Raw genomic sequence first — 55,917 nt, 5'->3', positions numbered from 1 at the left:
GTGGGCGTTCGACCAGGCGGCGCCGGCGGCCGGCACGGTGTCGACCGAACTGTCGGCGATGGCGCGCACGGCACCGTCGATTTCGGCGTGCGGCACGGAGACGTTGGCTGGCGCGGCGGCCAGCATCGCGGTCATGGTGGCCGCGCTCTCGCTCATGCCCAACGGCTGCATGATGCGGGTGGTGATGAAGTCTTGCCAGCGCTGGCCGGAAACCGCCTCGATCACCTGCCCCGCGACCTGGTAGATCACGTTGTTATAGACGAAGTCCGAGCGCAGGGCCGCCGTGGCCTGCACATATTCCAGCCGCCGGATCACTTCCCTGGTGCTCATGTCTTCGCGCGCCCACAGGAAGTCGGCGTCCTGCACGCCGCTGGTATGACGCAGCGCGTCGCGCACGGTGGCATGCTCGGTCAGGTAGGCGTTCGGCAGGCGCAATCCCGGCAGGTGCTTGACGAGCGGATCATCCCAGGCCAGCTTGCCCTCGTCGACCAGCATGGCCAGCGCCAGCGCGGTCATGGCCTTGGTGGTCGACATCATGCCGAACATGGTATGGGCGTCGACCTTGCCCGGTTTGCCGATCTCGCGCAGGCCGAAGCCTTTTTCGTACACCACGCCCCTGCCGTTCACCACCACGATGGACAGGCCGGGAATCTGCCAGTCCTTCATGCCCCTGGCGATGAAGGTATCCAGCTCACGGCTCAAGACCGCATCGCTGGCGACGACCGCCGGCTTCTGGTCGGCGGTCGCCGCCTGCGCGGCGCCGCCCAACGCCAGCAGCAAGGCCAGCGTGACGTTCCTGCCGAGATCACGCATGACGGCTCAGGCCTTTTTTGGACGGCCGGTTTTCAGCTGCGGCAGGCTGGCCAGCACTTTTTTCAGGGTGGCCAGGTCGATTTGCGAGATCAGGGCGACGCCGACGCGCAGCAGTTCGCTCTTTTTCACTTCGAAGCCGGCTTTCAGGGCGGTTTTCTTCACCTGGCCCAGCACCGCGTATTCGGCCTCCGGCATGGTGAAGCTGTCGCGTACCAGTTTTTCCTTTGGCGCCTTGACCTTGGCTTCGACCGGGGCGGCTTTAGGAGCGGCCTTTGGCTTGGCGGCAGCTTTAGGTGCGGCCTTTGGTGCAGCCTTCGGTGCGGCTTTTGGCGCGGCCTTTGGTGCAGCTTTCGGTGCCGCTTTCGGCGCTGGCTTGACGGCGGCGGGCGCGCGAGCGGTCGATTTGGCGGTGGCGGTCGCGCGGGTGGCCGGTTTGGCGGCGGTTTTTGGCGCTGGCTTGGCGGCGGCAGGCTTGGCGGCGGTCTTGGTTGCGGCGGTTTTCGGGGCTGCTTTGGTAGCCATTTCTACTCCAGGTTAATCAATAATATAAACAGTATATATCATTTCAGGTGCGCGGCGACGCGGCTGAACAATTGATCCGGATTCACCGGCTTGCGCAAAAAGTCCGCAGCCCCGACGCTGAGGCCCAGCGCCTCGTCCTCTTTCTGGCTTTTCGCGGTCAGAAATACCACCGGAATCGCCGCGCTGGCCGGATCGGCCTTGAGCCGGCGGCAGGTCTCGATGCCGTCCACGTCCGGCATCATGATATCCAGCAGGATCAAATCCACCTTCGAGGAAGCCACGATTTGCAAGGCGGTGGTGCCGCTGGTGGCCACCTTGGTGTTGTACTTGTCCTTCAACAGGGTGGATAACAGGGTGATATTGTCCGGCGTGTCGTCGACAATCAACACGGTGCGGCGGTTATTGTTATTCATGAGGTCTCCATTTTCCTGATCGTTTCTGCCAGCAGCCTGCCGGCTGCCTGGAATTCATACTGCTCCATATGATGCTTGAGCCGCGCCATCTCCTGCGGCGACAACAGCGCCGCCAGGGAAGCCTGCGCGCGCTCGAAATAATCCATGCTCTCGCCGCTGAACTCCGCCAGCAGCGCCGCCAGATCCAGCAAGGCCTGGCGCGCATCGGTGGCGTCGCCGGCATCCGGCAGCGGCGGCACCGGCGGGATCACCTTCATCGATACGCCCAGCCAGCGCGACAGCACGGCATACAGGCGCTGCGGATCGATAGGCTTGGTCAGATAATCCTGCATGCCCTCCTCGATGCAGCGCGCGCGCATGCCGGCCAGCGCGTTGGAGGTGACGGCGATGATCGGCAGTTCGCTGAAACGGCTGTCCACCCGCAGCAGGCGCGTGGCTTCGTGGCCGTCCATCACCGGCATGCCCAGATCCATCAGCACCAGATCGTAGGCACGCGGCCCGGCCTCCATCAGCCGTTCGACCGCCTCGCGGCCATCGGCCACCACTTCCACGTCCAGCCCTTGCAGCTCCAGCAGCTCGCGCGTGACGTCCTGATTGTCGGCACTGTCCTCGGCCAGCAGCACGCGCGCCGTGCGGCGCGGCGAGGCCTCCAGCTTCAGATCGCCCACCGGACCGCTGTGCAGTGCCGTCTGCACCGCCAGCGCGGCCGCATCGGACAAGGCAAACGGCAGGTCGAAGTGGAACACCGAGCCGCAATCCACCTCGCTCTCCACCTCGATATTCCCGCCCATCAGCCGCACCAGCTGCTGCGAAATCGACAGGCCCAGCCCGGTGCCGCCATACTGGCGCGTGGTCGAGCCATTGGCCTGACTGAAGGCGCGGAACAGTCGCGATTTCTGCTGCGGCGTCATGCCGATGCCGGTATCGCTGACGGTGAAGCGCACCACCGCCTTGCCATTGCGCTCACCATGCAGCGCGCAATGCAGTTCCAGCTTGCCTTCCAGCGTGAACTTGACCGCGTTGTTCACCAGATTGATCAGCACCTGACCAAGCCGCAGCGGGTCGCCGACCAGATAGCGCGGCACATCGGGCGCCATGCCGATCACAAAGGTCAGGCGCTTTTCGGCCGCGCGCTGCGCCGTCACGCTGTTGACGTTGACCAGCACGTCCTCCAGCGAGAACGGAATCGCCTCCACTTCCAGCCGCCCGGCCTCGATCTTGGAGAAGTCCAGGATGTCGTTGATGATGCCCAGCAGCGTCAGTGCGGCGCGGTGGATCTTGCTGATGTAATCGTGCTGCCTGGCGGTCATCTCGGTGCGCAGGGCCAGGTAAGCCATGCCGATCACGGCGCTCATCGGCGTGCGGATTTCATGGCTCATATTGGCCAGGAACTCGGACTTGGCGACATTGGCTGCCTCCGCCATCACATTCGCGTTCACCAGCTTTTGCTCGCGCTCGCGCCGGTCGCTGATGTCGCGGATGAAGGCGCAGAACTCGAAGCTGTCGCGCTCCTCGGTCTTCACCTGCGTGATCGACAGCTCGATCGGGAATTCCTCGCCGTTGCGGCGCAAGGCGTACACCTCGATACGGGTATCCAGCACCCCGCTGGTGCCGCCGGTCATGTAGCGCTGGATGCCGCGCTTGTGCTCATAGCGGAAGCGCGGCGGGATGATGGTCTGGCCCAGATCCAGCCCCAGCGCCTCCTCGCGCTTCCAGCCGAAAATGGTCTCGGCCTGCTTGTTCCAGCCAACGATGCGCCCTTCCACGTCCATGCGCACCACCGCGTCCAGCGCCGTATCGACGATGGTTTGCAGTTTGGCCTGACTGTCGCGCGCCTGCTGCGTGCTGCGGGTCAGTTCCGCCGTACGGGCGCTGATGCGCTGCTCCAGTTCCGCATTCAGGTCGCGCAGTTCGCGCTCGGCGTCGCGCAGGCGCGTCAGCGTATCGCGGAAGCGCAGCACCGCCTGCGACAGCCTCCCCACCTGGTCGTCGCGTCCCAGGCCGGACAGCTTGATATCGGTCTCGCCGCGCGTCAGCTTTTCCAGCCCGACGCGGATGTCGGCGAACGGCCGCGCCGCGCGCCGGCCGACGATGAAGATCGACAGCACGATGCCCAGCGCCAGCAGCAGATTGGCCGCCACCGTGTTGACGATCTGGCGCTGCAAATCGGCGTCCATCTGCTGGCGCGAGTACGCCAGGTCGATCGAGCCGACCGGATAACTGCGGCGCGCGTCGCTGAACTGGATGTCGCGCCGCACATGGATGGACGATACCGGCTCCTTCAACGGCGACACATAGCTGGCCAGCTCCGCACCATTCGGTCCCAGCACGCGCAGCACCAGCACTTCCGGCGTGGCGCCCGAGGCGTCGACCACGCTGGAGACGGCGGCGCTGTTGATGTCGAACAGCGGCCGCGCCAGCGCCTGCGACAGCACCGCCGCCAGCCGCTCGGCGCGTTCGCGCAGATTCTGTTCGGCCTCGCTGCGCAGGGTGCGCATCACGTAGGTGGTGTAGATGGCGGTGGACATCGCCACCGCCAGGAAGATGCCAAAGCCCAGCCGCAGCAGGATGTTGCGCCGCCAGGCCAGCCGCAATTGCGACAGCGGGCCGCCGCCGTCGCTCAGCACCTTGGCCCCGGCGTCAATGACGCACCCCCTCGGCTTGCGCCAGCTTTTTGTAGTCGGGGCTATTGCGCGCCTGCTCCATGGTACTCCAGATGCGCGTGGCCAGCTGCGGCCTGGTGGCCACCAGCGCGTGCGACAGGATCAGGAAGTACGGCTTTTCGATGATGGGCACCGGCAGCTGCTCCAGCTGCGGCGCCAGCGGACCGCGCATCAATCCGGCGGCGTCGCTGCCGCCCACCGCCGCTGCCGCCAGCCGCCCGGCGATCAGCTTGCGCGCCAATTCGTCGGCGCGCTGGCTGCCCTCGTCCACTTCCAGGTTTTGCGCGCGCAGCACGTCGCCCACCGAGTAGCCCAGCTGGAAACCGATGGCACCATCCAGATTGCTGAAATGCTTGCCGTCCCATTCCACCTTGCTGCCCTTGCGGCGCAGGACCACATAGGTGTCGGTGTGCATGCGCTTGGAGGTGTCGAGATTCTCGCCGCCCGGATATTCGCCCAGCTCGCGCCGGTCCGGCTTGTAGCTGACCGCGAACGCGCCATCGACCGCATTGGCCTTCAATTGCGCCAGGCAGCGCTTCCACGGAATGCTCTGGAAATCGAAACGCACGTCGAGCCGCTGCTCGACCAGTTTAAGCAGCTCGAAATTGAGGCCGCCGCCCTTCTCGGTGCGCCAAGGCTTGACGTCCTGCGCCTCAAAGCACAGGGTCACGGTTTCCCTGGGCGCGGCGGCAACCGGCGACGACAGGACTAGCAATATGCAAGCGCAATAGCATGTCGTCCTGTTTCGCATGGTGGGTTCCTCTTCAACTGGTGCGGATAGCGAAGTCTACACCGACTTCGTCCCACTGCTCCTGCTCCTTCTCCAGCCAGTAGGATAAGGTCGGATGCTCGGCCACCCATTCGCGGCGGATTTCCAGCTCGATGCGGCTCTTGAAGCGCAGCTTGATCTGGGTGAAATCGATGTCGATACGCGAGTGCATGAACAGCACCGCCAGCCGCAGCGCCACGATGGCCTTGGCGAAATCGGGATCTTCCAGCACCTCCGCCACCTTGCGCAGATTGCCCTTGTGGGCCACGATCAGGCGGCTCATGGTGCGCTGCTCGCGCGCCGTGAAGCCCGGCAGGTCGGCGTTTTCGATGATGTAGGCGGCGTGCTTGTGGTAGCCGGTGTGCGACACCACCATGCCCATCTCGTGCAGCAGCGCGCTCCAGTACAGGTGGCGGCTGTATTGATCGGTGGCCGGCTTGGTCTGGGCATACAGCGCCAGCGCGTCGTCGGCCACGCGGTTGGCGCGGCGCTCGTCGACGTGGAAGCGCTGCAAGCAGGCCTGCACCGACTGCTCGCGGCGGTCACGCTTGGTGGAGCGCAGGTGCAAGTCCCACATCACGCCCATGCGCAGCCCGGCCTCGATCGGTTGCACCAGCGGGATATCCAGCTCGCGCACCAGGCCAATCAGGATCGCCAGCCCGCCGATGATGGTGGAGGCGCGGTCCGGCTTCAGGCCCGGCATGTCGATCTTGCTGACATGGCCGAATTCGATGAAGCGCTGTTTGAGCGCGCTCAGGGTCTGGCCATTCACTTCGCGCCCCAGGCCATTCTTGACGATGATGTCGGCGATGGTGCGCGCGGTGCCGGAGGAACCGTAGCACTGCTTCCAGAATTGCGGATGGTAGGGCGGCGCCGCGTCCTCGAAATGGCTGCGCGCCGACAGAATGGCTGCTTCGAACGACGGCGCATCCACCCGCCCGCCAATGAAGAAGGACAGGCTTTGCTTGACCGTGCCGACGCTGAACGATTCGACCTTCTCGATCTCCTGCCCGCGTCCCAGTATCAGCTCGGTGGAACCGCCGCCGATGTCGATCACCAGCCGGCGCTCGCCGGGCAGGTTGACCGCATGTGCCACGCCCATGTAGATCAGGCGCCCCTCTTCCTCGCCGGAGATGATCTCGATCGGGTAGCCGATGGCCAGTTCGGCCTCCGGCAGGAAGGCATGCGAATTGCGCGCCACCCGCATGGCGGAAGTGGCGACCACGCGCACCGCGTCCAGCTTGTACGCGGCCAGCACGGTACGGAAGTTTTTCAGGCAATTCAGCGCCGCCTGCATGGCGGCCGGGGTCAGATTGCCATCCTTGTCCAGCCCCGCCGCCAGCCGGATCGGCTCGCGCACGGATTTCAGGACGCGTATCGCTTCGCCATCATGCTTGCCGATATGGAGGCGAAAGCTGTTGGAACCCAAATCTACTGCTGCATACATATATCGAAGGCTCCACACTCATCAAACTAAACGATTTATATCATTATAAACACGATAAGCTCAATTTGTGACAGCTTGATGACTCAACTCGACGACGCGGTTGCGGCCGCCCTGCTTGGCCGCTTGCAGCGCCTCGTCGGCGCGCTTGAACAGGCTGACGGTGCTGTCCTCGGCGCGGATCACGGTCACGCCCAGGCTGGCCGTCATGTTGATGATGGCTTTTTCGGCCTTGACCGGCAACGCCGCCACGGCGTTGCGGATACGCTCCGCCACCATGCTGGCATCTTCCAGCGAGGTGCGCGGCAGCAGGATGGCGAATTCGGCCCCGCCCAAACGGCCCATCTGGTCGGAATCGCGCAGCTGCTTCTTGCACACGTCGACCATGGCCTTGAGCACCATGTCGCCGGCCGGATGGCCGTAGCTGTCGTTGACGCGCTTGAACTGGTCCAGGTTGAGGATGATCAGCGCGGTCGGCATGCCGGGGCGGCGCGCCAGCGCGATCCACGGCGTCAGCGCTTGGTAGAAACCGCGCCGGTTCGGCACATCGGTCAGCGGATCGACCACTTCCAGCCGCGCCAGTTCGGACTGCGCCTGCTCGCGCGCCAGCAGCAGATAGCCGAAAGCATTGCTCAACATCATCAAGTACAGCGCGCCGACGCCCACGCCCTGCACCGCCAGCGTGCTGACGCCATTCACGCCCTCCGGCAACAGCGACCACAGGCCGCGCAGCACCACGGCCGCGCTCAGCGCCAGCATGGTCACCACCAGGTAGCGCCGCAGCGGCGTGCCGCCGCTCCAGCCACGTCCCAGCGCGGCCGCGCCGGCCACGAAGAACAAGCCCGCCGCCCCTGAGGCGATGGCAATGCGCATGCCGGCCGGCGCTTGCAGCAGCCAGGCGCCGACGTACATGCCGATGGCCACGCCCAGCGCCGGCAGCAGATGCGAGCGCCACACGCGGCGGCCGGCCTGCTCCCACAGGGCGGCCGCATCGAGCGCAAAGCCGGCGAACAGCACGGCGTTGGCAAATGGAATGGTCAGGAAATCCGGCAGGACGCCGCGAAAATACAACAGCAGCCAGGCCACCGCCTGGCATTGCTTGGCCCAGGCCCAGGTGGCGTGCACGCGCGCGGGGTTGCCGCTACGGCGTGCCTCCAGCCCAAAAAAGAACAGCGCCGCGCACAGGCTCAGATTGCCCAGCGCCAGCGCCAACTGCAAGGTTTTTATATCCATGACCGCGGCCGGGATCAGACCTCGTGTTCCACATTGGTACTGCCGTCGCCCATCTTGCTGGACCAGGCTTGGGTGAAGAAGGCTTTCTCGTCCTCGGTCGGGCTGTCGTGCCAGAACACGATCAGCGTGCCCTTGTGGTCGTGCAGCTGGCTGACTTTCTCGATAAACGTCTGCTTGCCGGCCAGGTCAGCCAGCGCCGCCACGTAGCCGTACACGCGGGTCAGGCGCTCCAGGCGGTCCGGTTCGGTGAAGCTGTTGGTGGCGGTAAGCGTAGGGTGGTCTAAAAACATCGTATCTCTCTCCAAGTGGGCCGCCGGAGGGGCTGGCCGGTGCTAACGCCATGCTACTATGATTCCCTAGGTAAATCCACAATACAACAAAACTTGACGCCACCCCTACACCGCCCGCAAGTCCGGACCCAAGGCAACAAGCGCCTGCTGGAGTTCCAGCCAGGCATGGTGCAAAGCGAGATGCGCCTGTCGCGCCCGGACGATCTGGTGCTCAGCTATGCGCGCGCCATGATGTGTTTTGTGCTGTTTCACCCACAGCCCGAGCACATCGTCATGGTCGGGCTGGGCGGCGGCTCGCTGGCCAAGTTTTGCTACCGCTATTTGCCGCAGTGCCGTATCACCGTGCTGGAGCTGAATCCGGAGGTGATCGCCCTGCGCGAGCAATTCGCCATCCCGCGCGACAACGCCCGCTTCCGCGTGATCCAGGCCGACGCCGTCGAGTACATGCGCAAGCTGGACAACAGCGCCGATGTGCTGCTGGTGGACGGCTTCGACGCCGACGGCCTGCCGCCGGCGCTGGGCAGCGCCGTCTTCTATGCCGACTGCCGGCGCGCGCTGCGCCCGGGCGGGGTGATGGTGACCAACATCTTCAGCTATGATCCCAACTACGGCGCCATGCTGCGCCGCCTGCGCCAGACCTTCCAGGGCCGCATCTGCTGGTTCCGCGGCATCGCCGGCAACAACCGCATCCTGTTCGCGGTGAAAGGCGGCGGCGCCTCGCCGGCGCTGGCCATGCAGCAAAAAATCGCCCGCACCCACGGCCTGGCCCTGCCCCTGCTGAACCGGCTGCTGGCCCACTGGATCGTGCTGAAAATGCGCTGGCTGTAAGCCGCTTCCGAACGTGGTTATTTAGCACGATCTCTGTCGCCAAGGCATGTTTTGTGACACACTAGAAGCCAGTCTGCGGCCCCTGTCCCCGCCCGCGCCATGCCATTCTTCCACTCGGAAAGCGCGTCATGTCGTCCACCCGGAAGTCATCCAGGATTTCGCTGGCGGCCATTCTGACGCTGCTGACCGGCTGCGCCGTCACCGGCCTGCTGTTCGCGGCGGTGAGCGCGCTGGAATACAGCAAGATGGAGCTGAGTTTCCAGCAACGCGGCCACATGCGCGCCGCCGCCATCCGGCGCGGCATGGAGGATACGCTGGAGCTAGTGACCATCCTGAATACGCTGTTCAAGTCGGTTGGCGTGGTCGACCGCGAGCAGTTCGCCAGCTTCACCCGGCCGCTGCTGCAACGTTATCCATTTGTGCAAGCTTTCAATTTCCACCGCGTGATGGACCACGCCGCCGCCCGCCGCCACGAGGCCGAGGTGCGCAGGCAGTTGCCCGAATACCTGCTGCATGACGCCAACCGCCAGCCGCTCAGCCCGCGTCCCCAGCACATCATCGTCGATTACCTGGAGCCGCTGGAAGGCAACGAGCCGGCCTTCGGGCTGGACGTGGCCTCGCTGCCCGGCATGGCGCGGGTGATCGCCGAGGCGGTCGACAGCGGCCAGCCGCGCACCACCGAGTTGCTGCGCCTGGAGCAGGAACGCGGCGTGCAGAAGGGCTTTGTGATGATGATCCCGGTGTACCGCGATGGCGCCGAGCTGGGCACGGCGGCGCAGCGGCGCGCGGCGTGGATCGGCAACACCAGCGCGGTCATCCGCTCGGCCGACCTGATCCAGAAAATCCTGCTGGCGGCCGACCTGCTGGACGACCGCGAGCTGATGCTGCAAGTCTACATCGGCGACGATATCCGCCCCGCCCACCTGATCTACAGCCGCGGCATGCCGGCCGCCGAACCGCCGGCGCCGCGCCCGCTGCAACGCTGGCTGGCCTTCGACTACCGCGAGCCGTACGTGCGCACCTTCGCCGCCGCCGGCAAGTCCTGGCATGTGCAGGTGACGCCGTTGCCGCGCCCCTTCCTGCCGTATCACCTCGGTTCGCTGTCGACCCTGATCGGCGGCCTGCTGTTCTCGCTGCTGACGGCGGCCTTCGTCAACTCGCTGGCGCGCCGCTCCTACCGCGTGCAGCGCCTGGTCGACGAGCGCACGCTGGCGCTCAAGGCCAGCAATGACAAGCTGGCCGAGGACGTGGCCGCCCGCAAGCGCACCGAGGAAGCGCTGCAGGAAAGCGAGCACCGCTTCCGCCGCCTGCTGGCGCTGTCATCGGACTGGTACTGGGAGCAGGACCAGCAATTCCGCTTCACCAACATCACCGGCGGCTTCTTCGACAAGGGCAAGCAGGATCCCAAGGCCTTCATCGGCAAGACCCGCTGGGATTTGCAGCCGGAACAGTGGAACAACCGCTGGGGCCGCGACCACCGCGCCACCCTGGAAGCGCACCTGCCCTTCTCCAACCTGGAATATGCGTTGCCCGGCTTCGACGGCCAGACCCACTGGTTCAGCATCAGTGGCGAGCCGCTGTTCGACCGCGAGGGCAAGTTCCGCGGCTATCGCGGCACCGGCGCCGAAATCACCGAACGCAAGCTGGCCGAGCAGCGCATCCAGCACATCGCCCACCATGACGTGCTGACCGGCCTGCCCAACCGCGTGTTGCTGCAAGACCGGTTGGCGCAGGCCGTGGCCTTCGCCAACCGCAGCGGCAGGCCGTTGTGGGTGATGTTGATCGACCTCGACCGCTTCAAGTTCGTCAACGACAGCCTCGGCCACAAGGCCGGCGACCAGCTGTTGAAAACCGTGGCCCAGCGCCTGCAAGACAGTGTGCGCGAAAGCGACACCGTGGCGCGGTTGTCGGGCGACGAGTTTGTCGCCATCCTGCGCGAGTATCCGGAAGAAGCCTCGCACGACATCGCCCAGCGCATCATGCGCGCCGTGACCCAGCCGGCCATGCTGGAGGGCAAGGAATTCTTTGTCACCTGCTCGATCGGCGTGGCGGTGTACGGCGCCGACGGCACCTCGGCCCAGCGCCTGATCGAGCACGCCGACATCGCCATGTACCGCGCCAAGAAACTGGGCCGCAACAACACCCAGTTTTACGAACCGGCCATGAACGAGGAGGCGCGCGAGCGGCTGCGCATCGAGGGCGCGCTGCGCAAGGCGCTGGAACGGCGGGAATTCGTGCTGCACTACCAGCCGCAGGTGGATTTGCAGAGCGGCCGCGTGGTCGGCATGGAGGCGCTGCTGCGCTGGCAGCATCCGGAACTGGGGATGGTGGCGCCGCACCGCTTCATCGGTCTGGCCGAGGAGACCGGGCTGATTGTCGAGATCGGCGCGTGGGTGCTGCAAACGGCCTGCGCGCAGGCGCGCAGCTGGATGGACCAGGGCCACGGCCAGTTGCGCATCGCCGTCAACCTGTCGCCGCGCCAGTTCAGCGAGCCACAGCTGCCGGGTTCCATCGCCCAGGTGTTGCAGGACACCGGCCTGCCGCCGGCCTGCCTCGACATCGAACTGACCGAGGGCCTGTTCATGCACGACGTGACGCAGGCGGTGGAGCTGCTGCACAGGCTGAAGGCGCTGGGGCTGGCGCTATCGATAGACGATTTCGGCACCGGCTATTCCAGCTTCTCGTATTTGCGGCACTTCCCGATCGATGTGCTGAAAATCGACCGTTCCTTCGTCAGCGACATCAAGGAAGACGACGAGGCGGCCATCGTGGTGTCCATCATCGCGCTGGCGCACAACCTCAAGCTGCGCGTGATTGCCGAGGGCGTGGAGACCGAAAGCCAGGTCGACTACCTGCGCCGCAACGGTTGCGACGAAATCCAGGGCTACTACTTCAGCCCGGCGCTGCCGGCGGCGGATTTTGAACAGCTGCTAAAGCAGGGACGGCATCTGCGAACAATGCCGCTTCCGGCTTAGCCTTGCGCTTGCGCGGCTTGGGCGCCAGCATGGTGCCGGTGCAGTTGAGCGCGCCGCAGCGGCAGGCAAAGGCCTTCTTGATGGCCGGCGTGTGGCGGCCCTCGTAGATCAGCGGATACGAATAGCTGAGCTCCTCGTCCTGTTTGATGTCGTGCAGGGCGTAGATGAAGATGCGGCTGTCCTCCTCCTCGATGGCTTCGCAGTTCGGTTCGCAGGAGTGGTTGATGAAGCGCGCCTCGTTGCCATGGTCGCCGCCATCGATCACATTGCCGTTGGCCAGGCTGAAGAAGAAGGTATGGTTGTGCGGGCCACCCTGAACCTCGGCGCGGATCTGCGCCTCGTCCCAGGTGATTTCGCGGCCGGCATATTCGATGATGCGTTCGCCGGGCGCGATGTCGCGCTGCGCGAACACGCCATTGCCGTGCACCGAAGAGCGTTCGACGCGATATGCAGGTTGGTCTTGCTGAGTATCTGGGAGGCTGGACATGGCAATCGAAAAGGTCAACGATCTTTTGATTAAACCACAGCCTCCCGGAGGATTCAATCGGAACGCAGTACCGATTGCAAGTCCTGCGCAAACTGGCGCGCCTGTCCATCGCGCAGATTGGAGACCGTGATGCGGATCGCCTGCGAGCGCCCCTGCACATCGTAGGCGCTGCCCAGCCGCACCAGCCAGCCCTTTTTGGCCAGCGCGTAGGCCACGTCCCTGGCGTCGCGGTCGAGCGGTATCCACAGGTTGAGGCCATCGGCGGGCGGCGGCAGCGCGATGCCCTGCGCCGCCAGCTCGGCCCGCAACTCGGCGCGGCGCGCGGCATAGCCGGCGCGCGCGGCCTCGATCTGCCCGCGTACCTCGGCCGAACCAAGGCAGGCCGCCACCACCGTTTGCAGCAGGCGGCTGACCCAGCCCATGCCCGGCGCCAGGCGGGTGCGCAGGCGGCTGGCGGTGTCCGCATCGCAGGCCACGAAGGCCAGCCGCATGTCCGGTCCCAGTCCCTTCGATACGGAACGCAGCAGCGCCCAGCACGCGGCGGCGGCCGGGACCACCGAATGGTAGGGCGTATCGGCCAGCAGGGCGAAATGGTCGTCGATGATGATCAGGACGTTCGGATGCCGGGCCAGCACGCGCTTGAGCTCTTCGGCGCGGCGTTGCGACAGGCTGCAACCGGTCGGGTTGTTGGCGCGCGGCGTCATCAGCACCGCGCGCGCGCCCTGCTCCAGCGCGCGTTGCAGGGCTTGCGGCTGCATGCCTTCGTCGTCCAGCGGCACGCCGACGGTCTGCATGCCGCTCAGGCGCAGCGCGTTGATCGAGCCGAGGAAGCAAGGATCTTCCACCGCCACCTTGTCGCCCGCCACCAGCTGGGCGGTGGCCAGCCGTTCGATGGTGTCGACCGCGCCGTTGGTCAGCTCCAGTTCCCAGCCTGGCGGGCAATCGCCGGCAAACCAGCGCAGGCCGAGGGCGCGCAGCTCGGGCAGGATGGTGTCCTCGCCGTACAGGCCCGACTTGAGCGGACGGCCGGCCAGCAGCGGGCCGGCGTCGGGCAGCCAGTCGGGGTTGGGATTGCCATGGGCGAGATCGATCAGCGGCGTGTCGCCGCTCAGGCCCTCCTGCTCGCCGGCGCGCGGCGGCGTGGCGATGGTGGTGCCGTGCCGCCCCTGTGCCAGCGTCAGCCCGGCCTTGGTCAGGCGCTGGTAGGCGGCGGCCACGGTGTTGCGGTTGACGCCCAGCGTTTCCGCCAGTTCCCGCACGGGCGGCAGCGCGTCGCCGGGTTGGTAGTGGCCGTTTTGCACCAGGGCGCGGATGCAGTCGGCAATTTCAATGGCGGTGGTTCCGGTAATGTTTGACATTGTCCTAGGACATAGTGTTATTATGTACCAGACATTCTACCATCCACAGGAGTTAGCCCATGTTTTCCGGTCTCAGCGCATTTCCCATCACTCCCCTCAAGCAGGACAGCATCGACGAAGCGGCTTATGGCCGGCTGGTGCGGCGGCTGGCGGCGGCCGGCGTGGATTCCATCGGCGCGCTGGGGTCGACCGGCTGCTATCCCTACCTGAGCCGCGCCGAGCGGGCGCGCGCGGCGCAGCTGGCGGTGGCGCATGCGGACGGCGTCCCGGTGATGATCGGCATCGGCGCGCTGCGCATGCGCGACGTGCTGGAGCTGGCGGAAGATGCGCAAAAGGCCGGGGCCAGCGCGGTCCTGCTGGCGCCGGTGTCGTATCACGCGTTGACTTCTGATGAGGTGTACGGCTTGTACGACGCGGTGACGCGCAACCTGTCGATTCCGCTGTGCGTGTACGACAATCCGGGCACCACGCGGTTTACTTTCAGCGACGAACTGCATGGCCGGATTGCGCAATTGCCGAACGTGGCTTCAATCAAGATTCCCGGCGTGCCGGCCGAAGCGGCGGCGGCCACCGAACGCGTGGCCCGCCTGCGCGCTTTGATACCGGCCAGCGTCACCATCGGCGTCAGCGGCGACTGGTTCGGCGCGGCCGGCATGAACGCGGGCTGCGAGGCGTGGTACTCCGTGCTTGGCGGCCTGTTCCCTGAAACCACGCTGGCCATCGCGCGCGCCGCCAGCAAGGAGGAAGCGACGCGCCTGTCCGAGCGTCTGCGGCCCTACTGGGATTTGATTGCGCGGCATGGCGGCAGCCTGCGCGTCACCGCCACAGCGCTGGAAATCCTCGGCCTGGTGTCGGGCCCCTGCCTGCCCGCGCCACTGCAATCCCTGACCGGCGTCGACCGTGACGAACTCGCCAAACTGATCGCCACGCTGGAACTGGCATGACCGCAGCCGCCACACCCGCGCCGCTTGGTCCGGCGGGCCTTGCGCGCGTTCGCGCAGGTGCCCAGCCTACGCCGGGCGGTCAGCGGGCCCTGTCGGCGGAAGCGCCGGGGCGCGCGTGAACGCGGTCGCAACGCCGGGCGGCGCCCTCGCCCGCTACGTCGCGGCGGCTTCGCTGGCGCGGATGGCGGATGGCGGCGCGGTGGTGGCGGTCGTCCTGCTCGCCACCACGCGCGGCGACGGCGGCCAGATTGCCGGTCTGCTGGGCGCCTGCCTGACCGCACCGCACCTGCTGGGCCCCTTCGTCGCGCGCCGCATCGACCTCGCCGACGACGGCCGCAAAGTGATCGCCACCGCCTGCCTGCTATACGCCGCCGCGCTGGCCGGCGCCGTGGCCAGCTACGGCCACGTCCCGCTGGCCGTGACCGGCTTGTTGCTGGCGATGGCCGGCCTGTGCGGTCCCCTGCTCACCGGCGGCATCAGCACCCGCCTGCCCGCCATCGCCCGCGCCGGCGAGCGCCGCCGCCAAGCCCCGGAGCGCGACAGCGGCAGCAGCGATGCCGGCGATGGCGCCGACGGCAGCGGCACCGGCGGCAGCGCCATCACCGCGTCCAGCCTGCGCCGCGCCCAAGGCTGGGACGTCGCCACCTACGGCATCGGCGGCACCGTCGGCCCGTCCATCGTGGCCGCCGTCTCCGCCTGGGCCACGCCCGCGCTGGCGGCATACTGCCTGGCCGCCGCCACCTTCCTGGCCGCCGGGCTGGTCATGCGCCTGCCCTACGCCGCGCCGGAACACGGCGGCAATCCACAATCCGTGCCGGGCGCATGGCGCACCATCGCCCTGATCGCCCAGGACGGCAAGCTGCGCCGCACCCTCTATATGACCGTACTGGTGGCGTTCAGCATGGCCGCCCTGCCCATCACCGCAGTCCAGATGAGCGGCCGGCTCGGCATCCCGCTGGCCGGCGCCGCGGCCATGACCGCCGCCTACGGCATTGGCAACCTCACCGGATCGATCGGCGTCATGCTGCGTCCCCTGCGCGGCAGCCCGGACCGCCTGATGACCGCCCTCGCCCTGGGCGCCGCCGGCGGCCTGTGCGCCATCATGCTGAGCGGCGGCTGGCAACTGACCGTGTGCCTGTTCTGGATATCGGGCGTCGTAAACGCCTTCTTCTTCGCCGCAACCCTGGCCGCCCGCACCGAATACGCCCCGGCCAAGGCGCGCGGCCAGATCTTCCTGTGGGTGGCCGCCCTGAAAATCACAGCCGGCTCCGCCGGCACCGCCACCGCCGGCCTGCTCACCAGCCGGGACGCGCGCACGCCCCTGCTGGCCGGCGCCCTCCTGATCACCAGCGCCGCCCTGCTTGCCTACCTACCCAAAAGAACTAACGGCCTCTCCCTTCGGAAAGACTTGCGGGCGCGGGAGTAGGTCTAAGATGGGTTGCTTCATCCCCTACCGGAGACCGCTCATGAAACCACACCGCCATCTCATCGCCGCCGCGCTGTTCGCTTGGTCAGGCGCCGTGCACGCCGCCGGCTTTACCGATATTAAACAGATCAACGCCGGCGACCTGAATGTGGGTTATGTCGACCAGGGCCCGGCCAGCGGCCCGGTGGTGATCCTGCTGCACGGCTGGCCCTACGACATCAACAGCTACGTCGACGTGGCGCCGCTGCTGACCAAGGCCGGCTACCGCGTCATCATCCCGCACCTGCGCGGCTACGGCAGCACCCGCTTCCTCAACGCCGGCACGCCGCGCAACGGCGAGCCGGCCGCGCTGGCCGCCGATATCGTCGCCCTGATGGATGCCCTGAAAATCGACCAGGCCACGCTGGCCGGCTACGACTGGGGCGCGCGCACCGCCGATATCATCGCCGCCCTGTGGCCGCAGCGCGTGAAGGGCCTGGTGTCGGTGAGCGGCTACCTGATCGGCAGCCAGGAAGCCGGCAGGCAGCCCCTGCCGCCCGCCGCCGAATTCCAGTGGTGGTATCAGTTCTACTTCGCCACCGAACGCGGCCGCGCCGGCTACGAAAAAAACCACAAGGATTTCGCCAGGCTGATCTGGAAACTGGCCTCGCCGCAATGGCAGTTCACCGACGCCACCTACGACATCAGCGCCGCCTCGCTGGAGAATCCGGACCACGCCGCCATCACGATTTCCAACTACCGCTGGCGCCTCGGCCTGGAAGCAGGCGAAGCCAGGTACAAGGAACTGGAGGACAAGCTGGCCAGGACGCCGACTATCAGCGTGCCGACCATCACCATGGAAGGCGACGCCAACGGCGCCCCGCATCCGGAGCCGGCCAGCTACGCCAAGCGCTTCACCGGCAAGTACAAGCACCAGCAGATCAACGGGAGCATCGGCCACAACCTGCCGCAGGAAGCGCCCAAAGCGTTTGCCGACGCCGTGATCGCGGTCGGCAAACTGTAATCACTCGCCGGGCGCCTTGAACAGGCTCTCCAGATCGGCGCGCGTGGTGGGCTTGCGCACCACGCCGCGCCGGCCGGTGTACTCTTCCTCGATGTTATCGCGGTAATAGCTCCACGCCGAGCCGGAGGTCGACAGCTTGCGCCACACCTCATTGCCCACGCCGGAATAGTCGATGGCGCTGCCGTCGTCAAACTCCACCCGCAACAGCTTGTCACGCGCGTCATACCCGATGGCCCGCAATTTCCCCGCATTGATGCGCTTCATTTCCATGCCGGCCTCCCTGGTTGGTTTTCGCTGCCACACCTCCGATATTAGCGAAATCGACGCGCCCAGTCGATATCTGATGCGTTCAATCCGGCAGAACGGCGCGGAAAGTGATCTCGATCAACTGTTCGGGAAACGCCAGCCGTGACACCCCGATCAAATTGCTGGCAATCGCCGGTTGCGCGCTGGCATAAGCTTCCTTGCGCACCTCGCCGGCCACCTTGAAGGCGGCGTCGACATCCAGCACAAACAAGGTTTCCTCCACCACGTTGTCGAGGGTGGCGCCAAATTGCTTCAGCAGCGCGACCGCGTTCACATAGGTCTGGCGCATCTGCGCCGCCATGGCGTCGAAATCGCGCGGCTTGCCATCGGCGCCCAGCGCCGCCGGCGCCACCAGATTGCCCGCGGCGTCGTGACTGAGCTGGCCCGAGATGTAAATGGTGTCTTTCACCTTGACCGCCTGGGCGTAGCCGTAGATGCCCTCCCAGGCCACGCCCAGGTTGGCGGTCTGCTTGTTTAACGTGGTAGTCATTGCTTCCTTCTCGCATAAGTCAATCGAGAGGCAAGCATAGTCAAACAGCGGCGCGGCCGCGTCACCAGATATAGGCTGGGCACCTATCTCCTTTTACAGAGGCGCCGGCACCGCTTTATTTCTTGCGGTTGCCGTGCACCATCTGGCGCGCCTGCTTGCGCAGCAGGGCCTGCTCCCAGCGCTGCTTTTGTTCCTCGGTTTGCGGCACCAGCGTCGGTACTTCCACCGGCTTGCGGTTGGAGTCCACCGCCACCATGGTGAAGTAGCAGCTGTTGGCATGGCGCACCAGGCGCTGCTGGATGTTTTCCGTCACCACGCGGATGCCAACCTCCATCGAGGTGCGGCCGGTGTGGTTGATCGAGGCCAGGAAGGTCACCAGTTCGCCCACATGGATCGGTTGCAGGAACATGACCTGGTCCACCGACAGCGTCACCACATAGCTGCCGGAGTAACGGCTGGCGCAGGCGTAGGCCACGCTGTCGAGATACTTCAGAATCGTGCCGCCGTGGACGTTGCCAGAGAAATTGGCCATGTCCGGCGTCATCAACACCGTCATGCTCAGTTCGTGCTCCACCCAGTTCATCGGTTTTTCCATTGCCTAGCTCCTTTTGTGATTAACAGCATGCTATCCGCTAAGCTTGCCAATCGCAAATAGTTAAATCGGGATCAAGTCAGCGCCGCAGGTTATCGGTCAGCAGCGACGCGATCTCGCCGGCCACGCCGGGACAGGCCTCCAGCACCAGATCCAGCGGCGCCCAGTCGGCGCCATCCTGGCGCAGGGCGCGCTCGGCCAGCTGGCTCAGCGTGGCGAGACGGTCGGCGCCGACCGTGCCGGCCAGGCCTTTCAGCGTGTGCAGCGCCGGCAGGGCCAGCGCCAGGTCCCGCTCGCCGCGCGCCAAGCTGAGCTGTTCGGCCAGCTTGCCGGCCTCCGCCACAAAACTGCGCAGGGCGATCAGGTAAATCGATTCCAGCCCGCCCAGCCGCTTCAGGGCGGCGGCGCTGTTCAAGCCGGCGTCCGGCAACGGCACGGCCCCGCCCTCGCCGGCTGGCGCCGCGGACACCGGCGCGGGTGCCGGCGCCGGGTCGAGCTGGCGCGCATGCTTGAGGATCACCGCGATCAGTTGCGCCAGGTCGAACGGTTTGCCGATGTGATCGACCATGCCGGCCTCCAGCGCGGCGATGCGGTCGGCCGCCAGCGCGTTGGCCGTCATCGCCACGATGGGCGGCGTCGCCAGGCCCAGCTTGCCCTGGATGGCGCGCGTGGTCTGATAGCCGTCCATCTCCGGCATCTGGATATCCATCAGGATCAGTTCCGGCAGCGGCCCTGGACGCGACAGCAGGCCCAGGGCCATTTGCCCGGAACTGGCCACCAGCACCTGCGCCCCCTCATGGCCCAGCAGCTCGCTGGCCACCTGCTGGTTGGCCGGATTGTCCTCCACCAGCAGCAGGCGCACGCCCTCCAGCCGCCGCAACGAGGCCAGCGTGGCCGCCGGCGGCTTGCGGTGCTCCAGCCGCGCGTCGGCCACCGCGTCGAACAACATCGAGGCCGTCACCGGCTTGACCACGAAGCCATCCAGCACTGGCCCCATCTCGTGTTGGCGCTGCGCCAGCAGTTCGCGGTCGTGCGCGGTCACCATCACGATCAGCGGCGTCTTGCCCTCCGGCGACAGCTGGCGGATGCGGCAGCTGGTTTCCCAGCCGTCCAGCGCCGGCATGCGCCAGTCGATGAACACCACGTCGTAGGCCTTGCCGCGCGCGACGCGGGCGGCGATGGCGTCCAGCGCCTCGTAGCCGTCGGCGGCCACGTCCACCTTCCAGCCAAACGAGGACGCCATCTCGCGCAGCACGGTGCGCGCCACCGGATTGTCGTCCACCACTAGGCAGGACAGGTCGCGCATCAGCGCATCCTGCGCCGGCGGCAATGCCGGCTGCGCTGCGGGCGGCGCTTCGGCGCGGCCGAATTCGACCGTGAAATCGAACACGCTGCCATGCCCCACCTCGCTCACCACGCGCAGCGTGCCGCCCATCAGCCGCACCAGCCGCTGGCTGATGGCCAGCCCCAGTCCGGTGCCGCCATAGCGGCGCGCGGTCGAGGCCTCGGCCTGGGAAAAGCCGTCGAAGATGTGCAGGCACTGCTCGGGCGCGATGCCGATGCCGGTGTCGCGGATGGCAAACGCCACCGACAGGCTGCGCGCATCCTGCGCCACCAGCTGGGCCGACACCACCACCTCGCCGCGCTCGGTGAACTTGATGGCGTTGCCCGCCAGGTTGAGCAGGATCTGCTGCAAGCGCAGCGCGTCGCCCACCACCATCGCCGGCAGCTCCGGCGCCACGCGGAACAGCACCTCGATATCCTTGGCGCCCACATTGGCCGACAGGATCACCGCCAGGTCGCGCCACAGCTTGTCGAGCCGGAACGGATGCGGATCGAGCGCCAGCTTGCCGGCCTCCACTTTGGAGAAGTCCAGCACGTCGTTCAGCAAGCCCAGCAAGGCGCTGGCGGCGGCGTGCGCCTTGTCGACGTAATCCTGCTGGCGCCCGCTCATGCCGGTCTGGCGCAGCAGTTGCAGCATGCCCAGCACCGCGTTCATCGGCGAGCGGATCTCGTGGCTCATATTGGCCACGAAGTCGGACTTGGCGCGGCCGGCCTGGTCGGCCGCCTCCTTGGCCCGCACCAGCTCGGCGTGCGCGGTGCGCAGCTCGGTGCTGTCGGTGCTGCTACCCACCCAGCCGAGGATGGCGCCGCTGGCGTCGCGCTGCGGCAGCGCGTAATTGTCGAAGATGCGCCACTCGCCGTCGTGGCGCCGCAGGCGGCAGTCGCAGCGGAACTGGTCGCCTTCCAGCCGCGCCCGCTGCCAGGCGGCGGTGAGGGCCGCCATGTCGTCCGGGTGGATCACCCGCGACCAGTCGCCGCTGGCGATCAGCTGCGCGGCCGGCACACCGCTGAAGCCGGCCCAGTGGTGGCTGAGGAAGTCGATGCGCAATGCCGGCGTGGCGGTCCACACCATTTGCGGCAAGCCCTCGGTCAGCGAGCGCCAGCGCGATTCCGAGGCGGTCAACCGGGCCAGCGAGCTTTGCAGCGCGCGGTCGGCCTCCACCAACTGCTGCACCGCCTGATACTGCTTGTTCAGGCCATAGCGCACCCCCAGCAGCAGCGCCAGCGCCAGTCCGGTCAGCAATCCAAGGAAGATGGCGGCGTTGCGCGCCTCCTTGTACCACGGCGCCAGGAAGTCGCTGCTGGCCAGGCCCACCACCACGTAGACCGGATACACGCCCACCTTCTCCACGCTGATCGTGCGCTCCAGCCCGTCACGCGGGCTGACCACGGTATAGCTGGCCCGATTCTGCTTGCCGTCCAGCAGGGCCTGGGTAGGCGGATTGACCTTGATGGTGCTGCCAAACGCCATGTCCGGCACTTCCGGATAGCGGTGCAGCACGCGCTTCTTCTCGTCCATCAGGACGATGGAGCCATGCGCGCCGACGTTCAGCGCGGCAAACGCCTCGCTGATGCGGGCGCTGTTCATCAACACATAGGCGGTGCCGCCAAAGGCGCCGTTCGGCAGGGTCAGCGGATAGATCAGCGGCAGCACCCATTCGCCGCTGATGCGCGACTTGACCGGGATGCCGAACACCAGCTGATGCTCGTTCCGCACCCGCGCATAGAATTCACGGATGGTCAGGTCCTGCGGATTGGACAGGTCGACCTGCTCGCCGTAGATCACCAGGCCGGCGGCGTTGGAGCCGCGCAGCGCCTGCGCGTGCGGCAGGCGTTCTTTCAGGCTGCGCAGGTAGGCGCTGAACTTGTCGTCGTCGAAGCGGCGTTCCTGGTGCAGGGTGCGGAACTCCAGGTCGGCGCGGCGCATGGCCAGGTCGACCGCCTGGAAATGGGCGTGCAGGAAGTTTTCCAGCGAGATGGCGAGGTTGTGCGAGGTTTCCTCGGCGCTGGCGTAGTAGCGCAGGCGGCTCTGGTTGAGCACGTGTACCACAAACAGCGAGACGACCAGCAACACCAACACCACGGCCGCCACCAGCACACCGAACAGTTTGCGAAACTTTTGCAGCGTGGCGACTTTCATGGCAGTCCCTGATTTTTGTTATAGCTCTACATTACAACAAAAAAAACGCTCCGGAGGAGCGTTTTTATCAGTGACCCTGGCTGAGGATGTCGGCCAGCGACTCCCTGCCCTTGTCGCTGATGTCGAAGCCGCCTTCGGCCCGTTCGAGGATGTGGGATTTCTTGCCGAGGAACAGCGCCACGTCGGCGTCGATGGCCGCGCCGGGCTGTTCCGCCAGCGCGCGCAGGGCCAGCACGCAGCGGCGCAGGAAGATGGTCTGCTCGCCCTTGTCGGTCAGCGTGATGCGGCCGTTGCGGGCGATGCTGATCAGCTTGAGGCCGGACAGGCGCTTGCTGTTGCGGCCCACACAGGCGCTGACGCGATCCCCCTTGATGCCGCGTTTGACTTCGTCGAGGGCGTCGTACTCGTCCTGCGTGAATTTTTCGTTCTTCATTGCCATTTTTCCATAAGAGATGCTGCGGCCCACATGGTACGCGGGGCCGGCGGCAATGGCAATAAAGAGCTTGCGGGAGCGCTTACTGGAACGCTCGGATAATCAGCCACGCCAGGCCGACGCTGGCAAACGCTGCGATGCAAATCATGGCTTGTACACGCTTGGTGCTCAGCGCGACGGTGCGGCGGCCGAGATAGATTTTATTGTGCAGTGAGTTGCCCATGATTGCCCTCCGTGATCAGAAAACCAACGACATGACTAAATTATAGAAACTCTTTCAGTGCCGCTGTGTGACGACCAACACAAATAGGAAAATATGTATCCATTGGGCAACGTTAAGAGGCGTGGAACCAGAATACCGTCCGTTCCACACAACGGACGGTACGCCGGCGCACACAGCCACATAGTTTATCGTCAAGTTTTCATGGGCGGCCGCGGCGGCTCGGGTTCTTCGATCGGCGCGTGTTCCGGCGACGGTGGCGTGTTGTCGGGTGGCGGATCTTTTTCCGGCTGCGGCGGTGGCACTTCGGGATCGGGGGTGCTGTGCATGCTGAGCTCCTTGCGATGGGGATGTTTTCAGTGTCGGCCAAGGCGGCGCGATAGCAAAGACAAAAATGCCGCCCGAGGTGCGATGGCGCACGCCGGGCGGCGCCAGAGCCAGTCGGCCGGATCGCATACAATGGCGGCTTTTGCACCGGAAGCACGCCATGAACACCATCCCGCTGAACGACGACGAATACGATCAACTCGACGAATTGCTGCTTGCCATCGGCCCGCAATCGATGGATGTCGCCAGGCTGGAAGGCTTGCTGACGGCGCTGGCGGTCGGTCCGCTGGAGGTGGCGCCAGAGGCGTGGCTGCCGCTGGTGTGGGGCGGCGCGCAAGGCAACGCGGAGGCGCAGGCGCTGGTGCTGCGCCATCACGCCTACATGCGGACGTGGATGAAAAAAGATCCCGGCAGCTTCGAGCCGATCTACGAATGCGGCGGCAGCTGGACCGCCGAGGCCTGGTGCGCCGGCTTCCTGCAAGGCGTGCAGCTGGCGGCCGAGGCGTGGGCGCCGCTGCGCGCGCAGCAGCCGGCGTTGCTGGTGCCGTTCGCGGCGCCGGTAAACGCCGCCAAGGTGACGCCGTCGGTCATCGGGATCAACGCCTTCTTCCACGCGCCGCACGCCAAGGCGGCCAAGGTTGGCCGCAACGACCCCTGCCCTTGCGGCAGCGGACAAAAATTCAAGAAGTGCTGCGGCTAAGGCTTACTTGCCGTTGATGACTTCTTTCAGCAACACGAAGGTTTCGTGGTGGATGGCCTGTTCATTGGCCTTGAATTCCTGGTCGGCCTTGAGGTAGGCCGGCTTCTTCAACTCGGCCTGTTCAGCGGCGGTCGGCTTGGGCGCGCTGGGATACAGCTGGGCGCCGCTGTTATAGGTATCGTGCAGTACCTTCTTGCCGTAGCTGGACTGATAGAAACGGGTCATCTCCAGCGAGGTCTCGGTGCTGAGCAGCTTGGCCACCGGCGTGGCCAGCTTGTTGTAGACGAACTCCGGTTGCAGATTGATGACCTTGTCCATCACCTGCTTGCGCTGCTCGGGCGAGGCGTACTTGCTCATGCCGGCGGTCATGCGCATCATCTTCTCGGCCTGCATGGCGGCGAGCAAATCATGGGCGGCCTTGATTTGCGCGGCGTCGGGATTGGCGGTGGCGGCCTGAACGGCGCCCGCGAGCAAAGCAGAGACCAGGAATGCGGCAACAGACTTCATAACATCTCCAAAGTTAATTTTTCCGCATTCTAGCCTGAAGTATCATTTGATGCGAAAAATCACGTCAACCGTCTGTGACCAGCGCAGCACTTCGGTGGCGAGGAAATCCTTGTCGGCCGGCGCCGCTTCCACCGAGCGGTTGCGGTAATAGAGATCGCCCGGCATCAGGCCCACGGCATTGGTCAGGTTGCGCAACTGGCTGGACGATATGGCGCTGACCGCCCCCACCTTCTTGCCGAAACCGGCCGCCATCGCTTCGGCGCGGCGCTGCGCGTCCTTGACGGCGTTGGCGGTCAGCTCCTGCTCGGCTTTCTCGCGATCGCTGCGGCCAAAGGTGGTGGACATGTGGTCGATGTTCGGCAACGCCAGCAGCGCCTGCATCAATGGACGCCATTTGCCGAGGTCGTTCACGACGATGTGGACAGAACTACGGATGGCGTAGTCGCCCTCGGTGCCGCGCATCTCCTTGCGCATGTCACGCAGGGCCGCGCTGGATACCCCTTCCATCATCAACGCCTGCACCTGCGCTGCGCGCTCGGCCACCACGGCGGTGGCCGCGGCCGGATCGGCGTTGAAGGCGGTGATATCGAAATCGATCTCGCCCAGGTCCGGCAGGATGGTGGCAAAGCCTTCGCCGGTGGTGTGGATGAAGGGATAGTCCGGCAGGTTGGAGGCCTGAACGGCGAACGGCAGCAAGGCAAGGGCAACAACGAGGTGCTTGAACATGGTCGGTTTCCGTAACGATGAAAACCGCATTATTCCCAAAGTAGACAAAGATGTCTACTTCAAGATATAAAAAAAGCTCCCTCGCGGGAGCTTTTTTATTGAATATTGGCGGAGAGGGTGGGATTCGAACCCACGGTAGGGTCGCCCCTACGCTTGATTTCGAGTCAAGTACATTCGACCACTCTGCCACCTCTCCTGGTGACGCATTTCCTACTTTTTTTCTCACATCCAAACAGTTGGCGGAGAGGGTGGGATTCGAACCCACGGTAGGGTCGCCCCTACGCTTGATTTCGAGTCAAGTACATTCGACCACTCTGCCACCTCTCCGTTTTCCCACCTGCTGCTGCGAGAAGGCAAGATTATAGCAGGTGCTTGAGAAAATGGAAGGACAAAATTACAGTTTCAAGGAAGTTTGTCCGCCCATGTACGGACGCAGCACTTCGGGGATCTCCACCGAGCCATCGGCCTGCTGGTAGTTTTCCAGCACGGCCACCAGGGTGCGGCCCACCGCCAGGCCCGAACCGTTCAGGGTGTGCAGCAGTTCCGGCTTGCCCTGGGCGTTGCGGAAACGCGCCTGCATGCGGCGCGCCTGGAAGGCTTCGCAGTTCGACAGCGAGGAGATTTCACGGTAGGTGTTCTGCGCCGGCAGCCACACTTCCAGGTCGTAGGTCTTGGTGGCGCCGAAGCCCATGTCGCCGGTGCACAGCGACATCACGCGGTACGGCAGGCCCAGGCGTTTCAGAATGGTCTCGGCGTGGCCGACCATCTCTTCCAGCGCTTCATACGATTTTTCCGGATGCACCACCTGCACCATCTCGACCTTGTCGAACTGGTGCTGGCGGATCATGCCGCGGGTGTCGCGGCCGTAGCTGCCCGCTTCCGAGCGGAAGCACGGGGTGTGGGCGGTCATCTTCAGCGGCAGGGTCTCCGCCGCGACGATCTCATCGCGCACGATATTGGTCAGCGACACTTCCGAGGTCGGGATCAGATAGAAGTTCTCGCCCTCGCCTTCCACGCCGCCCTTCTTCACCGAGAACAGGTCGGCTTCGAATTTCGGCAGCTGGCCGGTGCCGCGCAGCGAATCGGCGTTGACCATGTACGGGGTGTAGCACTCGGTGTAGCCGTGCTCGTCGGTGTGGGTGTTCAGCATGAACTGCGCCAGCGCGCGGTGCAGACGGGCGATGCCGCCTTTCATGACCGAGAAGCGCGAGCCGGTCAGCTTGGTCGCGGTGTCGAAGTCCAGGCCCAGCGGGGCGCCGACGTCGACGTGGTCCTTGATCTCGAAATCGAAGCTGCGCGGCGTGCCGACTTTGCGCACTTCCACGTTGCCGGTTTCGTCCGCGCCCACCGGCACCGACTCGTGCGGCAGGTTGGGGATGGTTTGCAGGAAGTCGCCCAGCTTGGCCTGCAACTCAGCCAGTTTCACTTCGTTGGCCTTGAGCTCGTCACCCAGACCGGCCACCTCCGCCATCAGGGCGGTGGTGTCTTCGCCCTTGCCCTTCATCATGCCGATCAGCTTGGACTGCGAGTTGCGCTTGCCTTGCAGTTCCTCGGTGCGCATCTGGATCGCCTTGCGTTCAGACTCCAGGGCGTTGAACGCGTCCACATCGAGTTTGAACTTGCGGGCAGCCAGGCGCTCGGCGACGGTGGCGATGTCTTTACGGAGAAGTTGGATATCAATCATGGGAACAAGTGCCGTTTGTATCGAAAACGTCAATTGTACCAAGATGAAGCCACTTCCTTGCGAGTTTTGCGCAGCCCGCCGGCTGCCGCCATTACAGCGCGGCTTTTTCGGCGGCGGTCAGGCGCTTGGCGCTCACGGTGACGGTCGGCATGGCGGCGTCGGCTTTGGCCAGCACCACCACTTTGTCGGCTGGCATGGCGAAGTCGGCGCGGTCATCGGCGGCGGTGGCGAAGGTGGTGGCGCCGGCGATCACGGTGGCGGCAACGAAGATGATTTCCATGTGTTTGGCGATGTTCATGATGCTCTCCTTGGGTGTCGGTTGGAATAAGTGCTGCGGTATGGTTGTACTGTACCTAAAGGCGTTCCGGCCCGCGACGGGGATGCGACGAAGCGCCGAAAACGGCGCCTGAAATGCAAAGGGAAGGATCAGACGGCGCACGGCTGCGGATACGCTGTAGGATTTCTCCTACGCAACTAATCGTGCGCCACGCAATGCTTGAAGTTTGTACTATTCGCTCAACAGTACAGCCTTCAAGGAGAAGAAATGAAAACCAATACCCTGAAAATTGCAGCGGCAAGCGCCGTGATGTTGATTGCAACGGGCTGCTCGACCATGGGTGGCTCGTCGTGGCAGAAGGATGAGCCGCCACCACCGGCCAACCCGAACTTCGCCGCCGAAATGAACAAGTTCAACGCCCAGTTCCCGAACGAGAAGGCCACCAAATATGAGGAAGTCTCGCTCAACTACAACAACTCGAAGAAGCTCGATGAACGCGGCAACTGCCACGACATTTCCAAGCATCCGGTGGTCATCGTGCTGACGCTGGACGCGACCGGCAAGGTCACCCGCACCACCACCGACGTCGAGGGCAAGAAAGCCGAGTGCTTCCGCCAGGCCTACGCCGAGGCGCAACTGCCGCCGCCGCCGTTCGCCCCCTACCAGAAACCGATCCGCCTGCGCTGAGTCCAGCGCTAGGCGGCGTCCTCCTCCTCTTCGGCGTCGGCGGGCCTGCTCAGCCAGCTGATGACGATGTCGTTGAAGCGCTGCGGCGCGCGCAGCATCGGCCAGTGGTCGGTTTCCATGGCCACCACCTTGCAGCCTTCCTTGGCCGCCAGCGTTTCGGTCCATTGCGGCGAGTGGAACATGAAAGGTTTGCGGGTGCCGTAGATGTACAGCATCGGCACCGTCGGCACGAAAGGCACCAGCGAGTTGTATGAACCGGCCGCGCCGGCAGTCAGGATGTAGTACGGGTAATTCATGCCGGAGCTGATGTATTCACGCGGCGATGGCGCCCCCAGCATGCGGGCCATGGACCTGGTCATCATATTGCCGATCGGGCCGCCCACGGCCCAGGCCAACGCCAACGTGCTCTGGTAGCTGGCGATCATCATTTTCTGGCCGACCGAGCGCGAACGCGCGGCGGCCTTCGATTGCGCATCGCCGATATCGACGCCGATGATGGCCGAGACCAGCGCCTTGTTCCGCATATAGAACTCGTAACCGAACACGCAGCCCCAGTCGTGCACCATCAGGATGACTTTCTGCTTCTGGCTGACGCTGTTCACGATGTGCAGCAGCACGCGGATCATGGCGTTCAGCGTGTAGGAGCGGCGTGGCTTGCCGATATCGAATCCCGGCAGGGTGAAGCGCACGCAGCGGTAGCGGCTTTTCAGCTCGGCCACCTGGGCGTCCCACAGGCGGTAGGTGTCAGGCCAGCCATGGATCATGACGATGGTCTCCGGTCCCTCGCCTTCGATATACACGTCGACTCCATCGACCACCTTTGCCGGCTCCATGCTGCTCCTCTCCTGTTCAATCTGCTATCTTAGCAGCTTTCCAGCAGCATGGATCTTCATGGCAAAAGTAGAATTCCTGCTTCAGGCAGTCACCAGGCACAATCACGCGGATCATCTCAATAAGCTGTTCCGGCAAGGCTGCGAGGAGGCCATCATCAGCGTAGCCTTTGCCCGTACCCAGGGTGTGCAGGCGATCTACCAGGCCATCGCCGCAGCCGGTCCGAAAGCCAGCGTGTTCGTCGGCATCCGCAATGACATCACTTCCTATCAGGCGCTGGAACTGCTGCTGTCGGCCGGCGTCAACGTGTATGCGGTCGATACCGGCTCGCGCAGCACGATTTTCCATCCCAAGATTTTCATCATCAGGCACGGGAAGCAAGCCGGCATCGTGGCCGGCAGCGCCAATCTCACGTTCGGCGGACTGCACAACAACATCGAAGCCAGTTCCCTGATTAGCCTGAATCTGGCGGACGCGGAGGATCAGCGCTTCTACGCCGACGCGTGCGGCGCGTTCCAGACAATGGTTGCCGGCTTCCCGGACCACGTGATCCCGGTTACGGACGCAGCGACCGTCAAGGCGCTGTTCGACACTGGCCGGCTAAGTGACGAAACCATCAAGCCGGCCAATCCGGACACCGCCAAGGCGCAGCCGGCGGGCGGCGCGCTGGATCCGATGCCGCTGCATCGCAGCTTCCCTTCAGCCGGCGATTTCTACCGCGTCTGGCAGAGCAACGAGCTGAAGGAGCGCGACCTGAATGTGCCATCGGGCGGCAACACCAATCCAACCGGGTCCATGTACTGGAAAAAAGGCGCGTACGAAATCGACCAGCGCCACTATTTTCGCGACAACGTGTTTGCCGGCCTGGACTGGGAAGTCGATGCCAGATTGCCGCACTATGAGCGCACCAGCGCCCGCTTCCATCTGTATGCGGCCGGCGAGTTCAAGGGCACGTTCGAGCTCAAGCTCTCGCACAATACCAACACGGAATCGACCACTTACAAGCAAAGCAATTCGATGACGCAGGTCAGCTGGGGCGACGCCAAGCCTGTCGTTGCCCGGCGCAGCCTGCTGGGGCGCATCATGCACCTCTACCGCAAGGACAGCGCGCCGCCCGAGTACATGATCGAAATCGATTAATCCTCTTCGGCCTCGCTGATGCGCTGGCGGCGGTTTTTCAGGCGCAGCCACGCATCCAGCAGCATCTTCTGCTGCTGCGCCGTCACGCCCAGCGCGCCGAGGATGATCCTGGTCTGCTTCTCCAGCACCCGCTGGGCACTCTCTTCCCGGATCAAGCCGTCGAGCTCGCTGAGGTCGAACGCGTTCAGCGCCTTCGGCAGCACGATTTGCAGCGCTTCGATTTCCGACGGCACCAGTTCCAGCACGCCGCCGCCGTAGTGACGGCCCTCCAGCTCCGCGCTCAAGGCGGTCAGCGCGTTGCCGAAGCAGTACACCAGCTTGCGCTCGTCGATACCGTCCTTGATCGAGATGCGATACGCCGTGTCCGTGGTGTACGCGCCCAGCTCGTTGAAGATCAGCTTGGGCGTGTCATGGCTGCGCTTGAGCATGCCGATTTTGCTGGCCCGCACCGACGGCACCGTGTACCACGGACTGCGGATGCGGCACTTGTAGCGCGTGTGCAGCCTCTGCGCCTCGCCGGTCTTGATGTATTCCCGCACCCGCTTCGGCAGGGTATCCACCGCGTCGCGTATCCAGATGAAATTGGTCGGACTGCCCTTGCTGGCGTTGGCGCGGTGCTGGGCTTCGTTGTAGATGATGCCAGGGCAATGCTCGCTGCGGCCGAACATCGGGAAGGCGTACTTGCCCAGTTCGTACTCCGCCACCGTCTGGTCCGCCACCAGAAAGAACTTGTTGGCGCCGGTGACGATGCCCACGTCCACATCGGCAATCTGCTCGAAGGTGTGGACTTGCTCGTTGTCGCACAGCTGCTTGAACAGCGTGCGCTCCTCCTTGGTCAGCAAGGCGTGGGTCCACTTGCCCTCCACCGTTTCACCGTTGATGCGCGCCACCGAATCGAACAACTGCCCCGGATCGGCCTGCATGAACTCCTTGCCCACCACCTTGTGGATGCCGACGCCGTCCGAATGCTGCTCGCGCTCCAGCTTCTTTTCCGCGAACAGGATCACCGCGCCTTGCAGCGTGCCTTCGAACCAGATTTCCTCCGGATCGATAATCAGCAAGCGGCTGCACTGCTCGCCCAGATAGGTGCGCAGCGATTGCGCGTGCATCACATGGATGATTTCCGACGGCAGGATCATGCCCAGCCGGCCGCCCGGCTTGAGCAGCGCCAGCGAGGCCAGCACGAACGGCACCCAGGCATTGGTGTGCTTGGTGAATTTCAGGCGCAGCATCTTGAAGATGAGCTCGGCCTTTTCCTGCGCTTCCGGCGGCAGGTACTGGTAGCGGATGAACGGCGGGTTGCCGACCACGCCATCGAACAGCGGCACGCCGGCGATCATCTTGCGGATCGCCCAGTCGAGGAAATCGCCATGCGCCACCTGCGCCTTGACGCCGAGGTCAGCGCAGCGCCGCACGGTTTTCTGATATTCCTCGTCCAGCAGCTCGAAGGCGGTCAACTCCACCTTGCGGCCGGGGTCGACGCTGGCCAGCGCCTGCGCGAAGATGCCGTCGCCGCAGCTGGGCTCCAGGATGCTGCCGGGCGCGGCGGCGTTCACCCATTTCAAAATGTATGTCGCCAAATCTTCCGGCGTGTAGTACCCACCTCGAAGCTTTTGTTCGCTTTCGTTCTCAATGAAATTCATTTATCTTGCTTTACCTGATCCGAGGGTGGGGCCTAAAACACAGCATTATAACTTGCCGGCATCCTCATCCAGCTTGCGCAGGAAAGCCATCTTGTCGGCGATCTTGGTCTCCAGGCCGCGCGGCACCGGCTGGTACCAGCCCGGCTCGCGCATGTCGTCAGGGAAGTAGGTCTCGCCGGCCGCGTAGGCGTGCGGCTCGTCGTGGGCATAGCGGTACTCGTGGCCGTAGCCGAGTTCTTTCATCAGCTTGGTCGGTGCGTTGCGCAGGTGGACCGGCACTTCGCGCGACTTGTCCTTGCGTACAAACGCCATCGCTTGGTTGAAGGCGTTGTAGCCGGCGTTGCTCTTGGCGGCGATGGCCAGGTAGATCACCGCCTGCCCCAATGCCAGCTCGCCTTCCGGCGAACCGAGGCGCTCGAAGGTGGCGGCGGCGTCGTTGGCGATCTGCATGGCGCGCGGATCGGCCAGGCCGATGTCTTCCCACGCCATGCGCACGATGCGGCGCGACAGGTAGCGCGCGTCGGCGCCGCCGTCCAGCATGCGGCACAGCCAGTACAGGGCCGCGTCCGGATTGGAACCGCGCACCGATTTGTGCAGGGCCGAGATCTGGTCGTAGAAGTTGTCGCCGCCCTTGTCGAAGCGGCGCGCGTTCAGCGTCAGCGCGTTCTGGATGAACTCGGCCGTGATCTTGTTGGTCTTGGCCGCGTTGGCGGCGGTGCTGGTGACTTCCAGCAGGTTCAGCAGGCGACGGCCGTCGCCGTCGGCATAGCCGATCAGGGTGTTGATGGCGGCCTCGTCGAACTCCAGATGGGTCAGCACCTTGGCGCGCGCGCGCTCGACCATCTGGCGCAGCTCGCCCTCGTCGAACGATTTCAGCACGTAGACCTGCGAGCGCGACAGCAGCGCCGAGTTGACCTCGAACGACGGGTTTTCGGTGGTGGCGCCGATCAGGGTTACGAGGCCGGATTCGGCGTACGGCAGCAAGGCGTCCTGCTGCGATTTGTTGAAGCGGTGGATCTCGTCGACAAACAGGATGGTGTGCTTGCCCATGTCCAGATTGTGCTGGGCCTGCTCCATGGCGGCGCGGATATCCTTCACGCCCGAGAACACGGCCGACAGGGCGATGAACTCGCAGTCGTAGGCCTTGGCGGTCAGGCGCGCCAGCGTGGTCTTGCCGACGCCCGGCGGCCCCCACAAAATCATCGAATGCGGCTGGCCCGACTCGAACGCCAGGCGCAAGGGCTTGCCCGGCCCCAGCAGGTGGCGCTGGCCGATCACATCATCAAGCGTCTTGGGCCGCAGGGCTTCGGCCAGCGGCTGGCGCGGTTCGGTGGAAAATAAATCTGCCATGGTCTGAAATGGAAAAACGCCGCAGCGTCGCAGCTGCGGCGTCAGGGTCCGTCACTACGTCTGTCAATTATTGAATACGTCCGCGCCCTTCGGCATGACGAATTTAAAACTCGCGGCATTCAGCGCCGGATTTTTCTCGATGCCCTTGAACCACAGCACCGACGACTGGCCGAAGCTGTCCTTCAACTCCATGGTGAACGGCAAGCCGTCTTTCATGCTGATGACGATGTCCTCGAACGAGCTATCCTTGTTCTTCGGCACGGCGCGCAGCATCTCGACGCCATCCTTGCTGCCGGCCTCGCTCAGCGTGAAGTTTTTCTCCAGGTCGTTGCTGCCGAACAGGATGGCGGCCGGCGAGGAACCCAGCGCATCGCCCAGCTTCTTCACGGTGACCTGGTTCAGGTCCTTGTCATAGATGTAGAGCTTGTCACCATCGGCTTGCAGCACCTGCTCGTACGGCTTGAGGTAAGTCCAGATGAATTTGCCGGGACGGGCAAACACGAAGGTGCCAGTGGCCGGGGTCGACACCTTCGGCTTGTCGCCGTTGGTGTTCTTCACCTGACGCTGGGTGAACTCGCCCTTGGCGGCCTTGGTCGAGGCCACGAAGGATTTGAACTGCTCCAGCGCGCTGGCATGGGCCGCGCCCGCCAGCAACAAGCCGGCGCCCAGCAGGGCCAGCGATTTAAAACGCGTCATAAGCTTCCTTTATTCAGCACTGGCAGCCGGCACGAGAATGTCGCGGTTGCCGTTCGATTGCATGGCCGAGACCACGCCGCTATTTTCCATTTGTTCCAGCAGGCGCGCCGCGCGGTTGTAGCCGATGCGCAGATGGCGCTGCACCAGCGAGATCGAGGCGCGGCGGTTCTTGAGCACCACCTGCACCGCCTGATCGTACATCGGATCGGCCTCGCCACCGCCCTCGCCCGCAGCCGCGCCTTCGCCGCCACCGCCCTCGCCTTCCAGCGTGCCGCCTTCCAGGATGCCGTCGATGTAGTCCGGCTCGCCGGTGGTCTTCAAGTGCTTGACCACGCGGTGCACCTCATCGTCCGACACGAAGGCGCCGTGCACGCGGACCGGCAGGCCGGTGCCCGGCGGCATGTACAGCATGTCGCCCATGCCCAGCAGTGTTTCCGCGCCCATCTGGTCCAGAATGGTACGCGAGTCGATTTTCGACGACACCTGGAACGCGATACGGGTCGGGATGTTGGCCTTGATCAGGCCGGTAATCACGTCCACAGATGGGCGCTGAGTCGCCAGAATCAAGTGCAGGCCGGCCGCACGGGCTTTCTGCGCGATACGGGCGATCAACTCTTCCACCTTCTTGCCGACCACCATCATCAGGTCGGCCAGCTCGTCGATGATGATGACGATGGTCGGCAGTTTGTCCAGCGGCTCCGGCGAATCCGGCGTCAGGCTGAACGGATTCGGGATGTGTTCCTCGCGCTTTTTGGCTTCGGCGATCTTGGCGTTGTAGCCGGCCAGGTTACGCACGCCCAGCTTGGACATCAGCTTGTAGCGGCGTTCCATCTCGTTCACCGCCCAGTTCAGCGCGTGGCCAGCCTGGCGCATGTCGGTCACCACCGGCGCCAGCAGGTGCGGGATGCCTTCGTACACCGACATCTCCAGCATCTTCGGATCGATCAGGATCATGCGCACGTCTTTCGGATCGGCCTTGTACAGCAGCGACAGGATGGTGGCGTTGATACCCACCGACTTGCCGGAGCCGGTGGTACCCGCCACCAGCAGGTGCGGCATCTTGGCCAGGTCCGCCACCACCGGCTTGCCGGCGATGTCCTTGCCCAGCGCCACGGTCAGCGGCGAGGCGTTGTCGTTGTAGACCTTGGAGCCGACGATCTCGCTCAGGCGCACGATCTGGCGCTTCGGATTCGGCAGCTCCAGCGCCATGTAGTTCTTGCCGGGGATGGTTTCGACCACGCGGATCGAGGTCAGCGACAGCGAACGCGCCAGGTCGCGCGCCAGATTGACGATCTGGCTGCCCTTGACGCCGGTGGCCGGCTCGATCTCGTAACGCGTCACCACCGGGCCCGGATAGGCCGCCACCACCTTGGCCTCGACGCCAAAGTCCGACAGCTTCTTCTCGATCAGGCGGCTGGTGAATTCCAGCGTTTCGATGGAAATGGTTTCCTGCGTTTCGACCGCCTCGTCCAGCAGCGACAGCGCCGGCAGCGCCTCGTCGCCGCTGGCGCGCGGCAGGTCGGTGAACAGGCTGGCCTGACGCTCCTTCTCGACGCGCTCGGACTTGACCACCGTGGTCACCTGCGGCTCGACCTTGATCGGCGGCGCCGCCACCGGATGCTTTTCCACATGCTTGGCGCGCTCGTGCACCACCACTTCCTCGCGCTTGACGGCCGCCACTTCGCCCTGGCGGCGGTCTTCGCGGTACTGGTAACGCTGGACAAACCAGTCGATGGCATTCTCGATGGCGCCGCCGATGCGCTCGGCCACCGCCATCCACGACACATGGAAGAACAGGCTGAATCCCAGCCCGAACAGCAGCAACAGCAGCAAGGTGGCGCCGGTGAAGCCAAACGCCACATGCGCCGAATGGCCGACCATCTTGCCCATCACGCCGCCCGGGATGAGCGGCAACTGAGCATGGCCGGTCAGGGTGCGCAGGCGCAGGTATTCCAGCCCGACGCTGCCGATGAACAGCAGCACGAAACCGATGATGCGGATCAGGCCCTCCTGCTCGTGCTCCGGTTCCGGTTCGGCGGACAGCACGTATTTCTGCGTCAGCCCGCGATAGCCCTTCCACACCAGCCGCAGCAGGCAAAACGCCAGCCACCAGGCCGACAGGCCAAAAATATACAGCAGCAGATCCGACAACCAGGCGCCGGTCGCGCCGCCAAGGTTATGCAGGCTGGCCACCTTGGTTTCGTGCGACCAGCCGGGATCGAGCTTGTGATAACTGGCCAGGATCAGGACAAAATACACGCCCAGCACGGCCAGCGCCAGCCAGCGCGCTTCGGACAGCAGCCGTACCAGCCGGTTGGGCAGGGGCTGGCGTTCGGTCGGCGTGCGGGTATAGCCGGAGGCGGCGGGGGCGCTCACTTTTTGCGTGCGTTCCTGAACTTTTTTACTACTCATAGGTATTAAGGTGTTGCAATGTTGGCGGTCAGGAAATATTCATATAAGGGTATTCTAAGGCATAAGGACAACGTCCGGCCCCACGATTCGTCCTGATTCCCTGCTTGCACTATAATCTTGTATTGCTTGCGCAATTGCAATAGCGGCATGCCCTTGCCGCCCTTGCTTGCGCCCCCACATTCGGATTAATCCAACATATTTAAGAAGCCCTACCATGACCACTGCTAAACATGCTCGCGTATTGATCCTCGGCTCCGGCCCAGCCGGCTACAGCGCCGCCATCTACGCCGCCCGCGCCAATCTGAAGCCGATGCTGGTGACCGGCGTCGAGCAAGGCGGTCAGCTGATGACCACCACCGACGTGGAAAACTGGCCTGCCGACCCGATGGGCGTGCAAGGCCCGGACCTGATGCAGCGTTTCCTGCAACACGCCGAGCGTTTCAACACCGAGATCGTGTTTGACCACATCCACACCGTCAAACTGCAAGAAAAACCGATCCGCCTGATCGGCGACAGCCACGAATACACCTGCGACACCCTGATCATCGCCACCGGCGCCTCGGCCCAGTACCTGGGCCTGCCGTCGGAGCAGGCCTTCATGGGCAAGGGCGTGTCGGCCTGCGCCACCTGCGACGGCTTCTTCTACCGCGGCCAGCAGGTTGCGGTGGTCGGCGGCGGCAACACCGCGGTCGAGGAGGCGCTGTACCTGTCCAACATCGCCACCAAGGTCACCCTGATCCACCGCCGCGACAAGTTCCGCGCCGAGGCGATCCTGATCGACCGCCTGAACGCCAAGGTCGCCGAAGGCAAGATCGAGATCAAGTACAACCACACCCTGCACGAAGTGGTGGGCGACGACGGCGGCGTGACCGGCGTGAAGATCCAGTCGACCGACACCGGCGCCATCACCGACGTCTCGGTGCACGGCCTGTTCATCGCGATTGGCCACAAGCCGAACACCGGCATCTTCGAAGGCCAGCTGGAAATGCACAACGGCTACATCAAGACCAAAACCGGCACCGAAGGCATGGCCACCGCCACCAGTGTGCCGGGCGTGTTTGCCGCCGGCGACGTGCAGGACCACATCTACCGCCAGGCCATCACCAGCGCCGGCACCGGTTGCATGGCGGCACTGGACGCCCAGCGTTACCTGGAAGGTCAGGAGTAATCGCAATGAAAGACTTCGCAGACCTGAAATCCCTGGGCAAGCAGCTCAGGGAACAGGCTGAGGCGCGCGCCGTCGTCGAGAAGGAGCGCGTCAAACAGGAAAAGCAGCAGGCGGTGGAGGCCAACATCTTCCAGACCGCGCTGGGCGGCGTGAAGCGCATGCCGGCGTCGGACCGCTACGTGCCGCCTTCGGTGCCCCAATCGGTGGCCCCGGCCGCCGCGCCCAAGCGCAAGCTGACGCAGGCCGAGGACGATGCGCTGGTGTTGCAGGAATCGCTGTCCGACCTGTTTGAAGTCGACCATTATCTGGAGGACGATCCGGCGCTGAACTACTCGGCGCCGGGCGTCGGTCCGGACGTGATGAAGAAAATGCGCAAGGGTCACTGGCAGGTGCAGGACGAGCTGGACCTGCATGGCATGAACCGCGACCAGGCGCGCGATGCGCTGGGCGCCTTCCTGACCAAGGCGCAACAGCGCAACCACCGCTGCGTGTGCGTGATCCATGGCCGGGGCTTCGGCTCGCGCGGCCAGGAACCGGTGCTGAAATCCATGGTGCACAGCTGGCTGGTGCAAAAAGGCGTGGTCGCCTTCTGCCAGGCCCGCAACCACGAAGGCGGCGAAGGCGCCCTGATCGTCCTGTTGCGCGCCGCCCTGCAAGCTTCGCGCTAATCCCCTACCCGCCGCGCGGCGGCCATGTTAACCTATGGACATTGCAACCTTGTCCATACAACTACATGAAGAGCGTCCCGATTCCGCATGTTTCCCTGATCACCGTCATTGAAGTGGTGGCGATACTGGTGGGCGCGCTATCGGGCTTTGTGGAAGCGCGCCGCAAGCGCATGGACATCGTCGGCGTGTTCACCGTGGCCTTCATCGCCGCGTTTGGCGGCGGCACGCTGCGCGACATCCTGCTCGACAAGCGGCCGCTGTTCTGGGTCGACCACCAGGGCTACGCCATCCTGATCTTCATCCTGGCGCTGCTGGCGACGCCGCTGATGCGCACCGTCAAACAGATTATCTCGGACCGCGTGATCGTGATCGCCGACGCGGTCGGCCTCGGCCTGTTTACCGTGGCTGGCGTGGCGCAGGCGCAAACCGCCCACATGCCGATCTTCATCGCCTCCATGATGGGCGTCATCACCGGCATCTTCGGCGGCGTGCTGCGCGACATCGTCTGCAACGAAGTGCCGATGGTTTTCCGCGACGGCAAACCCTACGCCATCTGCGCCTTCTTCGGCGCCTGGCTCTACATCGGCCTGCAATACACCGACGTCTCCGACGACGCCGCGCTGTGGTGCAGCGCCGCCTTCATCACCATCACGCGGCTGGTGACCTGGAAATTCGAACTGCACCTGCGCAGCCACCATTAGACCGCTGCGACGGAACTCAGCAGACAATACCCTGTCTAATGCGAGGTGAAGATAAACAGTTCCGAGACCCAAAATGCTCCCCATTAACCTTGATGACCTGCTGTCTCAACGCACGGTGGAAGGTGAGCGAATCGAATACAAGGCAGGCTGGAATCCTGATGCCATCTTGCGCACACTCTGCGCGTTCGCGAACGATTTCGAAAATCTCGGTGGTGGCTATGTCGTGATAGGACAGAACTGCGACAACAATGGGAAGCCAATTTTTCCTCCTGTTGGTCTGGCCGACGGACAGTTGGACAAGATTCAACGAGAGCTACTCGCCGCCTGCCAGCTAATCCAGCCTCCGTACTTCCCTCTGCTACTCGTAGAAATAGTCGAAGGTCGTCAGCTAATTGTGCTGCACGCGCCAGGTGGCATGAACCGTCCTTATAAAGCTCCCTCCTCGGTGACGGCTAAACACAAAATCTGGCATTACTATATCCGCCGCTACAGCAGCACAGTAGAGGCCCGCGGCGAAACAGAGCGGGAGTTACTAAACTTGACTGCCGATGTGCCATGGGATGACCGCCTCGCACAACGAGCAACGTTAAGCGATTTATCTCGTCCTTTGATGATGGCCTATTTACAGGAAGTGAGCAGTAAGCTAGCCGACGACGCGCCGTCACTTACTCTCGAAGCGTTAGGTCGGCAAATGAACGTGATAGGCGGTCCGCCAGAGTCCCCTTGGCCCAAGAATGCAGGTCTGTTGTTCTTCAATACCGCTCCAGATCAGTTCTTTCCTTACGCCCAGATTGACGTAGTTTGGTTCACGCCAATCGAGCAGAGGCGACACGGGTCTGGAATTTTCCATACGCTGCAGTGGAAGAAGCTCTGGTCAACGCCGTATATCATCGTTCATACGAGGAGCGCGAGCCGATCGAAGTACGTATCAGCCACGATGAACTAACGGTACTGAGCGTCCCCGGTCCTGACCGATCAATACGACTGGCCGATTTTCAAGCCGGCTGCGCGATCAGTCGGCGCTATCGGAACAGGCGTATTGGCGAGTTCCTCAAAGAATTGGATTTGACGGAAGGGCGTTCCACTGGGGTGCCAAAAATCTTCAAAGCCATGGCCCGCAATGGCTCGCCACCACCGCTATTTGAAACTGACGACGGCCGTAGTGCTTTTTTAACCCGCCTGCCAGTACACCCTCTTGCAATGGCGCCAGAGGCAACCGGGGAAGTTACCGGGGAAGTTACCGGGGAAGTTACCGGGGAAGTTACCGGGGAAGTTACCGGGGAAGTTGAGCGGCTGCTGCTTATTATGACCGACGAGATGACACGCAAGCAGATCCAAGAGATTTTGCTGCTTAAACATGAAGAGCATTTCCGTGATGCTTATCTTGTGCCAGCACTTGAAAGCGGCATGGTTGAAATGACACTCCCCGATAAACCAAGAAGCAGCAAACAACGGTACCGCTTGACCATCAAAGGCAAGCAATGGACAAAGCTACATGCCATCTCAGTTAAAGCCTGAATGCTTAACCGGGTGTACTCTCGACGAAAGCCTTCAGTCTGCCAAGGCGGCGCTCCCATTCCTGGCCGATGCGCGCCAGCGCGTGCTGGGCCTCGGCGATGGCGTCGGGTTCCAGTTGCCACAGGCGCTCGCGGCCTCGTTTGATGTCGCCCACCACGCCGGCGTCGGCCAGCACTTGCAGGTGTTTGGTGACGGCCTGGCGGCTGATGTCGGTGCCGGCCGTCAGCTGGGCGATCGAGAAGGCGCCGCCGGCGCACAGCACGGCCACTAGCTTGAGCCGCGTGGGGTCGCCCAGCGCGGCAAAGACGGTGGCCATTTTTTCTGACACCAGGGCTTTATTGGACGACATACCGGGCGATGTTTTGCAGTTGGGCTTCCCAGCCTTTGCTGTTCATGTGGAAGGCGTCAACACGGCGGTGGGCCGGCACTTTGTCGAAGCCCGATTCCACCACGGTCAGCAAGGTGCCGCCGTCGTCGCTGGGTTGCAAGGTGAAGGTCACCAGCGTGCATTCTTCGCCAGAGTAATCGACGTGCGGGTCGATGGCATACGGATGCCAGCGGTAGGACAGCAAGGACGGCGCCTCCACCCGCTCGATCCAGGCGTTGAAGATGACGTGCTCGAAGCCCGATATCGTGATCGGCCCGCGCGCGTGATGGCCCGGCGTGAACGGTTCCCCCTCCAGCTGGACGCCGAACCAGGCGCCGAATGCCTGCGGGGTCGACAGCGCGCGCCAGACGCGCTCGGCCGGTGCCTTGATGACGATGCTGCGTTCAATCTGATCGGTGCTCATGCTTCATGCCTCCACAGTGGCGAGTTGATAGGGCGTGCCGCGCCCGGTTGTGGCGTATTGTCGCAGGCTTTCCAGAAAGTGGCGCCAGCCTCGATCGCACATGTCGTAACACGCCAGCGCGGGCAGCAGGCCGACGTGTTCAAAATCAACCTGTGTGCCCTCTTCTTCACCATGCAAATGGAACATGATGCGGGTGCCTACCCACTCGTCGGTGCTGCGGTTCGCGCCCGGCGTGGCGGTGCACAGCCAGCGCACTTCCCGTCCCGGCTGGGCGGATTCAACGCGGAAGTCTTTGTGGTGCGCGCCGAAGCGCATGTGGATGGTGTCGCCGTCGATGTCGCAATCTTCGCTCCACCAGCCGCGCAGGCCGTTCAGCGTGGTCAGCGCGGCGTACACGGCGGCGGGGCTGGCGTCAATCAGGATGGAATGCTGGAAATGCTGCATGATGATCTCCTCGCGGTTAAATGCAACCATATGGTTGCAAGATCATCTTAGGCCCAAAAACGGAAAAGAGCAACCGAATGATTGCTCTTTTGCTGTTTCAGTCAGCCACGGTGCCAGCGGCCGGAACACCATAGCGGTCGGCCTGCACCGCGCCGCTGACGCCGTGCGTGCGGACATCCGCCGTGATCGGCAACATTTCCTTGTCCCAGGTCTCCCATTGCGCCTTCAGCTTGGCGAACACTTCCGGATGGCGCTTGGCGAGGTTGGCGCGTTCGCGCTGGTCCTTCACCACATCGAACAGGAACTCGTTCTTGCCGATCTTCAGGTATTTCCAGTTGCCGGCGCGGATGGCGCGTTGGGCGTTGGCCTTGTAGCGCCACAGCAGCGTGCGCTCGTTGTTGGCCGCCTGCCCCAGCAGCACCGGCAGCAGGTTCTGGCCATCGGTCGGGTATTGCGGATCGGGCGCGCCGCCGGCTGCGGCCAGCAGGGTCGGCAGCCAGTCCATGGAGATCGCCACCTGCTCGCTCACCTGCCCTGCCTTGACCTTGGCCGGCCAGCGCAGGATGGCCGGCACGCGGATGCCGCCCTCCAGCAGCTCGGTTTTCTGGCCGGTCAGCGGCCAGGTTTTCGAGAAGCGCTCACCGCCGTTGTCGCTGGTGAAGATGACGATGGTGTTGTCCGCCAGCCCTTGCTTCTCCAGCGCCGCCAGCACGCGGCCGATCGACGCATCCAGCGATTCGACCATGCGGCCATAGGTCGCCAGGTCGCCGCCGTCGTAGTGGAAGATGTTGTCGATGTCGCGCGACACGGCTTCATCGCCCGGACCTTCCCACGGCCAATGCGGCGCGGTGTAGTGCAGCGACAGCAGGAAAGGCTTGCCGGCCTGCTGCTTGTTGACGAAGTCCACCGCGCGCGCGCCCAGCAGATCAGTGTAGTAGCCGATCTGATGCACAGGCACTTCGCCTTCGTACAAGTCTTCCTTCACCTGAGGGCCGACGCCCGGCTTGTGGGTGAAATAGTCGATGGCACCGCCGTAGTTGCCGAAGAAGCTGTCGTAGCCGCTTTTCAAGGGGCCGAAGGTCGGCAGGTAGCCCAAATGCCACTTGCCGATCAGCGCCGTGCCATAGCCCTGCTTCTTCAACAGCGAGGGCAAGGTCGGATGCGACGGCGGCAAGCCGATGGTGTCCGACGCGCCGGCAATCGGCTCCTCCAGCCCGCCGCGCAGGCGGTACTGGTAGCGGCCGGTGATCAGTGCAAAGCGCGTGGCCGAGCACACCGCCGAGTTGGCGTAAGCCTGGGTGAAGCGGATGCCTTGCGCCGCCAGCTTGTCGAGGTGCGGCGTCCTGATATCGGTCTGGCCGTACACGCCAAGGTCGGCGTGGCCGAGGTCGTCGGCCAGGATGAAGATAATGTTCGGCTGATCCTTGCCAGCCGCCAGCGCGGACGGCAGGTAGTTGGCCAGCGCCAGCGCAGGCAGCGACTGAAGGATGCGGCGACGGGTGTTATTTGTCATGCTCGGTGTCTCCTGTTTAGAAATCTGCGCGGGCGGTCAGGCCCAGCGTGCGTGGCGTGCCCAGCACGGCGTTGTAGGCGCCAAAGCTGCTGTTCCACAAGCTGGTGTAGTACAGCTTGTCGAAGGCGTTCTTGGCCCACACCGACACGTCCCACCTGGCGCCGCCAGCCTTGAAGCGCGCGCCGGCCGACAGGTTGGTCAGGGCGTACGCTGGAATCCTGGCATATTTCGACGCGTCCAGCGTGCCGAACACTTCGGTGCGGTATGCGGTGTTGGCGTTGAAGTAGCCCTCCACACCTTCGGCCACGGCATGCGCGTACTGCGCGTTCAGGCTGCTGGTCCAGCGCGGCGCGTTGACCAGCGCGGCGCGACCCGACAGATTGCACGAGGTGGAGGTGATTTCAGGCGGGCATGGGGCGTTGGTGTACTTCAGGTATTTCACGTCGTTGAAAGCGGCGTTGGCGCCCAGCGTGAAGCCGCGCGCGACCAGGAAGGTGGTCTCCAGCTCGGCGCCACGGCTGCGCACGTCGCCGGCGTTGGTGATGTAGGACGACAGCGTGGACGGATCGTAGGCGTTGTTCTGGTAGCCGCGCACGATGTTGGCAAACACGCTGGCGTTGACCTGCGCACGGCGCTCCCAGAAGTTGCTCTTGATGCCGAGCTCGGCGTTGTTGGCCTTTTCGTTGTTGATCTTCAGCGAGGCGATGCCGGCCGCGCCCGGCACCGTCAGGTTGATGCCGCCCGATTTTTCGCCATGCGACAAGGTGCCATAGCCCAGCACGTCGGTGTCGAACTTGTAGGCCAGGGTCACCAGGCCGGACGGGCTCAGGTTGTTCAGCGTGATATCGCCGGAATCGAAGGCACCGTAACGGGCGTTGCGCGAGGCCAGCGCGGCGCCGGTCACCACAGCGCCGCCGGTCGGGGCGTAGCGCACCTCGTAGGCGCGCTTGTCTTCATAGGTGGCGCGCAGGCCGGCGGTCAGATCCCATTTCGGGTCGATATGCCAGATGGTCTGGCCGAACAGCGCGTAGCTGTTGACGCGCAGGTGGCCATCGGCAAAGCTGGTCAGGTTGGACCAGGCGCCGCTTGGCGTGCCGTTGAATTTGTCGGACAGCGGACCGTTGTAGCTGAAGTTGGTGTTGTCGAGATTCTGGTAGTAGTAATAGGCGCCCACCACCGATTCCACTTCGCGGCCTTGCGGCGTGGCCAGGCGCAGCTCTTGCGTGAACTGGCGGTGCCGCGCCAGCGCGCCGACGTTGAGGGTGATCGGCACGTCGAGGCCGTCATCATTGCGCGGCGTGAAGTTCCAGAAGCGGAAGGCGCTGATGGAGGTGAATTTGTAATCGTTGTCCAGCTTCCAGTTGACCTCGGTCGACAGGCCGCCCTGGTGCACGCTGACGTGCGAGCCGCTGTCCAGGTTGACCTGGTAGGCAGCCGGGTTGTAGATCGGATGCGCGCCGACGGCGGCGGCTTGCGTCAGCCATTTACCGGTCGGGCCGGCGCTGTACAGCACCATGGTGCCGTTGTTGGAATCTTCCTCGTTGTAGTCGGCGATGACGCGGGCGCTGACTTTGTCGTTCGGTTCCCACAGCAGCTGCGCGCGCACGCCCTGGCGGTCGCCGCCCTGCACGTCCTTGCCGTTGTAGACGTTCTTGATGTAGCCGCCTTCATGCGTTTTGTAGACCGACAAGCGGCCGGCCAGCGTGTCCGAGAACGCGCCGGAGATGCTGGCCTTGCCTTGTGCGTACTTGTCCTGCCCGGCCGAGACCGACGCCGTGTTCTCGCTGCGGAAGGTCGGCTGCCTGGTCGTGATGTTCAGCACGCCGGCGGTGGTGTTCTTGCCGAACAGCGTGCCTTGCGGGCCGCGCAGCAATTCCAGCTGCTGCACGTCCAGCGCGTCGAAGGCGGCCATGCCGGGACGGGCCAGATAGACGTTGTCGAGGTACAGGCCGACGCTGCCTTCCAGGCCGTCGCTGGCGGTGTTGTTGCCAAGGCCGCGCACGGCAAAGCTCAGCTGGCGGGCGTGCACGAAGTTGACGGTGGTGCTGGGCAGCAGCTGTTGCAAGTCCTGCACGCGGTAGACGCGGTTGTTTTCCAGCGATTTATCGTCCAGCACGCTCATGCTGGTCGGCACGCTTTGCGACGTCTCGTGGCGGCGGCGGGTGGAGACGGTGACACTGGCGATCACTTGCGAGACGTCGGCGCCGACAGCGGCCGAGCCCGCTCCCTCTTGCGCCGCTTCGGCGGCCAGCTCCGCGCCGGACGCGGACGCGGCGGCGGCGACCGGGGCGGCCGCCGAGGCTGCGCCAACGGCGGTGTCTGAAATGGCCGCCACAGCCAGCGCGGCGGCGTTCTGCGCCTGCGCTTGCGGTGCAACGGTGAAGGCGATGCCGTAAGCCGCCGCGATGGCGACTGCGAGTTTTTTCTGCTTCATGTTCTGGCTTTCGTTCTGAAAAATGGGCGTGAGCGGCCCCGCACGCCGGCATCCCCGCCGGCGCGTTGTCGTTTATAGGAAGAGTTGTAGACGCTTAGTTGGTCGCTACGCGGAACTTATGAGGCTCCGGCGGGATCACCGCTTTTTCAGAGCGTGGCGTGCCTTCCGGCACCCAGTTGTACGGCACCGGCTGCGCGCGGTACAACCAATTGCTCAGCACTGGCTTGCCCGCGCCGGCCACCGGCGTCGGCGCAAAGTAAGGGCTGATGTATTCCCAGGCGATGTCGCCCTTGGTGGTGACCTGGAAGATGCGGCCGTTCATGCCTTCATCGATCAGGGTATTCCCGTTCGGCAGGCGGCGCGCGCTGCTGATGAAGGAGCTGTAGAAACCCCAGTCCGGGCCATTCGAATCGCCGCCGGTGTATTCCCACACGATCTGCTTCTTGACCGGGTCGATTTCCAGCACCCGCGAGCGCGGCTGCACGCCCACGCTGACGCGCGGATAGCCGGCCTCGCCCTGATTGTCGAACACCAGGATGTTGCCGGCGCCGGGCAGGCCCGGCTCGATCAAATGCGCATCATGCTGGCCGATGATCTGGTCCACCGCACGCGGCAGCACGCGCGGACCGCGCACCTGCGCCGGATAATCGGGACCGAGATTCCACACCACCTTGCCAGTGTGCTTGTCGATGATGACGATGAAATTGGCTTCGCGCGAATCGACCAGGATGTTGTCCGGGTTGAAGCGCTGGTCGCCGGCATCGAACCACTTGTTCGGACCCAGCACGGACATATTATTGATGTGCAGGTAGTCGAACGGCACGTTCTTGCCGCGCGGCGACGCGCCCTCTTTCACCAGCTTGAGCGAGGCCGGCGTAAAACCGAATTCATTCAGGTGCTCGGAGGCCACCCATTTCCACACCACGTCGCCCTGCTTGTTGACTTCGTAGATCACGTCATCCAGCACCTGCGGGGCGCCGAAGCCTTGCACCGCATGCACCAGATTCGCCAGCACCAGCGTATTGCCGTTCGGGAGGCGACGCCAGTCGTGGTGCTGCTTGGCGCTGCCGCCGGGCACTTGCGCGCTGGCCTTGCCTTCCACCGGCGCGGCGTAAGCATCCTGCGCGCTGGCTGCCGCGCCCCACTGCCACACCACATTGCTATTCCAGTCGAGCTCGCCAATCGCCTGATTGCGCAGGCCGTTGCCTTCGTTGGCGGTGCCGGGTGCGCTGGCCAACTGCACCAGCACATTGCCGCGCTGGCCGCCGGTCAGGGCCGGATTGAGCAGCACCGGCGGGAAGCCTTCGGCATTCCAGCTGTGCACCTCATTGCCATTCATGTCGATCAGATGGGTCTTCTTGTCCTGGCCGCTGAAGATCACGTAGCTGTTGTACGCGGTAGCGGTGTCGTAACGGGTGACGCCGGTGGGATAAACACTGGGCGCCGCGCTCAGCTTGGCGGCGAAGGACAGCAGGGACAGTGCAGCAATCTTCTTATAGGTGGTCATGACACAGCGCTCATGGAGTGGACAGTGTGTCTATATTACGAAACAGCCTACTAATCGAGAACTAATATAACCAAGCAAGGATATAAAAAAAATGCCGGATCGCCCGGCATTTTTGAGTAAGGCGAAAAACGTTTTAGCTTAGACAGCATCGGCGCCGGTCTCGCCGGTACGGATACGGATTACCTGCTCCACGTTCTGCACGAAGATTTTGCCGTCGCCGATTTTGCCGGTGCGCGCGGCCTTGATGATGGCGTCCACCACTTGTTCGGCCACGCCGTCATCCACCACCACTTCAACTTTTACTTTAGGCAGGAAGTCGACCACGTATTCCGCGCCGCGATACAGTTCGGTATGGCCCTTCTGGCGGCCAAAGCCTTTGACTTCGGTGACGGTCAGGCCGGTAACGTTGACTTCGGCCAGCGCCTCGCGCACTTCGTCCAGCTTGAACGGCTTAATCACAGCGGTAATCTGTTTCATGACTTCTCCTTATCTAAAAACGTTTGGATGTATTGTAAACGCTTTACTCTTGTACCGGAATGGCGCGTAGTTCCTCCATCCACAGCACGCTTTGCGCGTCGCTGGGCGCGCGCCAGTCGCCGCGCGGCGACAACGAACCGCCGCTGCCTACTTTCGGCGCGTTCGGCACGCAGCTGCGCTTGAACTGGCTGGTGCGGAAGAAGCGGTCGAGGAAGATGCCCAGATTCTTCTTGATGGCTGTCAGATCGTACTGGTTGCGGGTGACGTGATCGCCATCCGGCCAGCGGCCCTGCTCCCGGTCCTTCCACGCGGTGTGCGACAGGAACGCCACTTTCGACGGATTGAAGCCGAAGCGCAGCACATAGTACAGATTGAAGTCTTGCAGCTCGTACGGGCCGATGGTGCTTTCGGTGCGCTGCTCCGGCTGGCCGCCGGCGGTGCCGGGCACCAGTTCGGGACTGATCTCGGTGCCGAGAATATCCAGCAGCACTTGCGCATCGTTGCGGCCGATCACGCCGGATTCGGCCACCCAGCGCACCAGATGCGAGATCAGCGTCTTCGGCACGCTGGCGTTGACGTTGTAGTGCGACATGTGATCGCCCACGCCGTAGGTGCACCAGCCCAGCGCCAGCTCGCTCAGGTCGCCGGTGCCGATCACCAGCGCCGCGTTGTGGTTCGCCAGGCGGAACAGATGGTTGGTGCGCTCGCCGGCCTGCACGTTTTCAAACGTGATGTCGTACTGCTCCTTGCCCTCGGCGTAAGGATGGCCGAGGTCTTTCAGCATCTGGATGCAGCTTGGACGGATGTCGATTTCCTGCGAGGTGCAGCCGACCAGCTTCATCAAAGCATGCGCTTGCTTGAGCGTGCGTTCGCTGGTGGCAAAGCCCGGCATGGTGTAGGCCAGGATGTTGGAACGCGGCAGCTTGAGCTTGTCCATCACGCGCGCGCACACCAGCAGCGCGTGCGTCGAGTCCAGCCCGCCGGAGACGCCGATCACCACCTTCTTCAGGCCGCTGTTGGTCAGGCGCTGCGCCAGCGCCTGCACCTGGATGTTGTAGACCTCGTTGCAGCGGTCGTCGCGGCGGCGCGCATCGGCTGGCACGTAAGGGAAGCGTTCGACATTGCGGTTCAGCGCCAGCGGCTGCTCGCGCTCGATTTCCAGATGGAAGAACACGGTGCGGAACTTGCCCACCTCCGCCGCATGGCGCTGCACCGATTGCGCGAAGGTGTTCATGCGCATGCGCTCGCGCGACAGGCGTTCGAGGTCGATGTCGGCAAAGGTCAGGGTCGGCTCGTCGGTGAAGCGCCGGGCCTCGGCCAGCAGTTCGCCGTTTTCGAAGATCACGCCCTGGCCGTCCCACGCCATGTCGGTGCTGGACTCGCCGCCGCCGGACGAGGTGTACAGGTAAGCCGAGATGCAGCGCGCCGATTGCTGGCCCACCAGCTGATTGCGGTAGTTGGCCTTGCCCACCAGCGCGTTCGAGGCCGACAGGTTGACCAGCACATTGGCCCCGGCCAGCGCCGCGAACGACGATGGCGGAACCGGCACCCACACGTCCTCGCAAATCTCGACGTGGAATTTGAGCAGCGGCATGTCGCCCACTTCAAACAGCAGGCCCGAGCCGAATTGCACGCGCTCGCCGAGCAGATCGATCTCGGTGGCGACGGCGTAATCGCCGCTGCTGAACTGGCGCGCTTCGTAGAATTCGCCGTAATTCGGCAGATAGCTCTTCGGCACCACCCCCTGGATCTGACCGTTGGCGATCACCACCGCGCAGTTGTACAGCTGATGGTCCACGCGCAGCGGCGCGCCGACCACGATGGCCATCTTCCATTGCAGCGAAGCGTCGAGAATCGCGGCCAGGCCGTCCAGCACGCCGTCCAGCAGGGCGCGCTGGTGGAACAGGTCATCGCAGGTGTAGGCCGACAGGCCCAGCTCGGGAAACGCCACCAGCGCGGCGCCCTGGGCGGCGGCCTGCCCGGCCAGCAGGATGGTTTGTTCGGCGTTGTAAGCCGGATCGGCAATGCGGCACACCGGCGCGGCGACGGCGACGCGGGCGAAGTCATGGGTGTACAGATTGAAGAAATTCGAAGCCATGTCAGCTCTTTCGGGCATGCAAAATCAAATTATCGCATGGGCAAAGCGCGCCCGCATGCGCTAGACTGGCACATCTTTACCTGGGAGGCAGTGTGGCGGAAGCGGAGTTATCGATCATCGACTCGTTGGCGGACATCGATCCGGCGCAGTGGCAGGCGCTGGCCGGCGACAATCCCACGCTCAGCCACAGTTTCCTGCACGCCCTGCACGACACCGAATGCGCCGCGCCGCGCACCGGCTGGTCGCCGCGCTATCTGGTGCTGCACCGGGACGGCGTGCTGCACGCCGCCATGCCGCTCTACCTGAAAGACCACAGCCGCGGCGAGTACGTGTTCGACCATGCGTGGGCCGACGCCTTCCACCGCAACGGCATCCCCTACTATCCCAAGCTGCTGTCGGCGGTGCCGTTCACGCCGGTGACCGGCAGCCGCCTGCTGGCGCGCACGGCCGAGGACCGCGCCCTGCTGGCGCGGGCGGCGCTGCAAGTGGCGCGGCAGCTGGAGACGTCGTCGCTGCACATCCTGTTCCCCGAGCAGCAGGACAAGCAGGCGCTGGCCGACGCCGGCTACATGCTGCGCGAAGGCGTACAATTCCACTGGGAGAATCAGGACTACGCCGATTTCGACGCCTTCCTCGCCAGCATGAAGATGGAGAAGCGCAAGAAGCTGCGCCAGGACCGCAAGCGCGTGCGGGAAGCCGGCATCCACTTCGAGCATCTGGCCGGCAGCGCGATCACGGACGAGGTGCTGCGCTTCTTCCACCAGTGCTACGTCTCGACTTATGAGGCGCACTACTCCCGGCCGTACCTGTCGCTGGCCTTCTTCCAGCGCCTGCTGGCCGGAATGCCGGACAGCCTGATGATCGTGCTGGCCAAGCGCGGCGAGGAGCCGGTGGCGGTGGCGCTGAATCTGGTGGGCGGCAACGTCATGTACGGCCGCTACTGGGGCACGCGCGAATTCGTCTCCGGCCTGCACTTTGAAACCTGCTACGTGCAGCCGATCGACTACTGCATCCGTCGCGGCATCGCCCGTTTCGAGGGCGGCGCGCAAGGCGTGCACAAGATGTCGCGCGGGCTGGTGCCAACGCCGACCTGGTCGGCCCACTGGGTGGCCGATCCGCGCTTTGCCGATGCCATCGCCGATTTTTTAGCGCAAGAAACGGCCGCAATGAACGACTATATCGACGAACTGGCCGAACATATTCCCTTCAAAAACCGATAAGGGTAACCCGTATGAGGTTACAATATGGAAGTTTTCCTTAGCAACGTGGCAAAAACAGCATGAATGCAGATTTTATAAAACAACGTAACCGCTTCAAATCCGCCACGATGAAGCGGATCGACGTCAGTGAAGAGTCTTACAACAACGTCACCAATATCCTGGCCACCATCGCCAAGCCTTTCCATGTGCGCAAGGGCGAATACCTGCAACGCGCCGGCGTGCTCGCCACGCAGGTGCACTGGCTGGCCAGCGGCGTGGCGCGTAGCGGCTTCTTTAACCGCGAAGGTCAGGAGGTGACCCTGCGCTTTTACCGCGAGGGCGAATCGGCCACCACCCTGACCGATCTCATCAACGGCGAAGACGGCCTGCCGGCGGTGCAGTTCCTGATCGCGGAAACGCCGGTCCACGGCTTTACGCTGGACTGGAAAATCGCCTCCGAACTGCGCTCGCAGAATGAAGGCATGCAGCAGTATCACCTGAATATCGCCATGCACGGCCTGCACGCGCTGGCCCAGCGCGCCTACAGCAGCGGCGAGACCTCGGCGCAGGAACGGCTGGCCGCCTTCCGCGAGGAGTATCCGGGACTGGAAGCGCGCATCTCGCAACGCGCGATTGCCTCCTACCTCGGCATCACGCCGCAGTACATGTCGCGCCTGCGCCGCGAGGCCGAGCTGGCGTCGGGCGAGCCGCGCCAGGCGTAACTGGATGCCGCCCGGCGCCGGAATGACTAAGGCCCCGTGAGGGGCCTTTGTTTATTTCGCTGCGTCTTTCTGGTAGTTGGCGACGCCGTCCAGGATTTCCTGTTTGGCTTCTTCAGGACCGTACCAGCCGTCGATCTTGACCCATTTGCCTTTTTCCAGATCTTTGTAGTGCTCGAAGAAGTGCTGGATCTGGCGCAGGCGCAGTTCGTTCAGGTCTTCCGGTTTCTGCCAGTGGCTGTAGATCGACAGTACTTTGTCGACCGGCACGGCCAGCACTTTGGCGTCTTCGCCGGATTCGTCGGTCATTTTCAGCACGCCGATCGGACGGCAGCGCACCACCACGCCCGGGATCAGCGGGAACGGGGTGATCACCAGCACGTCGACCGGATCACCGTCCAGCGACAGGGTGTTTGGCACGTAACCGTAGTTGCATGGGTAGTGCATGGCGGTGCCCATGAAGCGGTCAACAAAGATCGCGCCCGATTCCTTGTCCACTTCGTATTTGATCGGATCGGCGTTCATCGGAATTTCAATGATGACGTTGAAATCGTTCGGCAAGTCTTTGCCGGAAGATACTTTGTTCAAGCTCATGGGATTTCCTTATAGGCAGGCTGTGTTTAACCGCGACATTATAGCGAAGTACAGGCTGCTTGTGCGGCGCAACAGCCTTGAACATTTGTTATGATGAAGCTTGCCCTTATTTGGAATATGAATATGATCTTCCGCCAACTGTTCGATCCCATCTCGTCCACCTATACCTATTTGCTCGGCGACGGCGGTGAAGCGGTGCTGATCGATCCGGTGTACGAGCAGGTGCCGCGCGACCTGGCGCTGTTGCAGGAGCTCGGCCTCAAGCTGAGCGCCACGCTCGACACCCACGTCCACGCCGACCATGTGACGGGTGCCTGGCGCTTGCAACAGCGTTGCGGCAGCGCGATTGCCGTGTCCGAGATGGCCGGCGCCGAAGGCGTCGACCACCCCTTGCGCCATGGCGACCGCATCCAGTTCGGTGGCCGCCACCTGAGCGTGCGCGCCACGCCGGGCCACACCAGCGGCTGCCTGACCTATGTGCTGGACGATGAAAGCATGGCCTTCACCGGCGACAGCCTGCTGATCCGTGGCTGTGGCCGCACCGACTTCCAGCAAGGCAGCCCGCAGCAGTTGTTTAGTTCGGTGCACGATCAGATCCTGAGTTTGCCGCCGGCCTGCCTGCTCTACCCGGCGCATGATTATCGCGGCATCACGGTGACCAGCGTGGCGGAGGAGCGCCGCTACAATCCGCGTCTGGGCGGTGACGTGGACGTGGGCGATTTCACCGGCCACATGAACAACCTCAACCTGCCGCATCCCAAGCTGATCGCGGTGGCGGTGCCAGCCAACCTGCGCTGCGGCAAACCGGAAGGCGATGCGCCGACCGACACGCCGGACTGGGCGCCGCTGACCCTGCGCTTCAGCGGCGTGTGGGAAATCGAACCGATGGGCTTGCTGGAACACCAGAAACAAGTGCAGATCGTCGATGTGCGCGAGGCGCCGGAATTCATCGACCGCCTCGGCCATATTCATGGCGCCACGCTGGTGCCGCTGTCGCAGCTGACCGAGCGCATGGGCAAGTTCGACAAAGAGCAACCCATCGTCGCCGTGTGCCGCTCCGGCGTGCGCTCGGCGCAAGCCAGCGTCCTGCTGACCAAGGCCGGCTTCGGCAAAGTCGCCAACCTGGCCGGTGGCATGCTGCGCTGGAAAATTGAAGGTTACCCGGTCGAATCCGATCCCGCATAAAAAACAAAGGCCGGTTGGAAAACCGGCCTTTGTTTTAGAGGATGGTGGCCAGTGCGCACTGGCGGTAGTGGTTGGCGGCTTCTTCTTCCTGTCCCAGCGCTTCGTGCATCTGCGCCAGTTTGAGGTGGGATTCGCGCACCATGCGCGGATCGCCGGCATCCGACAGCGCCTGTTCCAGATAGCGCTGGGCTTTGCCCCACAGTTTTTGTTTCAGGCACAGCGAACCCAAGGTCAGCGCCAGTTCGGCGTCGGTCGGACGGGCGTTGGCCCAGTTCTCGCAATGCTCGATCTGCGTCAGCAGCGCTTGCGAGCCAGCCGGCGCGGCGGCTTCGCGGTAGGCGCGTACCACGCGCTCGTCCCAGTCGGCGGCCAGCGATTCTTCAGCCACCACGCGCGCTTCGTCATGCAGGCCGCGCGCATTCAGGGCGGTCGCGGCGCGGCAAGCGACGTAGGGTTTGATGCGGTCGGCATTCGGCACGGTCGACCACACGCGCAGCAGCGATTCCGCATCGTGGCTGGCGTCGGACAGCATGTCGTCATACGCCAGCTCGCGCAGACGCGAGGACAGGGCCGGATGCAGCGCGCGGTGCTTGTCCAGCGAGCGGACGAGGCGCAGCACTTCCGGCCAGTTCTTGGCCTGCTGCTGCGCTTTCAGCGACATCTGCAAGGCATGAATGTGGCGCGTGCCGCTGGCGTTCAGTTCGCGCACGGCTTCCAGCGCCTGCTCCGGCTGGTGATCGTCGACCAGCAGTTCGGTGGCCGTCATCAGGCGCGCGGTCTTCATGCTGTTGTCGCCGGCCAGCTTGTTCAGCCACTGGTCGCGGCGCGCCGACTGGCGCATGCGGTGCGCGGCGCGGGCGCCGATCAGCGCCGCCACGCCGGCGTTTTCCGGCAACTCGGAGGCGCGCAAGGCGGCCTTCTCGGCATGGCCGAAACGGCCTTCAAACAAGGCCTTCAGTGCTTCGCGCAGGCCCTTGTTGCCATCGCGCTCGCGCTTGTGCTGGCGGTAGGCCGCCACCTTGCCCGGCATCTTGACGGTCGCGCGGAAGGCGCGGATCAACACGTACAGGAAGGCGAACAGCGCCACTTCCAGCACCACGAAGAAGTTCAGCGACAGGTCGATGCGGTGCGGCGGATAGAACAGCACCACATTGCCCGGATTGAAGCGCGCCGTCACGGCAATGCCGATGGCGGCGGCCATCATGGCGACGAGCCAGAGGAATAAACGCATGGTTATGGCTTCGCTTTGTAGTTGCGCACAGCGTTCAGGCTGTCGGACAGGGTCGGCATCTCGATCGCGAGATTGCTGCTCTGCACCTGGCGCAGCAGCGCCTGCACGGTCTGGGTGGAACGGGCGCGGGTGTCGAAGTATTTGACCAGCGCCTCCTGCGCCGCGATCAGGTCGGCACGGAAGGCGCCTTCATTGCGCGACAGCAGCGCCATGCGCGCGTTCAGCAGGCGCAGTTTCAGATTCTCGCGCAGGAAATACGCCTGGGTTGGCGACAGCATCAGCGCGTCCGGCGTGTCGACATTGCGCACGCGGATCAGCTGGCGCACCTCGGTCCAGGTTTCGTTGCTCCAGCCGTTCCAGCCGTCTTGCAGCGCTTGCAGCCACGGGCTGGTGGTCTCTTCCACCTTGACCGGCTTGCCATCCTTGCCGTGCACGATCTTGGCCGCCCTGGCTTTCTTTTCCGGCGGCGCCGGCAGGGTGGGCTTTTCGTCGGCCAGCATCGGCAGCAGGTCGATCTGGGCGATGGCGTTGTCGAGGCGCAGGGCGACGCCGACCGAGTCCACGCTCGGCAGCGCCTTCAGCTTGTCGGTGTCGCGCGCGATGGCGCGGCGGATGGTGATGAATTGCGGCTTGTCGGAGCGCGACAGGCTGCGGTCGGCGTTTTGCAGCGCGATCAGCGCGCCCGGCACGTTGCCGGCCAGTTGCAGCTGCTGCGAGGCGGTCGACAGCACTTGTTCGATCTCGGTCAGCGCCCATTCGTCGCGGTTCTTGGACAGATCCTGGTACAGCTGTTCCAGCGCCAGTTGCTGGCTTTGCGCCTCCTGCTGCTTGCTTTCCAGCAGGGCCACCTTGGCTTGCAGTTCCTTGGTGCTCTCCTGCACGTTGCGCACCAGGTTGCCGGTGTCGGCATTGGAGGCATCGCCTTTTTGCAGGCGCAGCGCCATTTCCTCGCGCAGCTTGTTGACGCGCGCGTGCGACGACCAGGTCTGGCCGGCCAGCAGAATGGTCAGCACGACGATACCCACCAACAGCATTTGCGGCTGTTGCAGGGTTTCGAGCAGGCTCGGTTCGGGCTGCGCCGGCGGCGTGGCTGCGGGCGGCGGAGTCTCGGCGGCTTTCGCGGACGAGACCGCTGGATCAGGTAAGGTAGGCAAATCGTTCATAGGCGTGATTGTAACGCGGCCAGCAGGCGTTCGTCGCCTGATCCTGTGAGCGTCAGCTTGGAAAATCCTAAATTATTTGCCGTTTCGGCAATTCGGGCATGGGGCACAATCAGATGCTGTTGTTGCATCGCTACAACGCTATTGTGCTGCATCGCGTCAGGGTGGCGCAAGTCCATCTCATGCAGGAGGCCGATCAGGCCACGCAGGGCTTCGGAGCTGGTGATGATCCAGTCGTTTTGCTGCGCCAGCAAACGGCGCAGGATGGCGGCCAGTTCGGGCGTCAGCGCCGGGGTGGCGCGGCGGTAGGCCGGCACGATGTCGACCAGGGCGCCGGCTGCGCGCAGGCCGTCGCCCATCAGTTCGCGACCGCTTTCGCCGCGGATGATGAGGACCGGCTGGCCTTGCAGGGCTGGCAGGTCGAGGGTTTGCAGCAGGTGCTCGGAATCGCTGTGGGCGCTGTCGGCCGGGCTGACGATGTTGGGCACGCCGTGGGCGGCCAGCGCGGCGCGGCTGCCTTCGCCGACCACGGCGGCCGTTACGTGGGCCGGCCAGTCGCGGATGTGGGCGAAGGCGGCGTCGATGGCGTTGGGCGAGACGAAGGCGACCAGCGCGTACTGGTCGAGCCGCGCCAGGGCGGCTTTCAGGGCGGTCTGATCGGGCAGCGGGGAGATTTCCAGCAGTGGCAGGACTTCCACCGCGCGGCCCAGCGCGGTCACGCGGGCCGCCAGCGGCGCCGCTTGCGCCAGGGGACGGGTAATGACGACGGCGCCGGCCATCCTCGGATCAGGCGCCTGGCTTGGCGGACGCGCCCGGCGCCGCGGCGGCAGGTGCGCC

Annotated in this window: 54 protein-coding genes and 2 tRNA genes (1 of these 56 only partly in view); 16 read left to right on the top strand and 40 right to left on the bottom strand. The window is 64.1% G+C overall.

The window, feature by feature from the left end:
* The 8 genes in view from GM676_RS13945 to GM676_RS13910 are tightly spaced (at most 60 nt apart) and all read right to left on the bottom strand, a layout consistent with a single transcriptional unit that may run on beyond the window.
* Nucleotides 1–813, bottom strand: the 5' portion of a protein-coding gene (locus GM676_RS13945) for a serine hydrolase (RefSeq protein WP_155464207.1). Its footprint begins 753 nt before the window's first position; the window shows 813 of its 1,566 coding nt (coding positions 1–813); the start codon lies at nt 811–813; the stop codon falls past the left edge of the window.
* Between the two features lie 6 nt (nt 814–819).
* Entirely contained in the window at nt 820–1,335 is a 516-nt protein-coding gene (locus GM676_RS13940; RefSeq protein WP_155464206.1) for a hypothetical protein, read from the bottom strand.
* A gap of 38 nt (nt 1,336–1,373) precedes the next feature.
* Nucleotides 1,374–1,748, bottom strand: a complete 375-nt coding sequence (locus GM676_RS13935) for a response regulator (protein ID WP_155464205.1) — start codon at nt 1,746–1,748, stop codon at nt 1,374–1,376.
* Nucleotides 1,745–4,375, bottom strand: a complete 2,631-nt coding sequence (locus GM676_RS13930) for an ATP-binding protein (protein ID WP_371866229.1) — start codon at nt 4,373–4,375, stop codon at nt 1,745–1,747. The genes GM676_RS13935 and GM676_RS13930 overlap by 4 nt, the downstream gene beginning before the upstream one ends.
* A gap of 13 nt (nt 4,376–4,388) precedes the next feature.
* Complete coding sequence (locus GM676_RS13925; RefSeq protein WP_229262678.1) at nt 4,389–5,126, bottom strand: substrate-binding periplasmic protein; 738 nt, start codon at nt 5,124–5,126, stop codon at nt 4,389–4,391.
* 49 nt (nt 5,127–5,175) lie between these two features.
* On the bottom strand, nt 5,176–6,627 hold the full coding sequence (locus GM676_RS13920; protein WP_155464203.1) for a Ppx/GppA phosphatase family protein: 1,452 nt from the start codon (nt 6,625–6,627) through the stop codon (nt 5,176–5,178).
* A gap of 60 nt (nt 6,628–6,687) precedes the next feature.
* A complete protein-coding gene (locus tag GM676_RS13915; RefSeq protein ID WP_155464202.1) occupies nt 6,688–7,857 on the bottom strand; it encodes a GGDEF domain-containing protein in 1,170 nt (389 codons plus the stop codon).
* Nucleotides 7,858–7,871: 14 nt separating this feature from the next.
* A complete protein-coding gene (locus GM676_RS13910) occupies nt 7,872–8,147 on the bottom strand; it encodes a hypothetical protein (RefSeq protein WP_155464201.1) in 276 nt (91 codons plus the stop codon).
* A 93-nt stretch (nt 8,148–8,240) separates the two neighbouring features.
* On the opposite strand from GM676_RS13910, the gene GM676_RS13905 reads away from it, so the two are divergent.
* Both GM676_RS13905 and GM676_RS13900 read left to right on the top strand, forming a co-directional pair.
* Nucleotides 8,241–8,975 (top strand): fused MFS/spermidine synthase, encoded by a 735-nt coding sequence (locus GM676_RS13905; RefSeq protein ID WP_229262677.1) that lies wholly within the window; start codon nt 8,241–8,243, stop codon nt 8,973–8,975.
* A 128-nt stretch (nt 8,976–9,103) separates the two neighbouring features.
* Nucleotides 9,104–11,950, top strand: coding sequence for a bifunctional diguanylate cyclase/phosphodiesterase (locus tag GM676_RS13900; protein WP_155464200.1), 2,847 nt, complete (start codon nt 9,104–9,106; stop codon nt 11,948–11,950).
* Here GM676_RS13900 and GM676_RS13895 read toward each other — a convergent pair.
* Nucleotides 11,868–12,437, bottom strand: a complete 570-nt coding sequence (locus GM676_RS13895) for an SET domain-containing protein (protein WP_155464199.1) — start codon at nt 12,435–12,437, stop codon at nt 11,868–11,870. The two genes, GM676_RS13900 and GM676_RS13895, sit on opposite strands and share 83 nt — an antisense overlap.
* 53 nt (nt 12,438–12,490) lie before the next feature.
* On the bottom strand, nt 12,491–13,795 hold the full coding sequence (gene ptsJ, locus GM676_RS13890; RefSeq protein WP_155464198.1) for a MocR-like B6 salvage transcription factor PtsJ: 1,305 nt from the start codon (nt 13,793–13,795) through the stop codon (nt 12,491–12,493).
* 59 nt (nt 13,796–13,854) lie between these two features.
* On the opposite strand from ptsJ, the gene GM676_RS13885 reads away from it, so the two are divergent.
* The 3 genes from GM676_RS13885 (at nt 13,855) to GM676_RS13875 (ending at nt 17,168) form a co-directional block, all read left to right on the top strand.
* Nucleotides 13,855–14,739, top strand: a complete 885-nt coding sequence (locus tag GM676_RS13885; RefSeq protein ID WP_155464197.1) for a dihydrodipicolinate synthase family protein — start codon at nt 13,855–13,857, stop codon at nt 14,737–14,739.
* A gap of 115 nt (nt 14,740–14,854) precedes the next feature.
* Nucleotides 14,855–16,165, top strand: coding sequence for an MFS transporter (locus tag GM676_RS13880; protein WP_211923227.1), 1,311 nt, complete (start codon nt 14,855–14,857; stop codon nt 16,163–16,165).
* A 40-nt stretch (nt 16,166–16,205) separates the two neighbouring features.
* On the top strand, nt 16,206–17,168 hold the full coding sequence (locus GM676_RS13875) for an alpha/beta hydrolase (RefSeq protein ID WP_229262676.1): 963 nt from the start codon (nt 16,206–16,208) through the stop codon (nt 17,166–17,168).
* On the opposite strand, the gene GM676_RS13870 is transcribed toward GM676_RS13875, so the two are convergent.
* The 7 genes from GM676_RS13870 to GM676_RS32580 all read right to left on the bottom strand — a co-directional run bounded on the left by GM676_RS13870 (nt 17,169) and on the right by GM676_RS32580 (nt 23,022).
* Nucleotides 17,169–17,438: a KTSC domain-containing protein gene (locus GM676_RS13870; RefSeq protein WP_155464195.1), complete on the bottom strand. Its 270-nt coding sequence runs from the start codon at nt 17,436–17,438 to the stop codon at nt 17,169–17,171.
* Nucleotides 17,439–17,517: 79 nt separating this feature from the next.
* A complete protein-coding gene (locus GM676_RS13865; protein WP_155464194.1) occupies nt 17,518–17,964 on the bottom strand; it encodes a RidA family protein in 447 nt (148 codons plus the stop codon).
* Nucleotides 17,965–18,079: 115 nt separating this feature from the next.
* Nucleotides 18,080–18,547 carry an acyl-CoA thioesterase gene (locus GM676_RS13860; RefSeq protein WP_170304298.1) on the bottom strand — a complete coding sequence of 156 codons (468 nt, stop codon included), beginning with the start codon at nt 18,545–18,547 and terminating at the stop codon, nt 18,080–18,082.
* An 88-nt stretch (nt 18,548–18,635) separates the two neighbouring features.
* Nucleotides 18,636–22,040, bottom strand: coding sequence for a response regulator (locus GM676_RS32585; protein WP_155464192.1), 3,405 nt, complete (start codon nt 22,038–22,040; stop codon nt 18,636–18,638).
* Between the two features lie 67 nt (nt 22,041–22,107).
* Nucleotides 22,108–22,473 carry a hypothetical protein gene (locus GM676_RS13850; protein WP_155464191.1) on the bottom strand — a complete coding sequence of 122 codons (366 nt, stop codon included), beginning with the start codon at nt 22,471–22,473 and terminating at the stop codon, nt 22,108–22,110.
* A gap of 82 nt (nt 22,474–22,555) precedes the next feature.
* On the bottom strand, nt 22,556–22,696 hold the full coding sequence (locus GM676_RS31565) for a hypothetical protein (protein ID WP_170304294.1): 141 nt from the start codon (nt 22,694–22,696) through the stop codon (nt 22,556–22,558).
* Nucleotides 22,697–22,887: 191 nt separating this feature from the next.
* A complete protein-coding gene (locus GM676_RS32580; RefSeq protein WP_267875600.1) occupies nt 22,888–23,022 on the bottom strand; it encodes a hypothetical protein in 135 nt (44 codons plus the stop codon).
* Between the two features lie 158 nt (nt 23,023–23,180).
* Between GM676_RS32580 and GM676_RS13845 the strand changes: the two genes are divergently transcribed.
* The gene (locus GM676_RS13845) at nt 23,181–23,720 is read left to right on the top strand and encodes a UPF0149 family protein (RefSeq protein ID WP_155464190.1); all 540 of its coding nucleotides are present in this window, start codon (nt 23,181–23,183) and stop codon (nt 23,718–23,720) included.
* A gap of 3 nt (nt 23,721–23,723) precedes the next feature.
* Here GM676_RS13845 and GM676_RS13840 read toward each other — a convergent pair whose 3' ends face one another.
* From GM676_RS13840 to GM676_RS13815, 6 genes are all read right to left on the bottom strand, one after another.
* Nucleotides 23,724–24,227 carry a DUF2059 domain-containing protein gene (locus tag GM676_RS13840; protein ID WP_155464189.1) on the bottom strand — a complete coding sequence of 168 codons (504 nt, stop codon included), beginning with the start codon at nt 24,225–24,227 and terminating at the stop codon, nt 23,724–23,726.
* 42 nt (nt 24,228–24,269) lie between these two features.
* On the bottom strand, nt 24,270–24,953 hold the full coding sequence (locus tag GM676_RS13835) for an SIMPL domain-containing protein (protein ID WP_155464188.1): 684 nt from the start codon (nt 24,951–24,953) through the stop codon (nt 24,270–24,272).
* 106 nt (nt 24,954–25,059) lie between these two features.
* Nucleotides 25,060–25,149 (bottom strand) — tRNA-Ser (locus tag GM676_RS13830).
* 41 nt (nt 25,150–25,190) lie between these two features.
* Nucleotides 25,191–25,280, bottom strand: a tRNA-Ser gene (locus GM676_RS13825).
* A gap of 67 nt (nt 25,281–25,347) precedes the next feature.
* Entirely contained in the window at nt 25,348–26,637 is a 1,290-nt protein-coding gene (serS, locus tag GM676_RS13820; protein WP_155464187.1) for a serine--tRNA ligase, read from the bottom strand.
* 91 nt (nt 26,638–26,728) lie between these two features.
* Entirely contained in the window at nt 26,729–26,935 is a 207-nt protein-coding gene (locus GM676_RS13815; protein WP_155464186.1) for a hypothetical protein, read from the bottom strand.
* 246 nt (nt 26,936–27,181) lie between these two features.
* On the opposite strand from GM676_RS13815, the gene GM676_RS13810 reads away from it, so the two are divergent.
* On the top strand, nt 27,182–27,601 hold the full coding sequence (locus tag GM676_RS13810; RefSeq protein WP_155464185.1) for a hypothetical protein: 420 nt from the start codon (nt 27,182–27,184) through the stop codon (nt 27,599–27,601).
* Nucleotides 27,602–27,609: 8 nt separating this feature from the next.
* On the opposite strand, the gene GM676_RS13805 is transcribed toward GM676_RS13810, so the two are convergent.
* Nucleotides 27,610–28,434, bottom strand: coding sequence for an alpha/beta fold hydrolase (locus GM676_RS13805; protein WP_155464184.1), 825 nt, complete (start codon nt 28,432–28,434; stop codon nt 27,610–27,612).
* A gap of 58 nt (nt 28,435–28,492) precedes the next feature.
* Here GM676_RS13805 and GM676_RS13800 point away from each other — a divergent pair, with 58 nt between their 5' ends.
* Nucleotides 28,493–29,572: a phospholipase D-like domain-containing protein gene (locus GM676_RS13800; protein WP_170304293.1), complete on the top strand. Its 1,080-nt coding sequence runs from the start codon at nt 28,493–28,495 to the stop codon at nt 29,570–29,572.
* Here the strand turns inward: GM676_RS13800 and GM676_RS13795 are convergent.
* The 4 genes from GM676_RS13795 to GM676_RS13780 all read right to left on the bottom strand — a co-directional run bounded on the left by GM676_RS13795 (nt 29,569) and on the right by GM676_RS13780 (nt 35,673).
* Nucleotides 29,569–31,215 (bottom strand): Eco57I restriction-modification methylase domain-containing protein, encoded by a 1,647-nt coding sequence (locus GM676_RS13795; protein WP_155464182.1) that lies wholly within the window; start codon nt 31,213–31,215, stop codon nt 29,569–29,571. The two genes, GM676_RS13800 and GM676_RS13795, sit on opposite strands and share 4 nt — an antisense overlap.
* Nucleotides 31,216–31,260: 45 nt before the next feature.
* Entirely contained in the window at nt 31,261–32,565 is a 1,305-nt protein-coding gene (locus tag GM676_RS13790; RefSeq protein ID WP_155464181.1) for a replication-associated recombination protein A, read from the bottom strand.
* 63 nt (nt 32,566–32,628) lie between these two features.
* Nucleotides 32,629–33,261 carry an outer membrane lipoprotein chaperone LolA gene (gene lolA, locus GM676_RS13785; RefSeq protein ID WP_155464180.1) on the bottom strand — a complete coding sequence of 211 codons (633 nt, stop codon included), beginning with the start codon at nt 33,259–33,261 and terminating at the stop codon, nt 32,629–32,631.
* Nucleotides 33,262–33,270: 9 nt separating this feature from the next.
* Nucleotides 33,271–35,673 (bottom strand): DNA translocase FtsK, encoded by a 2,403-nt coding sequence (locus tag GM676_RS13780; RefSeq protein WP_155464179.1) that lies wholly within the window; start codon nt 35,671–35,673, stop codon nt 33,271–33,273.
* Between the two features lie 214 nt (nt 35,674–35,887).
* Here GM676_RS13780 and trxB point away from each other — a divergent pair, with 214 nt between their 5' ends.
* The 5 genes from trxB to GM676_RS31835 all read left to right on the top strand — a co-directional run bounded on the left by trxB (nt 35,888) and on the right by GM676_RS31835 (nt 39,728).
* Nucleotides 35,888–36,841, top strand: coding sequence for a thioredoxin-disulfide reductase (trxB, locus tag GM676_RS13775; protein ID WP_155464178.1), 954 nt, complete (start codon nt 35,888–35,890; stop codon nt 36,839–36,841).
* A gap of 5 nt (nt 36,842–36,846) precedes the next feature.
* Entirely contained in the window at nt 36,847–37,509 is a 663-nt protein-coding gene (locus GM676_RS13770) for a Smr/MutS family protein (protein ID WP_155464177.1), read from the top strand.
* Between the two features lie 65 nt (nt 37,510–37,574).
* On the top strand, nt 37,575–38,210 hold the full coding sequence (locus tag GM676_RS13765) for a trimeric intracellular cation channel family protein (RefSeq protein ID WP_155464176.1): 636 nt from the start codon (nt 37,575–37,577) through the stop codon (nt 38,208–38,210).
* A 73-nt stretch (nt 38,211–38,283) separates the two neighbouring features.
* Nucleotides 38,284–39,156: an AlbA family DNA-binding domain-containing protein gene (locus GM676_RS31840; RefSeq protein ID WP_211923226.1), complete on the top strand. Its 873-nt coding sequence runs from the start codon at nt 38,284–38,286 to the stop codon at nt 39,154–39,156.
* Entirely contained in the window at nt 39,069–39,728 is a 660-nt protein-coding gene (locus GM676_RS31835) for a Fic family protein (protein ID WP_211923225.1), read from the top strand. Before GM676_RS31840 ends, GM676_RS31835 begins: the two co-directional genes overlap by 88 nt.
* Nucleotides 39,729–39,732: 4 nt before the next feature.
* On the opposite strand, the gene GM676_RS13755 is transcribed toward GM676_RS31835, so the two are convergent.
* The 8 genes from GM676_RS13755 to GM676_RS13720 all read right to left on the bottom strand — a co-directional run bounded on the left by GM676_RS13755 (nt 39,733) and on the right by GM676_RS13720 (nt 48,992).
* A complete protein-coding gene (locus GM676_RS13755) occupies nt 39,733–40,044 on the bottom strand; it encodes an ArsR/SmtB family transcription factor (RefSeq protein ID WP_229262674.1) in 312 nt (103 codons plus the stop codon).
* Nucleotides 40,045–40,063: 19 nt separating this feature from the next.
* Nucleotides 40,064–40,519, bottom strand: a complete 456-nt coding sequence (locus GM676_RS13750) for an SRPBCC family protein (RefSeq protein ID WP_155464174.1) — start codon at nt 40,517–40,519, stop codon at nt 40,064–40,066.
* A 3-nt stretch (nt 40,520–40,522) separates the two neighbouring features.
* On the bottom strand, nt 40,523–40,963 hold the full coding sequence (locus tag GM676_RS13745; protein ID WP_170304292.1) for an SRPBCC family protein: 441 nt from the start codon (nt 40,961–40,963) through the stop codon (nt 40,523–40,525).
* Between the two features lie 97 nt (nt 40,964–41,060).
* Nucleotides 41,061–42,476 (bottom strand): sulfatase family protein, encoded by a 1,416-nt coding sequence (locus tag GM676_RS13740; RefSeq protein ID WP_229262673.1) that lies wholly within the window; start codon nt 42,474–42,476, stop codon nt 41,061–41,063.
* A 16-nt stretch (nt 42,477–42,492) separates the two neighbouring features.
* Nucleotides 42,493–44,910 carry a TonB-dependent receptor gene (locus GM676_RS13735; RefSeq protein WP_155464172.1) on the bottom strand — a complete coding sequence of 806 codons (2,418 nt, stop codon included), beginning with the start codon at nt 44,908–44,910 and terminating at the stop codon, nt 42,493–42,495.
* 94 nt (nt 44,911–45,004) lie between these two features.
* On the bottom strand, nt 45,005–46,417 hold the full coding sequence (locus tag GM676_RS13730; RefSeq protein ID WP_155464171.1) for an aryl-sulfate sulfotransferase: 1,413 nt from the start codon (nt 46,415–46,417) through the stop codon (nt 45,005–45,007).
* 138 nt (nt 46,418–46,555) lie between these two features.
* Entirely contained in the window at nt 46,556–46,894 is a 339-nt protein-coding gene (locus tag GM676_RS13725; RefSeq protein ID WP_008447011.1) for a P-II family nitrogen regulator, read from the bottom strand.
* A gap of 43 nt (nt 46,895–46,937) precedes the next feature.
* A complete protein-coding gene (locus tag GM676_RS13720) occupies nt 46,938–48,992 on the bottom strand; it encodes an NAD(+) synthase (RefSeq protein ID WP_155464170.1) in 2,055 nt (684 codons plus the stop codon).
* A 92-nt stretch (nt 48,993–49,084) separates the two neighbouring features.
* Between GM676_RS13720 and GM676_RS13715 the strand changes: the two genes are divergently transcribed.
* Both GM676_RS13715 and GM676_RS13710 read left to right on the top strand, forming a co-directional pair.
* Complete coding sequence (locus GM676_RS13715) at nt 49,085–50,212, top strand: GNAT family N-acetyltransferase (RefSeq protein ID WP_371866228.1); 1,128 nt, start codon at nt 49,085–49,087, stop codon at nt 50,210–50,212.
* A gap of 107 nt (nt 50,213–50,319) precedes the next feature.
* Nucleotides 50,320–50,913 (top strand): Crp/Fnr family transcriptional regulator, encoded by a 594-nt coding sequence (locus GM676_RS13710; RefSeq protein ID WP_155464168.1) that lies wholly within the window; start codon nt 50,320–50,322, stop codon nt 50,911–50,913.
* A 51-nt stretch (nt 50,914–50,964) separates the two neighbouring features.
* On the opposite strand, the gene ppa is transcribed toward GM676_RS13710, so the two are convergent.
* Entirely contained in the window at nt 50,965–51,504 is a 540-nt protein-coding gene (gene ppa, locus GM676_RS13705; RefSeq protein WP_155464167.1) for an inorganic diphosphatase, read from the bottom strand.
* A 123-nt stretch (nt 51,505–51,627) separates the two neighbouring features.
* Between ppa and GM676_RS13700 the strand changes: the two genes are divergently transcribed.
* The gene (locus GM676_RS13700; RefSeq protein WP_155464166.1) at nt 51,628–52,689 is read left to right on the top strand and encodes an MBL fold metallo-hydrolase; all 1,062 of its coding nucleotides are present in this window, start codon (nt 51,628–51,630) and stop codon (nt 52,687–52,689) included.
* A gap of 34 nt (nt 52,690–52,723) precedes the next feature.
* On the opposite strand, the gene GM676_RS13695 is transcribed toward GM676_RS13700, so the two are convergent.
* From GM676_RS13695 to GM676_RS13685, 3 genes are read right to left on the bottom strand one after another with little or no spacing between them, the layout of a single operon-like run.
* Nucleotides 52,724–53,920 carry a heme biosynthesis protein HemY gene (locus GM676_RS13695; RefSeq protein WP_155464165.1) on the bottom strand — a complete coding sequence of 399 codons (1,197 nt, stop codon included), beginning with the start codon at nt 53,918–53,920 and terminating at the stop codon, nt 52,724–52,726.
* A 2-nt stretch (nt 53,921–53,922) separates the two neighbouring features.
* Nucleotides 53,923–55,083: a uroporphyrinogen-III C-methyltransferase gene (locus GM676_RS13690; protein ID WP_155464164.1), complete on the bottom strand. Its 1,161-nt coding sequence runs from the start codon at nt 55,081–55,083 to the stop codon at nt 53,923–53,925.
* A complete protein-coding gene (locus tag GM676_RS13685) occupies nt 55,080–55,859 on the bottom strand; it encodes a uroporphyrinogen-III synthase (protein ID WP_155464338.1) in 780 nt (259 codons plus the stop codon). The genes GM676_RS13690 and GM676_RS13685 overlap by 4 nt, the downstream gene beginning before the upstream one ends.
* Nucleotides 55,860–55,917: the final 58 nt, after the last annotated feature.

Origin of the sequence: Duganella radicis (genome assembly GCF_009720825.1) — a bacterium.
In the GTDB taxonomy this organism is placed as follows: Bacteria; Pseudomonadota; Gammaproteobacteria; order Burkholderiales; family Burkholderiaceae_D; genus Rugamonas; species Rugamonas radicis.
Note: the sequence above shows the minus strand (reverse complement) of the source record. Positions and strands in the feature narration are given on the sequence as shown.

Excerpts from the sequence above, each read along its gene's own strand:
- GM676_RS13685 (WP_155464338.1), bottom strand. The coding sequence starts at position 55,859 with ATGGCCGGCGCCGTCGTCATTACCCGTCCCCTGGCGCAAGCGGCGCCG.
- GM676_RS13845 (WP_155464190.1), top strand. The coding sequence starts at position 23,181 with ATGAACACCATCCCGCTGAACGACGACGAATACGATCAACTCGACGAA.
- GM676_RS13840 (WP_155464189.1), bottom strand. The coding sequence starts at position 24,227 with ATGAAGTCTGTTGCCGCATTCCTGGTCTCTGCTTTGCTCGCGGGCGCC.
- GM676_RS13835 (WP_155464188.1), bottom strand. The coding sequence starts at position 24,953 with ATGTTCAAGCACCTCGTTGTTGCCCTTGCCTTGCTGCCGTTCGCCGTT.
- GM676_RS13850 (WP_155464191.1), bottom strand. The coding sequence starts at position 22,473 with ATGAAGAACGAAAAATTCACGCAGGACGAGTACGACGCCCTCGACGAA.
- ptsJ (WP_155464198.1), bottom strand. The coding sequence starts at position 13,795 with ATGTCAAACATTACCGGAACCACCGCCATTGAAATTGCCGACTGCATC.
- GM676_RS13860 (WP_170304298.1), bottom strand. The coding sequence starts at position 18,547 with ATGAACTGGGTGGAGCACGAACTGAGCATGACGGTGTTGATGACGCCG.
- serS (WP_155464187.1), bottom strand. The coding sequence starts at position 26,637 with ATGATTGATATCCAACTTCTCCGTAAAGACATCGCCACCGTCGCCGAG.
- lolA (WP_155464180.1), bottom strand. The coding sequence starts at position 33,261 with ATGACGCGTTTTAAATCGCTGGCCCTGCTGGGCGCCGGCTTGTTGCTG.
- GM676_RS31565 (WP_170304294.1), bottom strand. The coding sequence starts at position 22,696 with ATGGGCAACTCACTGCACAATAAAATCTATCTCGGCCGCCGCACCGTC.
- GM676_RS13710 (WP_155464168.1), top strand. The coding sequence starts at position 50,320 with ATGAAGCGGATCGACGTCAGTGAAGAGTCTTACAACAACGTCACCAAT.
- GM676_RS13815 (WP_155464186.1), bottom strand. The coding sequence starts at position 26,935 with ATGAACATCGCCAAACACATGGAAATCATCTTCGTTGCCGCCACCGTG.
- GM676_RS13895 (WP_155464199.1), bottom strand. The coding sequence starts at position 12,437 with ATGTCCAGCCTCCCAGATACTCAGCAAGACCAACCTGCATATCGCGTC.
- GM676_RS13725 (WP_008447011.1), bottom strand. The coding sequence starts at position 46,894 with ATGAAACAGATTACCGCTGTGATTAAGCCGTTCAAGCTGGACGAAGTG.
- GM676_RS13870 (WP_155464195.1), bottom strand. The coding sequence starts at position 17,438 with ATGGAAATGAAGCGCATCAATGCGGGGAAATTGCGGGCCATCGGGTAT.
- GM676_RS13810 (WP_155464185.1), top strand. The coding sequence starts at position 27,182 with ATGAAAACCAATACCCTGAAAATTGCAGCGGCAAGCGCCGTGATGTTG.
- GM676_RS13755 (WP_229262674.1), bottom strand. The coding sequence starts at position 40,044 with ATGGCCACCGTCTTTGCCGCGCTGGGCGACCCCACGCGGCTCAAGCTA.
- GM676_RS13795 (WP_155464182.1), bottom strand. The coding sequence starts at position 31,215 with ATGAATTTCATTGAGAACGAAAGCGAACAAAAGCTTCGAGGTGGGTAC.
- GM676_RS13735 (WP_155464172.1), bottom strand. The coding sequence starts at position 44,910 with ATGAAGCAGAAAAAACTCGCAGTCGCCATCGCGGCGGCTTACGGCATC.
- GM676_RS13700 (WP_155464166.1), top strand. The coding sequence starts at position 51,628 with ATGATCTTCCGCCAACTGTTCGATCCCATCTCGTCCACCTATACCTAT.
- trxB (WP_155464178.1), top strand. The coding sequence starts at position 35,888 with ATGACCACTGCTAAACATGCTCGCGTATTGATCCTCGGCTCCGGCCCA.
- GM676_RS13805 (WP_155464184.1), bottom strand. The coding sequence starts at position 28,434 with ATGGAGCCGGCAAAGGTGGTCGATGGAGTCGACGTGTATATCGAAGGC.
- GM676_RS13865 (WP_155464194.1), bottom strand. The coding sequence starts at position 17,964 with ATGACTACCACGTTAAACAAGCAGACCGCCAACCTGGGCGTGGCCTGG.
- GM676_RS13745 (WP_170304292.1), bottom strand. The coding sequence starts at position 40,963 with ATGCAGCATTTCCAGCATTCCATCCTGATTGACGCCAGCCCCGCCGCC.
- GM676_RS13695 (WP_155464165.1), bottom strand. The coding sequence starts at position 53,920 with ATGCGTTTATTCCTCTGGCTCGTCGCCATGATGGCCGCCGCCATCGGC.
- GM676_RS13915 (WP_155464202.1), bottom strand. The coding sequence starts at position 7,857 with ATGGATATAAAAACCTTGCAGTTGGCGCTGGCGCTGGGCAATCTGAGC.
- GM676_RS13940 (WP_155464206.1), bottom strand. The coding sequence starts at position 1,335 with ATGGCTACCAAAGCAGCCCCGAAAACCGCCGCAACCAAGACCGCCGCC.
- GM676_RS13740 (WP_229262673.1), bottom strand. The coding sequence starts at position 42,476 with ATGACAAATAACACCCGTCGCCGCATCCTTCAGTCGCTGCCTGCGCTG.
- GM676_RS13720 (WP_155464170.1), bottom strand. The coding sequence starts at position 48,992 with ATGGCTTCGAATTTCTTCAATCTGTACACCCATGACTTCGCCCGCGTC.
- GM676_RS13750 (WP_155464174.1), bottom strand. The coding sequence starts at position 40,519 with ATGAGCACCGATCAGATTGAACGCAGCATCGTCATCAAGGCACCGGCC.
- GM676_RS13875 (WP_229262676.1), top strand. The coding sequence starts at position 16,206 with ATGAAACCACACCGCCATCTCATCGCCGCCGCGCTGTTCGCTTGGTCA.
- GM676_RS32585 (WP_155464192.1), bottom strand. The coding sequence starts at position 22,040 with ATGAAAGTCGCCACGCTGCAAAAGTTTCGCAAACTGTTCGGTGTGCTG.
- GM676_RS13900 (WP_155464200.1), top strand. The coding sequence starts at position 9,104 with ATGTCGTCCACCCGGAAGTCATCCAGGATTTCGCTGGCGGCCATTCTG.
- GM676_RS13765 (WP_155464176.1), top strand. The coding sequence starts at position 37,575 with ATGAAGAGCGTCCCGATTCCGCATGTTTCCCTGATCACCGTCATTGAA.
- GM676_RS32580 (WP_267875600.1), bottom strand. The coding sequence starts at position 23,022 with ATGCACAGCACCCCCGATCCCGAAGTGCCACCGCCGCAGCCGGAAAAA.
- GM676_RS13690 (WP_155464164.1), bottom strand. The coding sequence starts at position 55,083 with ATGAACGATTTGCCTACCTTACCTGATCCAGCGGTCTCGTCCGCGAAA.
- GM676_RS13800 (WP_170304293.1), top strand. The coding sequence starts at position 28,493 with ATGGCAAAAGTAGAATTCCTGCTTCAGGCAGTCACCAGGCACAATCAC.
- GM676_RS13910 (WP_155464201.1), bottom strand. The coding sequence starts at position 8,147 with ATGTTTTTAGACCACCCTACGCTTACCGCCACCAACAGCTTCACCGAA.
- GM676_RS13885 (WP_155464197.1), top strand. The coding sequence starts at position 13,855 with ATGTTTTCCGGTCTCAGCGCATTTCCCATCACTCCCCTCAAGCAGGAC.
- GM676_RS13730 (WP_155464171.1), bottom strand. The coding sequence starts at position 46,417 with ATGACCACCTATAAGAAGATTGCTGCACTGTCCCTGCTGTCCTTCGCC.
- GM676_RS13780 (WP_155464179.1), bottom strand. The coding sequence starts at position 35,673 with ATGAGTAGTAAAAAAGTTCAGGAACGCACGCAAAAAGTGAGCGCCCCC.
- GM676_RS13770 (WP_155464177.1), top strand. The coding sequence starts at position 36,847 with ATGAAAGACTTCGCAGACCTGAAATCCCTGGGCAAGCAGCTCAGGGAA.
- ppa (WP_155464167.1), bottom strand. The coding sequence starts at position 51,504 with ATGAGCTTGAACAAAGTATCTTCCGGCAAAGACTTGCCGAACGATTTC.
- GM676_RS13920 (WP_155464203.1), bottom strand. The coding sequence starts at position 6,627 with ATGTATGCAGCAGTAGATTTGGGTTCCAACAGCTTTCGCCTCCATATC.
- GM676_RS13935 (WP_155464205.1), bottom strand. The coding sequence starts at position 1,748 with ATGAATAACAATAACCGCCGCACCGTGTTGATTGTCGACGACACGCCG.
- GM676_RS31840 (WP_211923226.1), top strand. The coding sequence starts at position 38,284 with ATGCTCCCCATTAACCTTGATGACCTGCTGTCTCAACGCACGGTGGAA.
- GM676_RS13790 (WP_155464181.1), bottom strand. The coding sequence starts at position 32,565 with ATGGCAGATTTATTTTCCACCGAACCGCGCCAGCCGCTGGCCGAAGCC.